The organism is Thermodesulfobium acidiphilum (assembly GCF_003057965.1).
GTDB classification, from domain to species: Bacteria; Thermodesulfobiota; Thermodesulfobiia; order Thermodesulfobiales; family Thermodesulfobiaceae; genus Thermodesulfobium; species Thermodesulfobium acidiphilum.
Genome location: NZ_CP020921.1, coordinates 1 through 57,671 on the forward strand (window position 1 = coordinate 1; position 57,671 = coordinate 57,671).

A 57,671-nucleotide genomic window follows, 5' to 3' on the forward strand; every position below is an offset into this window, starting at 1 on the left:
TTGTTAAATATTTACGATAACCTATCTATGATAAAATAGATCTACAAATTTTAAAAGAGGTAAATGATAACGAGAGGGTTAGGTGACGTGAACAATATTTGGCAAGAAATTTTAGATGTAGTAGAAGAAAAGATGGGAAAACCTACAGTAGAAGCTTTCCTAAAACCTTCTAAGGCAATAATAAATAAAGAAGAAAAAAAACTAACACTAATACTACCTAATGAATTTATTAAAACTTATATCGAACAAAAATCTGGCAAATTAAAAAATATAATCGAAGACATTTTAGAAGGAGAAAATCTAAAATTACACTTAGAAGTAGATGAATCCATAGGAAATTTAAGTCAGGAAGAGTATTTAGAAGGAAATAATAAAATAGAGAGAAACGAACAGAAAGGCTTTTTATCAAAATATACATTTGAAACTTTTGTAGTTGGCCCAGGAAATAGGATGGCACACGCCGCCTCTCTTGCAGTAGCCGATAATCCCGGGAAAGCTTATAATCCCCTTTTTATTTATGGTGGTGCTGGATTAGGAAAAACACACCTCCTTCAAGCAATCGCTACAACAATAAGAACTAAAAAACCGAATTTATATATCTTATATATAACAAGTGAAAAATTTACCAACGAGTTTATAAATGCTATAAAAGACGATAAGATTAATTCATTTCAAGAACACTATAGAAATATAGATATACTACTAGTAGATGACATACAATTTATAGCTGGGAAAGAAAGAACACAAGAAGAATTCTTTCACACCTTTAACACTCTATATGAATCAGGAAAACAAATAGTTCTTTCATCAGATAGACCCCCAAAAGAGATCAAAACTTTAGAGGAAAGATTAAGAACAAGATTCGAAATGGGATTAATTGCAGATATACAACCCCCAGATTTAGAAACCAGAATCGCAATATTACAAAAAAAAGCTGAAATTGAAAATATAGATATAGAACCAGAAGCTTTAATATTAATTGCAGAAAAAGTCGCTTCAAACATTAGGGAATTAGAAGGAGTACTTACAAAGTCCATGGCACTTTGTTCAATTAACCAAGAATCGAAAGTAACTATAAAACACGCTCAAGAAGCTCTTAAAAATATAGAAGACAACAAATTAAATAACTTACCAACTATGGATGAAATTGCCATAGCAGTATCAAAAGTAATGCAAATTAAACTAGAGGATTTGAAAAGTAGGGGAAGAAAAAGTCATCAAGCAAATGCAAGACAAATTGCAATGTACTTATGTAGAGAAATGACAAAAAATTCACTTCCACAAATAGGTGAATATTTTGGCAGAGATCACTCCACAGTAATACATGCATATGAAAGAATAAAAGAAGACATTAGTAAAGACCAAACCCTAAAAAGAATAATTGAACAAATAAGATCTTTTTTAAAGTCAGTTTAAAAAAGCTTTACTTATCAACAAATGTTGATAACTTGTGGATAACTTGTTAATATTATGTGGATAAATGTTAATAAAAGGTTAATAACTTTAAAACTAATAAAAATTATCCACATATTAAATAATCAATAAACAAGTTTTCAACATCTAAATTCGCACTGTTATGCGAAAAAAATAAGTTATCAACATATCCACAAGAACTATTATTATTACTTAAAAAGGAGTTAAATAATGAGAGAAATTAAAGACAATGTTAATAACAAAGAAGATCAAAAAAAGATAAAACTTGAACTACAAACAAATGAATTAAACAAACTAATACAGGACCTTTCAAAAAATATAAAAAAGCATCCTGTAGAAATATTAAGAAACATCCAAATCTCAGCACAGGACAAACATATAATATTCAGATCAACCGACTTAGAAGTAGAAATAACCTATATTTTTAAAACAAACCAAGAAATAAAAATAGATCCCGTGCTCATAGAATCAAATGAATTAGCAAATCTAATCAAAAATTATCCAGATGAAAAAATAAACTTTGAATTCCAAAATGAAAAACTTATAATAGAAGGTGATGATTTATTAGCAACAATACCTCTAAAACAAGATCCAAACTTCCCAGACCCAATAGATATTTCAAAGGCACAACCAAAAGTTATTAACTTCAATATAATAAAACAGGCAATCGAAAAAGTTATAAATTCAAGCTCACAAAGCTCTGATTCAAAAATGAGCGGTGTAAACTTTAAAACAAAAGAAAAAATCCTTACTATAGCAGCCACAGATGGCTTTAGATTGGCAATATATAAAATAAATTTGGATGAGGAAATAGATATGAACTTTACAATATCAAAAAAATGTGCACAAGAGGTTATAAAATTTGATGCTACAATGCCTACGTCATATCAAACCCAAACTCATTGGGTTTTGTCTACACATCAAAAAATACTCTCAGTAAAGAAACTTAACTACGAGTATCCAAATTACGAAAAAGCTATCCCAACTGATAATAAATACAAATTTTACGTAAATAAAGAAGATTTCATAAAAAAACTAATTTTTACTTCATCACAATCAGAAATAGTAAAAATATCTTTACAAAACAACACGTTAAACATTCAATCATCAGATTCAAGAATAAACACAAAAACTACAGTAAGACCCGTAGAGGAAATAAAAGACATAGAATTTCTTTTTAAATCATCATACCTAATTAACGGACTTAAAATATTTGACGAGGAAGAAATTTTGTTTACATATAAAGATGAAAACAAACCAATTACTATTGAAAACAATTTAAATACAACTTATATAACCCTACCTGCAAGACCAGAAAGATAAAAAATAAGAAATGATATTAGAAATACACCACTTTAGAAACTTTGAACACAATTTTTTCAATTTTAACAAAAAAAACCTAATTATAGGAAAAAACGCATCCGGAAAAACAAACCTCTTAGAAGCAATATATTTAACTCTTAGGGGGAAAACAAAAAATAACGTACCCAATCAAAATCTAATACAATTTTCAAAAAAAAACGCACTCATAAGAAATAGTGTTTACGGAAAAAGAATAGAAATCATAATTAATAACAAAAATAAAATAATAAAAGTAAACGACAAAAGGTTAAACTCAAATATTGAACTATGGCAATACTTTAAAGTCTTTTATATAAATCCATTCGACTCTTTACTCTTATCACAAGAACCAAGAAATAAAAGAAAATTTCTCGACGAAATTATACTTAATATAAATCCAGATAATGCTAAAATATATAAAGATCTTAAAATTTTAAACACACAAAAAAACTATATTTTAAAAAATAAAAAAGATAGAGAACTTATTAAAAGTTACGATATAAAATTAACACAATTATCAAAGAAAATATCAAATTTAAGAGAAGAAGTTTTAAATAATATAATTCTAAATACCAAAGATTTACTTAAAGAAGAAAGTATAGAAATAAATTACTATAAAAGTTTAGAATCAAAAGAAATGGAAAAGAAGGATATTATTGAAGCAAAAACCAAAAGAAATATAATAAACCCATCAAGAGATAATTTCTCAGTAAAAATCAAAAATATAAATTCAACTTTTTTATCTACAGGTGAAATAAAAAAGTTTTCACTAGCACTTCACCTTGCAAAGATAAATATTTTTAAAGAATACAATTGTATTTCACTATTTGACGAAATCAACTCTTTCCTAGACAAAACAAATTTAGATATCCTTTTAAAATGGATCCAGAAAATAAATGACTATGTTTTTATCACATCCACTTCTGAATTAGATCTAGAAAATTTTGACAAGATTTTTTTATAATTAAATACTATGGATAAAATAGGCTTACTAATCTTAAACCAAATACCAAAAAATTTAAAACAGTGTTTTATTATAGAAAAAAATTGGCATGAAATAGTAGGTTTAAAACTATCAAAAATATCTAAACCAATAAAATTAAGTCAAAAAACTCTTACTATTTCAACAACTCATCCTACAATAAGTAGAGAAATTTCGCTTTATTCGGATACAATTATAGATAGAATTAAAAAGAAGCTAGATATAGATATTAAGAATTTAAAATTCAAAACTTTAAGTTTCGAAACAAATAAGCAGGATAAAATAAAAAAAATAAACAATTTATTTAATATTGAAATAAATTATCCAAATTGTTTTATAGAAATAAAAGATGAAAATATTAGAAAAAAAATAATGAACATATATAAGATAATAAAAACAAAAGAAAACAAAAGTAACAAAGGAGATGAATAAATTCATGAAATATACTTCAAAAGACATCGTAGTTCTAGAAGGAATGGAAGCAGTAAGAAAAAGACCTGGAATGTATATTGGTTCAGTTGGAATTAAAGGACTTTTACACCTGGTATATGAAGTAGTAGATAACTCTGTAGATGAGTTTATGGCAGGATATTGTAAAAAAATATCTGTAACAATTCATAAATCAAATTATGTAACTGTCGAAGATGACGGTAGAGGCATACCAACAGATATACACGAACAAACAAATAAAAATGCTCTTGAATTAGTGTTAACTACACTTCATGCTGGAGGAAAATTTAACGATAAAGTTTATAAGGTATCTGGAGGATTGCATGGGGTTGGTATATCAGTAGTAAACGCTTTGTCAGAAAGGTTTATTGCGACTATATATAGGGATGGAAAAATATTTACACAGGAATTTTCACGAGGCAATCCAATATCAGAAATCAAAATTATAGGCGAAAGCGATAAACATGGAACTAAAATAAAGTTCTTACCAGATAAAGAAATCTTCAAAGACATAAATTGGGATGCCGACGAATTAAAAGCAAGATTTAAGGAAATTACATTTTTAAATCCAGGCCTAGAAATAATTTTCTTAGATGAAAGAATTAATGAAAAAGAAATTTTTTATGATGAAAGAGGTTTGTTGGGTTTTGTTGAATACCTAAATAAAAATTCAAAACCTCTATATTCCCCACCTATACTTATTCAGGGTGAATATGAAGAGGTTTACGTTGATATAGCACTTCAACACATTGATTCAACTTATGAAAATATAATTTGTTTTGCTAATAACATTGCCACAAAGGAAGGTGGTTCACACCTAACAGCATTTAAAAATTCTTTAACAAAATTAACTAACCAATATGCAAAAGAAAAAAAGATTCTTAAAGAAGATGAAAATTTTCAAGGAGAAGATATTAGAAGTGGATTAACAGCAGTAATTTCAGTAAAATTAAAGGAGCCTTTATTTGAAGGGCAAACAAAAACCAAACTTTCTTCTTTAGAAGCTAAAAACGCCGTCGAAAAGCTTATGGAAAAATTCATAATAGAATTAGAATCAAAACCAGAAGTAGCTAATATGATAATAAAGTCATCTTTAGCCGCAAAAGAAGCCAGAGAGGCTGCAAAAAAAGCTAGGGACATGGTAAGGAAAAAACATGACTTTACATCTAGTATTTCTTTACCCGGAAAACTTGCACTATGTTCTTCAAAAAAACCAGAAGAATGTGAACTGTTTATTGTAGAGGGCGACAGTGCAGGTGGATCTGCAAAACAAGGAAGAGATAGAAGATTTCAAGCTATTCTTCCGTTAAGAGGAAAAATATTAAACGTTGAAAAGGCTAATATAGACAAAATTTTAGCAAACCAGGAAATAAAAGCTCTTGCTGCTTCAATTGGTTTACCTTTTTATGAGGAAGACATACCTGTATCAGATTGGATAAAAAATCTTAGATTTCACAAAATTATAATTATGACCGATGCAGACGTTGACGGTTCGCACATAAGAACACTTCTTCTAACTCTTTTTTTTAGATATTTCAGACCATTAATCGAAATGGGGAAAGTATTTATAGCTCAACCACCCCTTTACATGATTAGAAAGGGGAAGGAGAGGATGTATGCTATGAACGATGAGGAACTAAATGACATACTTTCTAAGATAAAAAGCCCAGATTCAATTCAAAGATTTAAAGGATTAGGTGAAATGACTCCATCACAACTATGGGACGTTGCAATGAATCCTGAAAAAAGGACAATTTTAAGGGTTTATATAGATGACGCAAGCGAAGCTAATAGAATTTTTGAAATCCTTATGGGAGATAATGTAGAGTATAGAAAAGCGTTTATTGAAAGATATGCTCGGGAGGTAAAAAACTTAGATGTCTGAAATTATAAGGGTTGTAGAAGAAGAGGTAAAGGATTCATATTTAGACTATGCAATGAGCGTAATAATTGGTAGAGCAATACCCGATATAAGAGACGGCTTAAAACCCGTTCAAAGAAGAATCATTTATGCAATGAATGAAATGGGCATGACATACGATAAACCTCACAAAAAGTGCGCAAGGGTCGTTGGCGAGGTTTTAGGAAAATTTCATCCTCATGGAGATACAGCTGTATACGATGCACTTGTAAGGATGGCTCAGGATTTTACATATAGATATCCTTTAATTGATGGTCATGGTAACTTTGGATCTTTAGACGGAGATAATGCAGCGGCAATGAGATATACTGAAGCAAGACTTGCAAAAATTTCAAATACCCTTGTTTCAGAAATGAACTTTAACATTGTACCAATGCAGGATAACTTTGATGGTTCCCTAAAGGAACCAGAGGTATTACCCGCAAAATTTCCTCAACTATTAGCAAACGGTGCTTCAGGAATAGCTGTAGGTATGGCTACTTCTATTCCACCACATAATTTGGGAGAATTAATTGATGCGCTACTTTTAATTTTAAAAAACCCTCAAATTTCCGAAGAAGAGCTGTTAAAGGTTTTACCAGGGCCGGATTTCCCAACAGGAGGAATAGTAGTAGGAAAAAATGGGATCAAAGAATACTTTTTAACTGGTAAGGGGAAAGTTATTTTAAGAGGAAGATATAAAATAGAAACGGGTTTGAAATCAAATAAATTGGTTATAAGTGAAATCCCATATTCTGTAAATAAGGCTATTTTAGTTGAAAAAATAGATCAGCTTATAAAGGAAAAGAGATTGGATGGAGTTTCAGAAATAAGAGATGAATCAGGAAGAGAAGGAATAAGAATTGTCTTAGAACTTAAAAAAGGGGCAAGTTCAGAAAAAGTTATAAAAAAATTATACAAACACACTACAATGCAGATAACATTTGGCGTAATAATGCTTTCATTAGTAGCAGGTGTTCCAAAAGTATTACCTGTAAAGGATGTATTGTTACACTTTCTTAACTTTAGAAAGGATATTCAGAGAAAGAGATTAGAAAGGATTTTAGAAGATTTAAAAAAAAGATTAGTGCTCCTTAGTGCCCTATCAAAAGCATTAGAAAAGATTGATCAGGTTATAGAAATTATAAAAAAATCTCTTAATCCCACAGAAGCTAAAAAGAAACTTTGTGAATTCCTCCAAATTTCAGAAGAGGGCGCCCAAGGCATTCTCGATTTAAGATTACAAAGATTAACATCCTTAGAAAGGGAAAAAATTCTTAAAGACCTTGAAAAAACTCTATCGGAAATCAAGGAAACCGAGTTTGCACTAAACGATGAAGGAAGATTTTTAGAAATTTTGGAAAATGAACTTATTGAGATAAAATCCAATTTTGCTGATAAGAGAAAAACTGAAATTTCTTTAGATTTCGAAGAAGAAGATATCCTTGAAGAAGACATACCTGAGGGTGAAGTTATAGTTACAATAAGCAAATTGGGATTTATAAAAAGAATGAAAAAAGATGTTTTTGAAAGGCAAAACAAAGGCGGCAAAGGCATTGACGGCATTCAAAAGAGTAGTGCAATTCAAGATAGAATTCAAACATCTATAGTTTTGTCGAACAAAGATAGAATATTGTTCATATCATCAAAAGGTAGGGCCTATACACTTCTTGCATATAGCATTCCAGAATTTTCAAGAACTTCGAGAGGTACAGGTATAGCAAATATTTTGCCCCTTTCAGAGGATGAGAAAATAACCTTTATGGTCCAAATTAAGGAAGACGAAATAAAAAAGGACATAATACTAGCTACATCTATGGGATATTTAAAGAAAATTAAGCTTGAAAATATTATTTCTAAAAGAAGAAATGGTGTAATTGCAATTAAACTTAACGATTCAGAATCAGTCGTAGGGGCGTGTATGGTTTGTGAAGACAAATTTTTGCTTTATTCTAGTAACGGATTTGCCACTCTGGCAAATCTTAAGAATTTAAGGAATATGGGGAACAATTCACACGGTGTTATTGGTATGAGATTATCAAAAGATGACAAACTTTTAGGAATTGTACCTGATTCAAATTACTTCATAGTAATAGATAAGAACGGAAACGGTAAAAAAGTAAGTAGCGATAACTTTACCAGTCACAAAAGGGGAACAAAGGGGGTTAGGGTATCAAAGAATAAGCTTGCAACCATTTTAAATTACAAAGAGGGAATGGATCTGATTATATATACAGAAAAGGGCAAAGTTATTAGAATAGATATAGATTCAGTAAAACAACTATCCAGAAATGCGAAGGGAATAAAGCTTCAGAAATTAGACAAAACAGATAGTGTTTTGGATGCTGCTGTAGTTAGATCAAATGCTAATCTAATAGAAGATAATTTATGAACATTACTACAATTGGTTTAGAATTAAAATCATATATAAAGTTATCAGAGACAGAACTTGCGAGGATCTTAGAAACAGAAGTGGATACCTTAAGAAGTGCATCTTTGCATTTATTGGAAGCAGGTGGTAAGAGAATTAGGCCAACGCTAGTCTTTTTGAGCGCACTGTGTGTTAATCAAAATGTAGAAAAAGTTATAAAGTATGCTGCTGTTGTTGAAGGTATACACCTTGCCACGCTCATACACGATGACGTAATCGATGAATCCAATGTAAGAAGGGGGATGTTAAGTGTAAATGGAAAATACGGCTTTAAAGTAGCCATTCTTTCTGGAGATTTTATTCTTGCAAAGATAACTCACTTTCTTTCTTTGTTAGAAAATAAAGAACCTGTAAGACTCATGGCAGAAGTTATTATGCGTATGGCTGAAGGAGAAGTAATGCAACAAGAAGACCTTTTTAAAATTGTATCTATTGAGAGATATATTGTTAGGTGTACTAACAAAACTGCAAGACTTATTAGTTCTTCTGCCTTTCTTGGAAGTATTGACGTGCTTGATAAAAGGAATATCTTCGCTGAGTTTGGTTTAAATTTGGGCATAGCTTTCCAGATAATTGATGATATATTAGATTTTACTGGAGAGGTAAAAAAGTTAGGTAAGCTCCCGGGTTCAGATTTGAGATCTGGAGTAGTTACTTTACCAGTTTTGCTCCTTTCTAAAAAGAGAAGAGAAGTTGAGATCTTGTTAGAGAAAAAGTTGGAAGATGGAATAAATAAAGTTATCGAGATGGTCAAAAATGATAATGTTTTGAAAGAAAGCGTTAATTTAGCAAGGCATTATTCAAATAGAGCAATTGAATGTTTAAAAGAATTAGGAGTTAATAATATTTATACAAAAGTCCTTATGGATTATGTAAAAATGCTTGAAGAGAGAGTATCATAATTGCCCGAAGAGATAATAGAAAGAATTAGTAATTTAAAGGAGTTTTATAAATCTGGAACTAAAATTGATATTTTTTTAGTACTTAGATCTGTGGATAAAGAAGAACTCGATGGGCCTTATAGCTCTTTAATTTCTTACCTGGACAATGATGAAGTGTTATGGATAGAAACTCCAATGAACAAAGGATTTCCTCTTATCCTAGCCCCACAGGATTTAGTCCTGGTAAACGTTAAAAAGGGGAAACTAATTTATCAATTTCAAAGTTTGATTTTAGAAAGAAGAAAGGAACCCAATACAAACCTCTTTTTGTTTGCGCTAAAAGCTGCGAAAGAAGTTAAAAAAATTGAAAGAAGAAATTTCTTTAGATTGCCTGTGATTTTAGATATAACTTTAAAGATCAAAAAGAACATCCAAGACAAAGATTTTATTATTTTTAAAGGTAAGACAAAAGACCTTTCTGGAGGGGGAGTAAGGGTAGCAGTTAAGTCAAGCGACTACAAAGAGATAATGAAATTAATAAAAGAAGATTATATAATCTTTATCGAGTTTGAAATTGACAAAAGAAAAAAGATAAACCAAAAAATAAAATTTGTTAATTCTTATACTGATGAGGAATCAAAAATAGGCTTTATTTCGTTTTATTTTGATAATATATATCGGGGGATTCAAGACTCTATAATTAGATTTCTTTTTGCTAAACAAAGAGAGATGAAACAAAAGGGTATAGAGTTTGATGAGTAATTTTAAAATTAAGAAGTTATTTGGTAAACTAAATATTTAGTATTTAGTAAAGGCTTTGAAAGGATAAGGTGGGTTATTTGATTCCATTTTTATTTTTTGAGAGTAAAGGATGATAGACGAGAAGGCTCTCTGGATAAAGTATAGAAACAATTCAACCCAGGAAAATAGGAACCTTCTTGCCCTTAACTATCTGCCGTTAGTAAAAAGAATTGCTGCAAAAATATATACAAGTATACAAGGTAAAGTAGAATTTGAAGAACTTTTAAACTATGGAATTTTAGGGCTGCTTACTTCAATTGAAAGATTTGAAGAATCTCGAAACCTCAAATTTGAAACCTTTGCTACGCATAGAATTAGAGGGGCAATTCTTGACGGTTTAAGACAAATTGACCCGTTAAAAAGAGGAACGCGTTCTAAAGTAAAGAAAATAGATAAAGCTATCAGTGATTTAAAAGTATTGCTTGGTAAGGACCCAAATGACAAAGAGGTTGCTAATTATTTAAATATAACCCAGGAAGAGTTGCTAAGTTGGTATACTGAAATAGATGCACTTTCAACTTTTCAAGGAGATTTTTCCAATTCAGAAAATTCTTATATTGATCTATCAATGGCTATTGAAACGCTTAGCGAAAGAGAAAAGCAAGTTGTAGATCTATACTATTATGAAGACTTATCTTTGGATGAGATTGCAAAAATCTTAAATATATCGATTTCAAGAGTATCTCAAATTCACGGTAAAGCTTTAATAAAGTTAAAATCCCAACTAGAGGGGGACAAATGAACATAGATCTAGGTCTTTCTGTTGACAAAATGCTCGCTACAATATGTATTAGGCCTCAAGAGGGGGAAAGTTTGCCAAGCGCTGAGGAATTAAAACAATATCTCACAAAGGGTGGAATAAATTTCGGTATAGACGAAGAGGCTCTGAAACAAGCTATAAACAATCCTGGGTCTATCGTTACAATTGCTAGAGGTGAAAACCCAACTGATCCCATAGATGGCAAAGTTGAATACAAATTTCCTTTGAAAGCTGAAATAAAACCAAAGGAAGACAAAAGCGGAAATGTGGATTACTTTGATTTAGGATTTATCTTTAACGTAAAAGAAGGAGATCTTCTTGCTATAAAAACTCCTCCAGTAGAAGGAAAACCTGGTCATGACGTTACAGGGAAAGTTTTGATGCCAAAAAAACCCTTTAATCCAAAATTTGTAGCTGGAAAGGGAGCGAAATTGTCTGAAGATGGGCTTTCAATATTTGCAGAAGTTGCGGGTACACCAAGACTTATTGAGGGGAAAGTAGTAGTTTTACAAACTCTTGATATAGACAAGGATATAGATTTTGCAACAGGTAATATTGTTTTCAAAGGTTCTGTTAATATAAGAGGTAGCGTACTGTCAGGCTTTTCTGTTGAAGCAGACGGAGATGTAGTAGTATCTGGAATAGTTGAAGAAGCTGTTATTAAATCAAAGGGAAACGTAATAGTTAGATCAGGATTTGAAGGTGGGACAAAAGGCTTTATTCAGGCTGGCAAGTCTGTTAATATAAGGTTTATTCATAATGGCAAGGTTTTTGCAGGTGAAGATGTTTTAATAGAGTCAGAAGCCTTTTTTTCTAAAATTACAGCGGGTGGCAAAGTTCTTATGCAGGGCAGGAATTCTCAAATATCTGGTGGTAGTGTGGAAGCTGGCATCGAGATTAGAGCAAAAGTTATTGGTTCTTATAAACACACAAAAACTCTGGTAAGCGCAGGAGTAGTACCTGGCTTAAGAGAAAAACTTGAGAGTATTGTAAATAGAATAAAGTCTATTGAGGCGCAAATTAAGAAAGCAAAAGAATTAGAAGAGAAGTTTCTTTACTTAAAGAAAAGACAAAAAGATAAGTTTCTTCGATCACAAGCCGAAGCACTTGAAAATGTTCAAAAAACATTAGAAAATTATGTAAATCAAATTGAATCTTTGCAAAAAGTTAAAGATGAAATAATTAAAACCAAAGAAGAGAGAAAGGGCGGAAGGATAATTTCGGAAATAATATATCCGGGCGTTATTGTAACAATTGCGGATATATCTCAAGAGATTAAAGAAGAAATAAGAGGTGCTAATATCAGAATTGAAGATGGAGAATTAAAGTTTTACTGATGAAGTGGTTAATGATTATAGGCTTTTTAATAGTTGCTATATTGGGAACGGTTGCAGGACTTTATTTTAGTGGCACAGTAAAATTTCCTTTTTTGCCATCTCAAAGGTCCGAAAAAGCCCAACCCAGTCCTGAAGTTATGCAAAATCCAAGTCCTGAACAATCAACCACCTTACCACAAAATCAACCTAAAGCAGATCAATCGCAAAATATTAATAACACTAGCTCTTCAATGACACAAAATCAAAAGAATATTATTCAATCAGCCGCAGAAAAGTTTAAACAACAGGAAACGCTAAAATTGCAAAGGGAGGCAAAGATACTTTCAAATATGGACCCCTCAGATGCTGCTAAAATAATAAACAACATGGACGATTCCCAGGCAGCAAAAATTTTAAGCAATATGAATAACAAAGAAGTTTCAGACATACTTTCTGAGCTAACATCAATCGATCCAAAAAAGGCAACAAAACTTTTAAATATGATGGGAGCATCTGCTGGTGGCTAAAAAAAAGAAAAATTCAAATGAAGGCCATGGAGCTGGTCATGATAGCGCAGGTGGCATGAGATGGCTCCTAACTTATTCAGATATGATAACTCTTCTAATGGCTTTTTTTATCTTGCTATTTTCTATGGCTACAATAAACGCTTCTAAATTTGCTGCAACCGCACAGGCCCTAAGAGAAGCATTTGGAGGATATACTATTCTTGATAGAGGGTCTTCTGTCATAGGAGAACCTGGTTCTACCACACAAAGTGCTCCTGTAGTTCCCGATTCTGCCTTGAAGGCACAGGAAGCTTCGTTAAAAATAGCTGAAATTTTAAGGCAATCTTTAAATCCCAATCAGTTTTCGGTTATTCAAACTGAAAGAGGATATTTGGTCTCTATTTTAACCGATAAGATTCTATTTGATTCCGGAAAGGCAAATCTTAAACCTGATGCTTTTCCCCTTTTAAAAAAAATTGCAGCAGTCTTAAAAAAGATTGATAACGAAGTATATATTGAAGGACATACTGATAACGTTCCTATACACACGGTAGAATTTCCTTCAAACTGGGAGCTTTCTGCTGCAAGGGCCGCTTCGGTGGCAAAATATTTTATAGAACAGGGGATATCTCCTTCTAGGTTAGTTATAGCAGGTTATGCCGATACCAGACCTGTAGCCTCGAATGATACCCCTCAAGGTAGACAAAAAAATAGAAGAATTGATATCCTTATAACAAAGAAATAAAAAATTAACACAGGAGGAAGAGATGAAATTGTTTCAAAATAAAAAGATGTTGATTATCTTAGTAACTCTTGTGATTTTGGGTGGAGGGATTGGTTTTTATATAGCAAATATGTTAATGCCAAAACCAGCCCCAAAGGAAAAACATGAACCAATATTTTTTACCTATCCTTTACAAGAGTTTGTAGTTAATACCAAAGATGGGAGATTTTTAAAGGCAAGCATCGTCCTTGAACTAAACGAAGAAATACCCATTAAGAGTGAGGCAGCAGCAGCAGAAGGTAAAAAAGTTGTTTTGGAACCAAAGGCTAAACCAATTTTGGATGCCTTAACTCCAGAATTAAGAAATGCTGCTATAATTATATTGTCGAGTCAGACATATCAGGACTTAATCACTTCACAAGGCAAAGAAAGATTAAGGCAGATGTTATTTCAAAAATTTAACCAAATTGTAGGTCGTGATATCGTAAAAGATGTTTACTTTACTAACCTTGTTATGCAATAATATTTTACCTTAAAACTTATGATAGGGGGCAGTTATGGCAAAGATATTAATCACTGATGATGCTACTTTCATGAGAAAAATGTTAAAGGATATTTTAACAAAAAATGGGCATGAAGTAGTTGGAGAAGGTACGAATGGCTTAGAGGCTCTGGAAAAGTATAAAGAGTTAAAGCCAGATTTAACATTACTGGACATTACTATGCCAGAAAGGGATGGTCTTTGGGCGCTTAAAGAAATTAAGGCTTTTGACCCAAATGCCAAAATTATCATGGTTTCTGCAATGGGCCAGCAGGCTATAGTAATTGAAGCTATACAGGCAGGAGCTAGGGACTTTGTCGTTAAACCATTTCAACCTGACAGGGTATTGGAGGCTGTAAGGAAGGCGCTTTCCTAAATTGAAAATACGCCTTATTAGTATCTTTTTCTTAATTTTTTTGTTAGTATTATCCTTTAATTCGTGTTCCTTTGCTATTCAAAAAGATATTAAAGGTCCACTTCCTTCCTTTTTTCAGAAAGACGAATCTTCTTATATAAAATTTGAAGATAAAAATCCAAATGACGTATACGTTTTAAATGCTAGAATCAACCAAACAGGAAATTCGTCTGCAGAAGACAATAAAGTATATAATAAAACTCCTTCTACAGGATCAGAAACTGTTAAAAATTTAACTTTAAGTTCGAATTCTACATCAAAAGAACTTCAAAATGACAACTTGCTTTATGTTAATCAATCGCCAAAAGCTTCAGTAAACAGCGACATCGATAATAAAACATCTCAAAGTAATCTAGACCCTAAAACTCCAGTAACTACAGCAGCTAAAAATAATAATTCAGCTTCGAATGACTCTTCTTTACTGTTAACAAATACTTCAGAAAGGCTTCAACCAGGTTCAGAAAGTCCCAACATAATGGGTTATCTTATAAGGTTTTTTGCTTTTTTAGTCTTATTAGTTCTTGTTCCACTATTAATTATTAGAAAACTTAGGGGCAAGCTTAAAGTAGATTATTCGATACCCAAATCTTTAAATGGATTTGTTCGCATTGTAGATAGGGTATCACTTTCATACTCTGAACTATTTATAATTGAAGTTATGGATAAATATCTTCTTCTCTCTTTATCAAAAGACGGTGAAATTAGACTCTTAAAAGAATTTGATACCTTAGGCATAATTCCTGAAAAAGAAAATTATGATAAGAAACTGGTAAAAAGTAGCTTTTTAGATATATTAAGAAAGTTTAGACAAGAAGTAAAGCAATTAAATAAAAACTGACAGTGAAGAAGAGCTTAGTATTTTTCTTTTTTATTGCTTTATTAATAATATTTAACTTTAATAATGTTTCTAATGCTGCTCCAAATATAAATATTGACTTAGGTGCTGGTTCACCAAATGATATAGCAAATTCTCTTAAAGTTTTATTTGTTTTAACTGTTCTTGCCTTCGCCCCTTTGCTTCTTTTGATGACTACATCCTTTTTAAGGTTGGTAATAGTATTCGGTTTCTTAAGAAATGCTCTGGGGATTCAGCAAATAATTCCCGGACAGATTTTAATCGGTCTGTCTTTATTTCTAACGCTATTTATTATGACGCCGATAATTCAAAAAATTGAACAAGATGCTTATACTCCTTATCAAAAAGGACAGATTACTTTTCAGGACGCAATTGAAAAGGGTTATATTCCTCTTAGGGACTTTATGCTTCATAATACCAGAAAAAGCGATCTCTCATTAATGATTGAACTTTCTCAAACTCCAAGACCAAACTCTGTAAACGAGATTGCTCCAACGATTGTTATTAGCGCCTTTGTCTTAAGCGAATTAAAAACCTCATTTATAATCGGTATAGTAATATATTTACCCTTTGTTATAATTGATCTTGCAGTTGCAAGCATCTTGATGTCTATGGGTATGATGATGATCCCGCCTGTAATGATTTCTTTGCCTTTAAAGATACTTTTGTTTGTACTGGCAGATGGCTGGTCTCTTTTAGTTAAAAGTTTAATTGCAAGTTTCAAAATTTAGGAGGAATAAACTTTGAAAATAAAACTGTTTATTGTTGAAGACTCCCTAGTAATAAGATCAATTCTTAAGAGAATGTTCCAGGATGAAAGCGATATAGAGGTTATAGGAGAGGCCAGTAAGGTCAAAGATGCTATAGAAGGAATAAGTTCTCTTAATCCAGACGTAGTAACTCTTGACGTCATCTTACCAGATGGTTCTGGGCTTGACGTTCTAAAAAAATTTTCTAATAGCGGGATCCCATTCATTATGCTTAGCTCTTCTACTACAGAAGGTGCTCAGGTTACCGTAGATGCGCTTAACTATGGGGCCTTCGATTACGTGCCGAAGATTAATCCTCCATTGGGCCTAATAAACGTTAGGGAGGAATTGTTAAAAAAAATTAAGGCAGCGTATCTTGCAAAGGGGAAAATAAGGGTAAAACCATGTTTAGAGTGTTTACCATTTAAAAAGCCAGTTGTTAAGGTAGAAAAAAGAATTGCAAACAAAGCTGTTGCAATAATTGCTTCTACTGGTGCTCCACCACAGATTAGAAAAATTGTATCAGAATTAGATTCTAATTTTGATGCATCTTTAATAATTGTTCAACATATGCCTATTGGTTTTACAAAGGTTTTTGCGGAAAGCTTAAATACAGTTTGTCCCTTTCCTATAAGTGAAGCTGAAGAAGGGCAATCTCTTTTTGTAAACGCTGGAATTGTAGCAAAAGGTGGTTTCCACTTAAGAATAAAGAGCGATAAATCAATATATTTAGACGGTAAAACAGAGGCATATTTTGGTCTAAGACCTGCAGGGGATATGACACTCGAAACTCTTGCACCAGTGTTTAGAGAAAAACTCCTGGTTATTATAATGACGGGAATGGGTTCTGATGGCACAAATGGAGCAAAAATTGTAAAAAGTTTTGGTGGAAAGGTCTATGTTGAAGACGAGGCTTCTTGTGTAGTTTTTGGAATGCCTGGTTCGGTTATTCGAGCTAACTTGCATGATAAAGTTGTAAGTTTATCTGAGATACCTAATGCTATAATGGAATTTGTTGGAAATTAAAGGGATTTGCTAGGAGCTGGTAATGGACGAACAAAAAGATTATAAGGAATTTACTGAAGAAATATTTAAATTAACTAATATTCCTTTGCATTTGTATAGAGAAAATCAAGTGAGAAGAAGAGTAACTCTCTGGATGAGTTTTCTAGGTTTAAAGAGTTTTAAAGAATATTTAAACTACCTTAAATCATATCCTGGAGCACTTGAAGAATTTAAGAAAAAGTTTACCATAAATGTTTCTGAATTCTTCAGAAATCCTGAACTTTTTGATGAGTTAAAAAAATATATACCAGAACTAGCAAAAAAAACTGATATTTTAAGAGTATACAGTGCTGGTTGTTCTGTCGGTGCAGAGGCTTATACTGTTGGAATAATACTTAATGAATATTTTAATGATATAAAGTATCATATTTGGGGCTTAGATATTGATGAAGAGGCTCTTGAAAAGGCAAAAGCAGGAATCTATACTAAAGATTTTTTTAAAAGCGCTAAATTAGAACTAATTGAGAAATATTTTACTAAATTGTCAGGAGACAGATATCAGATTAAAGATGAAATAAAAGCTCATACTACCTTTTTAAAGGGAGACCTTATTCTAGGTGAACCGCCAAGATTGGATTTTGATATTGTACTTTGTAGAAATGTGGTAATATATTTTGATGAAGAGGCGAAAGATAAAGTTTACGCTAATCTTAGCAAATGCCTTAAAATAGGGGGAATTCTTTTTGTAGGAGCTACTGAACGGGTTTTTGATGCAAGAAGATTTTCCCTGGAATATGTCTCGTCATTTATATATAGAAAGGTTTGAGGAGGTTCCATGGGATACGAAAAGCTTGAGGCTGATCACCTGGATGCTTTAAAGGAATTGGGTAACATTGGTGCGGGGAATGCTGTTACTGCTCTTTCAACTTTTTTAAATACTGAGATAAACATGGAAGTTGTTGAAGCAAAACTTGCTACTTTCAATGAGGCTGCTAACATATTTGATAGTCCGGAGAAGGAAGTGGCTGGAGTATATCTTGCGATTTCTGGAGATTTGAAGGGACATGTTCTTTATCTTTGGCCAGTTCAAAGCGCAAAGGCTATAGCAGGTATGCTTATGGGAATGAGTCCTGATGAACTTGAATTTGATGAAATGACAATGTCAGCAATTTCTGAAATAGGTAACATCATGTCCGGTTCATACATAACAGCCCTTTCATCCTTTACTGGAATGACCTTTGAATTAAGTCCTCCTGCTGTTGCAATTGATATGAACAGTGCACTTTTAGACGGAATAATATCCTTAACTGCTGTAGGTGACAAGGTCTTAATTATACAAACCAGCATGATTGCCTATGGAATTAGAATTGCTGGCGTTTTGGTAGTATTATTCGAACCTGATTCTTTATTAAAACTTTTAGAATCAATTGGGATGGGCGTTTGATATGGCTGAATACTTTTGTGGAATGGGAGAATGGGCTGTTGGCCAAGCGGGCGATATCCTTTGTGCAAGAGGTCTCGGTTCGTGTATTGGACTTGTTCTTATTGATAATAAAAAGCGTATAGCAGCTATGGCCCATGTTATGCTTCCATCTTCTAATGGAAGAAGTGATATGCCTACTAAATATGCAGATTCCGCAGTAACCTTTCTTTTAGAACAGTTAAGAAAAAATGGTTCTAGTATGGATATCAGCTCAAAGATGGCAGGCGGGGCAAAGATGTTTAACGTATCGGAATCATCACTTCTCGATATAGGAAGAAGAAATGCTGAAGCCTTAGAAAATTCTCTAAGAGAAGCAGGAATTATACTTGTTTCCAAAGATGTAGGAGGAAGTTTTGCCAGGACGGTTACTTTTGATGTTATGAAAAGAAGGTTTCTAGTTAAGACAATAGGGCGAGGTGAGGTTGAGATCTAATGAGTCAGGGGCTTGCTTTAGATCTTTCAAGAAATGCAATGCTAATTCTTCTTTTGATAACAGCTCCGGTTTTGCTTGTGGCATTATTTATTGGTCTTTTTTTGGGGATATTTCAAGCTGCAACACAGCTTCAAGATATCACTATATCGTTTGTCCCTAAACTTTTGGCTGTTATTATAGTTATGTTTTTGTTAGGGCCATTTACTTTAAACGTTTTGACAAGCTATATAATTCGACTATATCAAAGCATTCCTGATATTATAAAATGATTGATATATCCCTTTTTTGGGATATGCTAATCCGATCTTTAATGCCAATACTTAGATTTTCTGGCTTTTTTGCTGTTGCTCCGTTTTTTAGCACTCAAGTCATACCAACAAGAATTAAGATTTTAATAATTTTAATTTTTTCTATGCTTATTACTATGAACATAAAGATAAACGTTCCTGATAATCCAATAGTTTTTGTTTTTTCCTCGGTATTTGAGGTTTTAATAGGAATTTTTATGGGGTTTATCTTTTATCTTTTTTTATGGATCCTCGAATTTGCAGGGGGCTTTTTTGATATGCAATCAGGAATGGGTATGGCTGCATTCTACGATCCCCAAATGGGTTCTGAGACATCCGTTTATGGCAATTTTTTTACTTTACTGGGCCTTTTAATATTTTTAATTGGAAATTTTCACTACATTCTTTTAAAAATTTTTGTTGAAAGCTATTATGTATTACCTGTTGGCCAATTTATAAAATCTGGACCCTCTTATAACCTTTTAATGAGCGTTTTGATATGGACGATGACAGCGGGTCTGGAGATGGCTTTGCCAGTTGTCTTAATTTTGTTTCTTATAGACCTGAGTCTGGGAATAATGGCTAGAACTGCTCCACAGCTGAACGTCTTATTACTTGGTTTACCTTTAAAGATTCTAATAACCAGCGTTGTAATAATAATATTTTTGGGATTTGCAGTGCCATTTATAAATCAATGTTTCAATTATATGAATAACGTTTCTATGGGGTTAATCAATGCCCTTCGATGAAGGAGACAGGACAGAACCCGCTACAGAAAGAAGAAGACGAGAGGCTAGAAAAATGGGGCAGGTGGCAAAATCACAGGAGTTATCCAGTATTCTAGTATTCTTTGGAAGCTACATTGTTTTACAATTTTTTTTAGTCATAGGTTTTAATAGCTGGTTCAATGTATGGAAAGGTTTTTTTTCCTTTGACAACTTTGATTTAAACTTATATTATCACAATTTTATAGTGGCTTTTTTGCTTCTTACAGTTCCGCCAATAATAGGCGCTCTCTTTATGGCACTTTTTTCAAACATATTGCAGGTTGGTTTTGTAATAACCCCACAGGTCTTAATGCCAAAATTTTCCAATCTTGATATAACAAAATATTTTAAAAGGTTATTATCTTTTAGAGGCTTTGTTGACCAGGTTTTAAAACCTACAATTAAGATACTGATTCTTGCATATATTCTAATTTCTTCTTTGTTGGAAGTTTCCCCAGAAATTTTGAATCTCAGTTTCATAGATATTCATAAAGGATTTCAAATTGTAATAAAGATTGTCTCATCAATTCTCGTAAAAACTATGGTGGTGTTGTTTTTCTTTGCTTTAATTGACTATCTTTTTCAAAGATGGCAATATGAAAAGAGTATTAGAATGAGCAAACAGGAACTAAAAGAGGAATTTAAAAATACAGAAGGAGATCCTCTTATAAAAGCAAGAATAAAGAGATTACAAGGTGAAATGGCTAGAAGAAGAATGATGCAAGAAGTGCCCAAAGCTGATGTTATTATAACCAACCCTACTCACGTAGCAGTTGCCATATTCTACGATCCAGAAAAGTTTAAGGCTCCAAAAGTAGTAGCCAAGGGAATGGGAATAATAGCTGAAAGGATTATTCAAATTGCTAAAGAAAATAATGTTCCATTAGCGAGAAATGAAACTCTTGCAAGAGCTTTATTTAAAGAAGTAGAAATTAATTTCGAAATTCCCGAAAAATTTTATAAAGCTGTTGCAGGCATTTTGGCTACTGTTTACAAGAAAAGAAAGAAGGTGATTTAATTTAAAAAAAGAGTTGTAGCTCTAAAATACGATAAATCAAAAGGACCCCCAAGGGTCATAGCTAAGGGACAGGATGAACTTGCTGAAAGGATTATAAATATAGCAAGAAGTCATAATGTTCCCGAAATAAAGGACCCAAAACTCCTTGCAGATCTATACAAAGTTAACGTTGGTGACGATATACCAGTAGGACTATATGAGGCAGTTGCAAAAATAATTGCCCGAATATATCTTTTGAAGGGCAAAAAGGGCGTTGACCAATGAGTCATACACCTTTTAATTTGATGATATACTTAAAATATCAATAATCGAGGTGAGAGAAGAAATGATTAGCTCTGTTGATATGCAGGGAGTGCTTATGCAAATAACTGAGTCAGGGAGGGCACAACTTTCCAACCCCGGCTCAAGAGCTGATGCTTTGCAACAGTCAATGGCTATTCAATTCCAAAAGATCCTTGAAGAGAATAGAAATAAAGTGAAGAAAACAGAGGAAATCGAAAAGGCTTCCTCAGTAAAAAAGGTTTCTCACAGACAGACTAAAGGGGAAGAAGGTAAAAATAAAAAGGGCTTAAATGTGGTGATTTAAAGATGGAGTTGTTGATTTTGTTATTTCAAATAGTTGTATTGGGTGTATCTATTTTCTTTCTTTATACTCGGGAAATAAAGCTGAGAAATTTATATTCGAAGCTACCATCCGAAAGCGAAATTTTAGAACTTGAAAGTGAGATGAGAGAAATACTTTATGAGCTAAAAGACTCTCTTAGTATCGTAAAAAAACAAGGAATAAGCAATAAACTTAAAGCAGAAGAAAACAAAAGAGTTGATTTTGAAGCTGATATTGAAAACAGTTCTCCCAAACCCCTTGACCAAAATGGTGTTTATTACAGCGTGATAGAGCTTTTTTATAAAGGCTTGTCAGAAATTGAAATTTCTAGGAAACTTAATCTTCCCAAAGGAAAGGTAGATCTTATTTTGAACTTAGAAAAACTTAAAAAAGACTTTAAAGGGGGTATTTAAGCTTGGGAAAAGACAATTTAACAAGCGATGTTTATGAGATTCAACTTGTAGTTTTTAAATTAGCAAATGAATTTTATGGTATTGAAATTTCGTCAGTTCAAGAGATAATTAAGATTCAAGATATTACAAGAGTGCCAAAAGCGCCTGATTTTGTAGAAGGGGTTATAAATCTAAGAGGTAAAATTGTACCTATTGTTGATCTTAGAAAAAGATTTGAACTGGGTCAAACAGAGCGCACCAAGGATACTAGAGTGATAGTCGTAGAAACTTCAGGCAATATAGTGGGTTTTATTGTCGATCTGGTAACTGAAATTCTAAGATTTTCTTCTGACTCTCTTGAACCCCCTCCGCCGATTTTTTCAGGAATTGATGCAGAATACATAAAAGGGGTTGCAAAGGTTGACGAAAGATTAATTGTTCTACTAGACATAAATTTGATTTTTAAGGGGGAAGAAGAAGAAGGGTTAAAGATGCTAGAGGCAGGCAAGTAGGAGGAAGTTATGGATATTGATGTAAACGAGTATAGATCGGTATTTTTAGAAGAAACAAGGGAACTTATAGATCAATTTGAAAAGTCTCTTTTGGAGCTAGAAAAGGATCCAAATAACTCAGGTGCTATACAATCTCTTTTTAGAGCTGCTCATACAATAAAGGGATCTTCAGCATCTCTTGGCTTTGACTCTCTTGCTAAGTTCACTCATAGTCTTGAAAGCCTGATGGATATGGTGAGAAATTCAAAAATCGCTTTGAATCAAAATATTATAAACATACTCTTTAAAGGCTTAGATTATATACAAGAAGCGGTAGATGATATAGAAGAAGGTCACAATGGAGATATAGATTATACTGATCTTATAGAAATGATAGAAAAAGCTAAGACTTCTTCAATAGAGCTAAGCGTTTCAAAGACCTCTTCTAAAGTAGAAAAAGATATTACACGTTCCTTAGAAGAGTTAAATGATATTGAAACTGGTATTATCAATGAAGCTTTTATAAGAGGACTTAACGTTTTTGTTATAAAGTTTTCTCTTTCCCAGGGATGCCAGATGAAATACCCTAGAGCGTATATGGTTCTAAAGTCTCTTGAACAACTGGGAGAAATATTTAAGACTGTGCCATCTGTAACTGATATAGAGCAGGAAAAGTTTGATTTGGATCTCGTCTACTATATAGTTACTAAGTCAAGCGAAGAAGAAGTGAAAAATGTTGTACAAAGCATTGCAGAAGTTGAGATGGTTGAAGTAATGCCGTATGAATCTACTAGAACAGAACATATACAAAAAGCAGTCCAGGGGGGTATAGAAAAGGATGAAAAAAGCGAAATAAAAGTTAAAGCTGATTTTAAAAAGAGTCAGACTATTAGAATTAGCGTAGAAAGGCTTGATAATCTAATGAATCTTGTAGGAGAGTTAGTTATAGATAGGACCAGGCTTATTAAAATCAGTGAGGATGTTGAAGAGGCTCTCTCTGGTTCAGAATCGGTGACTTCTCTTGCTGAAGTGACCACGCATATGGGTAGGACAATTAATCTACTTCAAGATGAAATACTAAGGACTAGAATGCTTCCTGTGTCGCACATATTTGAAAGGTTCCCTAGATTAGTTAGGGATTTGTCACATCAATTAAATAAGCAAATAGACTTTATAGTTTCTGGAGAGGAGACAGAACTTGACAAGTCAATAATAGACGAAATTGGTGAACCGCTTGTTCATCTTATCAGAAATTCTTTGGATCACGGTATTGAACTGCCAGAAGAAAGAAAAGCTAAAGGAAAACCAGAGAAGGGTAGGTTAAAACTCTCGGCTAAACAAGAAGAGGGTTATGTTGTTATCCAGATTGAAGATGATGGAAGGGGTTTAGATCCAGATAAGATTAGAGAAAAAGCAAAAAAAAGAGATATAGTGTCTCCCAACATATTGGATCAAATGGATGATCAGGCTTTATTCGAACTTCTCTTTCTTCCTGGCTTTTCTACAGCGGACAAGGTTTCTGAAGTCTCTGGTAGAGGAGTTGGCCTTGATGTAGTAAAGTCTGTAGTTGAAAGGTTAAATGGATCTGTATCTCTTAGCAGCAAGCTTGGCGAGTACACAAGGTTCACTTTGAAATTCCCTCTTACACTTGCTATTATACAGGCTTTGCTCGTTAAAGTTGGGAAAGAAGTTTATGCCCTACCATTGAATGTTGTTTTGGAAACGAGATTTTTAGAGGAGGAAGAGGTTAAATCCATACAATCGCAACAAGTAACCCTGTTCAGAGGAGAAGTTTTGCCGGTTTTAAGGCTTGCTGATATATTTGAAACTCCAGGTAAAGAAAATTTTCAAGACAATTTTCTTGTTGTTGTTTCTACCTCTGACAAAAATGTTGTTCTGTCTGTTAGTGATCTTATTGGAAATTCAGAAGTCGTTATAAAGCCCTTGGGTTACATAGTGAACAGAGTAAAGGGCTTTTTTGGTGCTACTATATTAGGAGATGGAAGAGTTGCCTTAATTGTAGATACCGTTTCTTTGATGAGCGCTGTTAAAGAGAAAAATTTCATAAAGGTGGGCTAAAGATGATAGATCTTTCTCAAAAAGCACAGGAAAACATGAAACAGATCTTAGATAGAGTATCCGATATACCCCCCTTGCCAAACATAGTAATAGAAGCTTTAAATGTGATAAAGGACCCGAAGTCAACGGCTGTCAGTTTGGCAAACGTTATAAGTCAGGATCAGGCGCTCACTGCAAGAGTTTTAAGACTTTCAAATGCTGCTTATTTTGGTTATGCTAGAAGAATAAAAACTGTTACTGAAGCGATTGTGATATTGGGATTTGGAGTTGTTGAAAACATCCTTTATGCAGCAGCGCTTCACGCACATTTATCCAAAGAAGTTGAGGGATATGAACTTCAAAAGGGAGCGCTTTGGGAGCACTCTATGTCGGTTGCAATTGGCGCAAAAACTCTTGCAAAGTTAGTTAAATACCCCAAGCCAGAAGAACCATTTACGGCTGGCATACTTCATGATATAGGGAAAACCATAATAGGCAAATTTGTTCAAAAAGAGTTTCAGACAATAAATGAACTGGTAGATGAAGGTAAATCGTTTCAGGAGGCTGAAATTTCTGTTCTTGGTTTTGATCATGCCTATCTTGGAGGTAAAGTTGCAGAAAAATGGAATTTACCTACAATGTTAATTGAAGCTATTTCTCACCATCACAGCCCTATGGATGCTAAGGAATACCTTGATATTGTTTGTATAGTACATATTGCAGATGCAGTTGCTTTAATGAGTGGTCAGGGTATTGGCGCTGACGGGCTTTTATATAGATTAGAACCAAAAGCTATGGAAGTTTTAAATATTAAAGAAGAGCATCTTGAAAACATTTACACTCAGGTGGTTCAGGCTTTTATCGATCACAAACAGCTTTTGGAGTTAGACTAATGATTATTAATGATCCCGTTTTTAAAATATTAGGGTTTGGCCTTTCAGGAGCATATAAGAGAAATGAAGTTCTTGCTCAAAATATAGCAAATGCCGATACGCCCAATTATAAGTCTTATGACATCAATTTTATGTCTGAACTAAAGAAAGCTCTAGAAGAAGATCGTGATAGTCTTCCCTTAAAGAGAACAAATCCACTTCATATGTCAAATATTCCTAATCTTAGCGAAGATTTTAAAGTAGAAAAAAGAAATGAAGGCACATATATCAATGGCAATGACGTAGATCCAGAAAGAGAAAACGCAATGCTTCTGGACAACGCCCTTTATTATGAATCTCTATTGGGAAGTCTTTCTAAAGAATTTACAATATGGATGAACGTGGTATCAGATGGTAAAAAGTAATTGTAAAGACTTTGTTAGTTATATAAATTAGCTTTAAAATATCGATGGAGGTTAGAATGAAAAGGGTGGTTCAGAAACAGGGGCTTGATATTTCAGGTTTGATATCTAGCTCTGGCTCTTTTAAAGAGGAGTATAGGACTGACTTTAAAAAGGTTTTAAGGGAAACTGAAAATTCAAAAAGTAAAAAGAATTTATCTAATGGCTCTTCTTCGAAATTTAGCGGTTTGATCTCATCTTCTGGTGCTGTGTTCTCATCAGAAATTAGTCCTACTTTATCCAACGTTGAGGATACTAACGCAAGCTTTAATAAAACTAAACTAAAAGAGGTCGCTTCAAGTGATTGGGAAAAGGAACTTCCAGAAATAGCTAATGAATATGGCATCAAGCCAAGCTTGTTAAAGGCAATAGTTTTAGCTGAATCTAACGGTAATCCAAATGCAGTTTCTCCTGATGGGGCAATGGGATTGGGACAACTTATGCCGTCTACTGCAAGAGGCTTAGGGGTTGAAAACCCATTTGATCCGATAGAGAATCTAAGGGGGACGGCTAAATATCTTTCCAGTTTATTAAAAACTTTTAAAAGCATAGACTTAGCGCTTGCAGCGTATAACGCTGGACCAGGTTCTGTTGAAAAATTTAACGGAGTACCTCCATATGCTGAAACCATAAACTATATCAGACGTGTTAAGAGTTTAATGGTTTCGGTTTCAGTTTAGACGCATTTAGGATAAAGTTTGAAGTTTATTACAAATTGTAACCTAAGGAGTATAAGGTGTAGGCTCTTAATAGTAATTGTAGTATCCTTTTTGATTCCATTTCTATTTTTTTTGTGTACTCTTTTTATCCAATACCAGGATGTGAAAAGTGATATTTCAAATGCCCTTGACTCTGTAACCGAAAGGTATAAAAGCACATTAGAGAACTTTATTTCAAGCGAATTCTATAAGCTTGAAATAATTTCTTCTATTGATAGTATAAAGAACGAATCTTTTGATTCAGAAACAGTGTTAAAGAATCTAAAGGGTTTATTTCCGGAAGCTCAAAATATTGCATATGCTAATATGTTTGGTCAAATTATATACTCTTCAAACAGCATAAAAGATGTTTCTGTAGCAGATAGAAGCTATTTTATAGATGCTATGAAAGGAGAGAAAGCGCTCTCAGGACTTCTTCTATTAAGGATAAGTAATAAAAAGGCAATAACGTTTGCTGTGCCGGTTTTTTCAGAAAAAAATTTTATAAGAGGTGTGATAATTGCAACAATTCCGCTTGAGACCTTATATAAGCTGATAAATCCTATAAATAGTTCACTAATCGGTAATGGTTATAATATTAGATTTGCTTTACTAGATCAGAACTCAAATGTTCTTGTTTCTTCCCCTGGGAATTCTTATCAATTTACAAGAAATGATTACAAGAGCTTTTTATTAAATCCTATTAATTTTTTATCGCTTATATTTTTTGACAGGTGGCTTGGCAGTGAAGTAAGATTGGCAGGTACTGGATGGTCTATTTATTGTGCCATATCCTCTTTTTCTTTCTTAAGCATTATAAAATTAACATTTTTTGGAGTACTATTTAGCTTGTTTGTACTTCTAATGTTACTATTGTTTAGTTATTTTTTTGTTTATAAAGAAGTATCAAAACCCCTTAAAGTCCTTGAAAAAGTTTTTAATGATACAAAAAAGGACGTCAGAGAGATAGATTCTATAGATTCAGAAAAGTTTACTTTAGAGTTTAAGCAACTTTTTAATAATATTGTAAACATCTGGACACAATTAGATAAAAAGGATAAAGAGCTAGAAGCTGTTAATAAGGAATTAAGATCTGCAGAAAGAAGATATAGGGCCTTAGTTGACAACTCGCTTACTGGAATATTTATGCTTGCGCCTGACTTTACCTTTAGATATGCAAACGTACAATTTGCAAGTATTTTTGGCTACTCTATTGCAGAACTTTTGGTAAAATCTCTACTTGATCTGTTTACTCAGGATGGGCAAGAGGCAATAAAGTCTGCTGTTACTGATGAAGGTACAATTAAGGGCAATCGTTTTCATTCTATAATTACAGGCCTTCATAAAAACGGCAACTTAATATATTTAGAAATACTTTTGACATATTTACTTGATGATGACGGTATTTATCTTTTTGGCACAGCGGCAGATGTTTCTGACAAAGTTGAATATCAGAGAAATCTTGAATTTTTAAGTTATAGAGACTCTCTTACAGGAATATACAATAGAAGATTTTTTGAAGAGGAGTTAGCTAAGCTTAGTATTTCAAGACTAAGAAGAAAAGTTGCAATAGTTGTGGTTGATATTGACTGCTTAAAATGGGCAAACGATAGGATAGGGCACGCAGAAGGAGATAACCTAATAATTCGTACAGCTCGTTTATTAGAAAGTATTTTTAAAGAACTTGGAGAAGTGTGTAGAATTGGTGGAGATGAATTTGCGGTAATTTGTATTGATTATAGAAACGACGATTTAAACAAAGCCATAGATAGGCTAAAAAAAGTTTCCGGCTTAACTGAAGGCGAACATGTGCCTTTATATCTCTCTTTTGGCGTGGCATTTGGACACGTGCCTGGAGATGATATGCAAGAGATCTTTAGAAAAGCTGACGATGCGATGTATTTGGACAAGGGTTCACATCACGAAGCTGTATATAATGTGTTAAAAACATATGTAAAGGAACGAGACATAGAATCTTAGTCCTTTGGTAGGCAAAAGGATAAGGGTACGGCTATAAGAGGTATTATAGCTATCGCATAAAACGCAGAAATTAGCCCAAAACTGTCTGCTAATACTCCTAATAAAGGTGCAATTATACCTCCCACGCTAACAGCAAGTCCTATTGTTATCCCCGATGCTAAACCCATGCTATTTGGAAGATATTTTTGACCAAGAACTACCATTGGACTAAACGCCATATATACTGCAAAGCCTATAGGCAATAGAAATATCATTGCCAAAACCTGATTGTTTATAAAAGGAAAAGCAAGAAGGGCTGGTAAAAGTAAAATAAAGCCAGATCTTACGATATTGACGTATCCTAATCTATCAGCTAAATTGCCACCCAAAATTGTTCCAATTGTCCCCATTAAAAAGAAAATAGTTAATGCAATGCTTCCTTCGGTTTGTGAAGCGTGATAATGATGTATCCAAAAGAGAGGAATAAATGTATTTAATCCGAAGAATATACCAGACCTACAAAAGACTATCATCGTTAATATAAAAAATGCTTTAATCTGATTTTTTGTATTTTTTGCCCAAAGAGTTTTAGTTTCTTTTGGGCTTTGGAGTATTTTATCAAAAAATGGGATGTGAGGTAGAAGTATAATTGCCATAAATAGGCTTAAGAAAAATAAAATAATAGTAGCATGAAACCCAAAATTTAGTATTGATACAGTAGCAATAATTGGTCCAAATGCATATCCGCCATTGCCACCAAGCGCAAATAGTGAAAGCCCGCTTGCCTTTTTTTGACCTGCCAGCTTGTTCGCTAAGAGAGCGCCCTCAGGGTGAAACATTGCCACGCCAAGACCACTTATAGAGATAATAAAAAACAATATTAAGTAATTTGGTATATAACTTGAAAGGCCGATGCCAAATCCCGCCAAAAAAATTCCAAGTATCATCATCCATGCCTTTGCATGCTTGTCTGCCATTACTCCAAAAATTGGTTGAACTACAGAAGACAAAAAATTAGCAGCGAAAATAAGTCCTGCAGCAGCTGCATAGTTCAGACCGTGATACGATATCATGAATGGCAATAAAGCGGGAAGAGCGCCCTGATTTAGATCGGTGAAGAGGTGACCCATTGTTAGCAAGAAAAGGTATCTATAGTTCATTTAAAACCTCCATGATAACAACTGGTTTTTTATATACTACTGTATTATATAACTTATTTCTAAAACTTTTTATATGTTAAATTTTTTATTTAACCTCAGTATTAAAAAATTTGTTATACTAAAAAAATCTTTAGTGTAACTGCGTTATGAAATTTGAGAACGTGAATTGAAAGGGGATACTTATGGAGAACAGCGCTAATGAAAAAATTGTATTTGAAAATGGAGCAATTTATGAAGGGACTACTTTAAATAATGAACCTCATGGTAAAGGCAAATTAGTTTATGTTGATGGCACAATCTACGAAGGAGATTTTGTTCAGGGCAAAAGACATGGGAGAGGTAGAATAATATGGCTTACTGGCGATGAATATGATGGTGAATGGGCGAATGATAGGATAAATGGCTACGGCATCTTTACTTTTCACGATGGGAGACAATATGTTGGAGAATGGAAGGATGATAAAGAGAACGGCTATGGAAGGCTTAGCTTCCCTGATGGGCGCTACTATGAAGGGGATTGGGTAGAAGGCAAAAAGCAGGGAAAGGGAGAATTTTCATGGCCTGATGGAACTTTCTATATAGGCGAATTTTATCATGACCACTTTAATGGTCAGGGTATATTTTGTCAGGCTGACGGCACGAGATTTGCAGGAACGTTTAATATGAACAGGACTGAGGGTAGAGCTGTGGTTACCTATTCGGATGGTTCCTGGTATGCAGGTGGCTATTTTAATGGTAAAAGACATGGATTCGGCGTGCTGGTTTTACCAGATATGACAAGATATGTGGGGGAGTGGAAAGAAGATTTAAAACATGGCGAGGGCAAACTTGTCACTCCTGATGGAGGGATTGAAAGTGGTGTCTGGGAAGAGGACGAGTTAGTAGAAAAATAATTCTTCAAATTTAATTTTACAATTATATAAAATTTTTATAACTTAATAATATTTATTAATTTATATTTTAATCTTTTATATATAAAGTTATTGGTATAATAATTCATAATCTAAGCTAGTATTATAGGATTTACCCAAAGGAGGGTAAACTTTGAAGATTGCTGTAGCTGGTAAAGGCGGGGTAGGGAAGACTACTGTTTGTGCGTGGTTTGCTGATTATCTCTCTCGGCAGGGAAAAGATGTGCTCTTGATAGATGCCGATTCAAATGCGACACTTGGTCTTGCTTTAGGGTTTTCTGAAGGTCAATTGCCAATTCCTATATCAGAAGAGTTAGAGTTGATTAATTCCAGAGTGGGGAGCGGTATTATAAATCTAAATCCAAAAGTAGAGGATATCCCTGAAAGATACTGTGTTACAAAAGACAATATTAAGTTATTGATACTTGGTGGAATAAAGGCAGCAGGTAGTGGATGTTCTTGTAGTGCTAATGCTTTTCTCAAAGCCCTTCTCGCGCACATATTGCTCGAGAGAGACGAAATAATTTTGGTAGATCTGGAGGGGGGGATCGAACATTTAGGTAGAGGTACAGTAGAGGGTATGGATGCTTTAATAGTTGTTAGTGAACCAACATTTATAAGTTTTAAGACAGCAAAAAGTATATCTTTAATGGCATCTGAACTTGGATTAACAAAAAAATTTCTTATCTTTAATAAAGTATCTCAGGTCAATCTTAAGTTTGATGCTTTTGATTACTTTGATAGAGTAAATTATATAGATTTTCTTCCAGATCTTGTAAGAGTCAGCGTTTCCAATTCGTGTATCTTAGATATTGAGCAAAGAAAATATTGCGATACTGTTTTTTCTGATATATTTAAATTTTTGAATAAGGAGGACCAAAATGGCAAGAAGCCAGGAAGAGATCGAAGAGTTAAGTATCTGTAAAGATGCTCAGATTATGATCGAAAAGGCCGAAAAGGACGGCGTTGTTACTGTTTGGGATAGGTTTAAAGCTCAGCAACCACAGTGTACATTTTGTAAGCAGGGCCTTTCATGTAGAAATTGCTCTATGGGGCCCTGTAGAATAGTACCTGGTAAAGCAAGAAGTCTTGGCGTATGTGGTGCTAATGCAGATACAATTGTGGCGAGAAATTTTGGCAGGGGCGTTGCAGCTGGCGCTGCGGCTCACTCTGATCATGGAAGGGATCTACTCGAAACCCTTGATGCGGTTGCAAACTCAGAAACGCAAAGCTATGAGATTAGAGATGTAGATAAGCTTCTAAGGATAGCCAAGGAATTAGGCATTAATACGGAGGGGAAAGAGACTCTGCAAGTAGCAAAGGATCTATCCAGCACACTTTTTGATGAGTTTGGTATAAAGAAGGGTAATATTGGGTTTACTATGAGGGTGCCAGAGGTAAGGAGAAAGCTTTGGGAATCCCTGACTATATCGCCAAGAGGCGTTGATCGTGAAGTGGTAGAAATGATGCACAGAACTCATATGGGAGTAGATCAAGATCCTGTAAGTTTGCTCTTACATGCGGCAAGAGTATCGCTGTCTGATGGTTGGGGCGGTTCAATGGTTGCAACAGAGCTATCTGATATCCTTTTTGGCACCCCTAAGCCTGTAGAGTCAAAAGTTAACCTGGGAGTTCTTAAAGAAGACGAAATCAATATACTCGTTCATGGGCACAGCCCTATAGTTTCAGAGGCAGTCTTAACTGCAGTTAGGGATAAAAATAACATTGAGAGGGCAAGGGCTGCAGGCGCAAAGGGTATAAATCTGGCAGGTCTTTGCTGCACTGGCAACGAGCTTTTAATGAGACAGGGTATACCGATGGCTGGAAATCACCTTATGACAGAGTTGGCTATCGCTACAGGCGTCGTAGAATTAGTCATAGTAGATTATCAGTGTATAATGCCAGGCCTGATACCCGCTATGAATTGTTATCATACCAAAATGGTTACTACCTCTCCAAAGGCGAAATTTCCAGGAGCTGAGCATGTAGAGTTTAGCGTAAAGAACGCTCGAACGCAGGCGCAAAAGCTCGTTGAAATGGCAATTGAGCTCTATAAGAAGAGGGATAAAAACAGAGTCTTAATTCCTGTTGAACCTGTTTCAATGATGAGCGGTTTTTCAAACGAGGCAATATTGGAGGCTTTAGGCGGTTCCCTTGCTCCACTTCTTGATGCTATAAAGTCAGGGAAAATAAGAGGAGTTGCAGGGCTTGTTGGATGTAATAATCCGAGAAGGAAACACGATTATTGTCACGTAACTCTTACAAAGGAATTAATAAAAAATGATATTCTGGTTTTAGGAACGGGCTGTTCTGCTGTAGCTATGGGAAAAGCAGGACTTTATATGCCTGAAGCAGCATCACTTGCTGGTACTGGTTTGAGCTCAGTCTGTAAGGCTCTTAATATACCTCCTGCACTTCATGTGGGAAGCTGCGTAGACAATTCAAGAATATTGCACCTTTGCGGTTTGGTGGCAAAAGAGCTTGGCGTCGATATCTCTGATCTTCCCGTGGCAGGATCAGCGCCTGAGTGGTATTCGGAAAAGGCACTCTCTATTGGGCTTTATTTTGTAGCAAGCGGTGTTTATACTGTCTTAGGAGTGACTCCAAACATTACTGGAAGCAAACTCGTCACGGATCTGGCACTTAATGGCTTGACTAACGTAGTCGGTGCCTGTTTTGCAGTGGATACTGATCCGCATAAGATGGCAGAACTGATGATTAATCACATAAACAAGAAGAGAAAGAAGCTTAATCTTCCTGTATAAATTTTATAAATTATAAAAAGGCCACTTTAGTGGCTTTTTTATAAGTCTAATAATTAAGTTTATAAATAAACTATCCTATTTAAGGAGATTAATTATGGGAAAAATATTGTCTATAAATGTTAGCAAGAAAAAGGGCGATATTAAAAAACCAGTTAATGAAGTTTTATTGGTAAAAAATTTTGGGATTAAAGGCGATGCACATTTTGGCTTTGGTCACAGACAAGTTAGCCTTTTAAGCATATTTAGTCTAGATAGAGCTAGAGAAAAAAATAAGGACTTGAATTTTGGAGATTTTGCAGAAAATTTTACTGTTGATATAGATCTAAGCACACTTACAATAGGAACAAAATTGAAATTGGGCAATTCTATAATATCTATTAGTCAAATTGGAAAAGAGTGCCACACAAAGTGTGCAATCTATAATAGAATAGGTGACTGCATAATGCCAAAGGAGGGTTATTTTGCATCGGTAGAAGAGGGAGGTATAGTAAGAGTTGGTGATACAATTGAAATATTGTTAAATTAAGATAATCTAGAGGCAAGTAATGCTTGACGTTGCAATTAATAACTGTTTTATACCAGACTTTGAAAGAAATATATTTATTAAAGCCTCTGTTGGCATAAGAGAAAATCTAATTTCATATAACACTCTTAATCATTATGGCTTAAATATTTACTCTCAAGTCAAAGAGGGAAGTTTCGCCAACCTTGTTTTATTTAAGGATTTTAAAGAATTTGAGATTTGTAAGGTAATAGTTAACGGTAAAATAATAGACAATTTTAATACAAAGCAAAAAAGATTTTCAAAAGCATTTCTTAACTCCTTAGAGGGGGGGCTTGTATACTTTGATGGAGAATATTTTACACAAGTAGTATTGCCTCTTGCTGGTATATTATCAAACTTAGATGAAGACAATTTAATTTCTGAATTGGGCAGGTTGAACGCTATTGTTAAAAAAAATGGCTGTAAGCTAAGCGAGATCTGTTTGGCACGCTAAGCTTTATGGCGCTTGAAGTAATTGATCATGTAAAGCTCACTGTCAATGGGCTTTTTAATGCCGATAAGTTTGAGCTTATTTAACCCTTTCCCAATAAACCCTTGCGTTTTCTAAAAAGAAGTCAACCTTATTTACCCTGGTAAGAGCGCTCAGGTGGCTCTTTATAACAGTTACTGCAATCCAATACTGAGCAAGAGAATTGTCTATTTCAAGTGATGATAAGACGTCTGATATTATCTCTTCAGTTGAGCAGGGAGATTCCAAAAGCTTTAGGATAAGGTCATCTATCTCGTTAATCTTCTCTATATGATATTCTATCTCTTCTGTTGCCTCCCTTTTAGACAGGATCTTGCCATGACCTGGAACAAGGTAATCAAATTCAATGCTGCCGATTCTCTTAAGAGACTGTTTTACTAGTAAAGGGTCGATGGAATATGGCAATGGAAATGTTTTCCACAGTTCCTTTGTGTATAGCGCATCGCCTGTGAAAAAAATTTTATCGGATGTAAGATAGCCCACCTGAGATATAGAATGGCCTGGCAGGGGGACTACTGTAATTCCTGGATAAAAAAAGTTCTCGCTGTATATATCGACTTTGCATGGAATGCCTTTCATAAGAGAGCTGACCATTGCATCGGGAGGTATGGCCCAGCTAAAAGTTGCCCTTACGTTTATTTCCGGATTTTCTACGAAGATACACTCTTCTTTGGGGGCCACTACCTTTGTTCCTTTTCCTCTAAATAAAAAGGCCATTCTGAAGTGATCTGCGTGTCCATGAGTTAAAAGCAAATATTGTGGGTTTATCTTTTTGTGATTGTGCATCTCCCATGGAGTATCTATCATGCAGTTTTCATAAAATCCACAGTTTACAGGACCCCGTATGTATGATGTCTTTCCTTTAATCGTTTCTATAAGAAATTTCTCATCCATTTTTTTATTATATCAAATATGGAAGATCCTAACTCTTCTTGTCAGATAAGGTTATTGAGACCTTTAGCGCAAAAAGAGTCAGCATCCTGGTCGGGACCATGTGAAAACGGTTTAACGAATGGCGAAGGAATCTTTATTATTTATGACAAAAATGGAAACGAATTTTATAAGTATTCTGGGTTTATAAAAAACGGTGTGCGAGAAGGGTATGCAACAATTGAGACTCCAAACTATAAAACTATAAATATGAAGGAAATTTAAAAGACTGCGTTTTTGACGGCTTTGGCAAGGTCGAATATTTGAACAAAAATTCAAACGTTGTTTTATATGAAGGTGAGTTTAAAAGAGGCTTTTACAACGGAAAGGGTTCGATAAAATATAAAGATGGCAGCGTTTATACGGGCGAGTTTAAAATGGTTTAAGAGATGGCTATGGAACCTTTAGGAACTCTAAGGGTAAAATTATTTATGAGGGTTTTTGGAAAGAGAACGTGTTTTTAGGCAAATAAAAGTTTGCAATATTGACTTTGCACAGAAATATTTTTGGTTGCTTAAAAGTTATGAGTGCTCAATTTCAAAGTTTATCTTTTTTATAACGTCTTTGTAAAAATCATTGGGTGTAACGCTAAATACCTCAGTAAAGGCTCTGCTCCAGGATACGTTTTCGTGCATAAGTCTATATGCTTCTTGAATTTTCGAAAAATTATCCACTGCTAAGTGAAGAACCATAAGAGTGGCAAGAGAGTATACAGGAACTTTTTTGACATGCAATCTCTCCAGGTAATTTCATTTAAAGTTTCTGGGTTTGGCAAAGAGTTATTGGTTAACTTTACGTACACGTTCAGTCTTGCAAGCGGGCCTTGAAACGCTATCTCTTTTGAAATAACACCAGCTTTTACTTGGGCAATGTACCTGAATGCTTCTGCGGTTCCCTCTTCAAACCATATTGGCACATTTGTTTGTTTTCCATACTGTCTGAATCTGGTGAAAGATCTCGTGCGGAAGGCCCCGAATGCTTCTACTTTATACTTGCCAAGCCTATCAGAGCTTCTGATTATAACGATAGGCTCTTTTGTGGAGCTTTCCCCTCCTGTTATGCTTGCTTCCTTTTCTGCTAAGGCCTCTGAATAATGAAAGTACTCAATTAAAGCATTTTTATAGTCTTCTTTACCACTTGTTAAGACAACATTTATTCTGTCGTTCAATACTAGCCATAATCCTTGATAATCTCGCTGGTGATATTAAGTGCTGAATTTATATTATCAATTTATTTATAATTGACTCCAGATCTTATTATCAAATGGAAAATATCAGCTCTTGCTATTCCATTAAGAGGAGTAAATAATAGAAAAATAAAGAAGAGTATTGCAAAAAAATATGTCTTTTCATATTCTCTCCTTAAATAAAGAATTTGGTGTATGCATATTATATACCTAAAGATTTAATAACTTAATAAATCAAGTGTATAAATTTGGTTTTAAATTTCTATACCTTTTTGCTATATAATACGTAATACTAATTTTCAAGGGAGGTTTTGGTGTTGGACAGAAGTCAATTGGATGATATGTTAAAAAGAACATTGAGTAGAAGGTATTTCAACGTCATTTTACCATTGTTTATTGCTTCTGTATTGGCGTTTCTAGATCGTCTCAATTTGAGTTACGCTGCACTAACTATGAATAAGGCTTTAGGTTTTTCACCTGAGGTTTTCGGCTTTGGTGCGGGTATTCTGTTTTGGGGATATATAATTTTTGAAGTTCCTGGTGCAATATTTGCAGCAAAGTGGAGCGCGTCAAAATGGATTGTAAGAATTCTTATCACCTGGAGTATAGCTACGACTTTGATGATGTTTGTTAGGACTCCGATTGAATTTTATATTATTAGGTTTTTAATAGGGGCTGCTGAAGCAAGCTTTTATCCAGTGTGTTATGCCATCTTTTTTCCAAGGTGGTTTGCGCCAAATGAAAGAGCCAGAGCAATTTCTATTATGCTCACCTCTCTACTGGTTGCAAGTATTATTGGATCTCCATTAGCGGGCATTATAATTGGGACATCAATGTTTAATTTAGTTGGATGGCAGCTTTTATTTCTTGTAGAGGGTTGCTTGTCGCTTCTTCTTGGTATAGTTTTATGGTTTTGGCTCAAAGATTGGCCTAAAGATGTAAGTTGGTTAACAGATGAAGAAAAACTTCTATTTTCTGATCTTTATCAGCATGAAATAACCGCTAAAAACAAGGTAAGAAAATACACATTGTGGGAAGGTCTCAAAGATCCTGAGGTTCTAAAGCTTGGTTTTATATATTTCATGTGGATAGTAGGCTTTTGGGGTTTTGGATTTTGGTTGCCCACTGTTTTGAAATCGGTTTCAGGCTTATCTAACGCAAATGTTAGTTTTTTGGTTACAATACCAATGGTGCTTTCTCTAATAGGATTTTTAATTGTTGGAAATTCGTCTTCTAAAAGTGGTGAAAAGAGATATCATGTAGCACTGCCGCTATTTGTAGGAGCTATAGGTTTAGCTGGTATAGCACTAACTACTGATCCAATTTTAAACTTTGTTTTTATTAACCTTGCTGCAATAGGCGTATATAGTGGAATGGGAGTTTGGTGGTCTGTTCCTACTACCTTTTTGTCAGAAACTGCAGCTGCAGGTGCAATTGGTTTGATTAATTCTATTGGAAATATAGGAGGATGGGTAGGTCCATTTTTAATTGGAATTATAAAAAGTTATACAGGATCGTATACACTGGCATATTTGTTTTTAGCTTTGTGTTTAATTGTATCTGGAATATTAATTTTTACTCTGTCAAAAAAACGTCCAACTGACTACCTTTAAATCTTAAAAATATCTGTTTTTGCCTCTTGACATTTAATGCTTAGATAATATAATATTCTGTTGTTAGTATTCATCTTAAGTGAGTGCTAACAATTGTTAAAAACTTATGGAGGTGATTCTATGAATCTTAAACCATTGGGCGATCGCATAATTGTAGAGCCTGTGGAAGCTGAAGAGAAAACTTTATCGGGTATTGTATTGCCAGACACTGCAAAAGAAAAACCACAAGAAGGAATCGTAGTAGCGGTTGGGCCAGGAAGGATTCTTGACAATGGAACGAGGGTTCCGCTGGAGGTAAAAGTAGGAGACAGAGTTGTGTTTGCCAAGTATGGTGGTACAGAGATTAAGATTAACTCAAAGGATTATCTAATCCTTTCAGAACGCGATATATATGCTATTAAAGGATAATCAGGAGGTGAATTTATGGCTGCTAAAATGATAGCATTTGATGAAGAGGCAAGGAGAGCTCTTGAAAAGGGCGTAAACGCTGTTGCTGATGCTGTAAAGGTGACTTTAGGACCAAAAGGAAGAAATGTGGTATTGGAAAAAAAGTGGGGATCGCCTACCATTACTAATGATGGTGTAACCATTGCCAAGGAAATTGAATTAGAAGATCCATATGAAAATATGGGAGCCCAGCTTTTGAAAGAAGTTGCTTCTAAGACTAATGATATAGCGGGTGATGGAACAACAACTGCGACTGTTCTAGCCCAGGCTATGGTTCAGGAAGGCCTTAAGATGGTTGCAGCAGGTGCTTCTCCTCTTTCAATTAAGAGAGGCATAGAAAAAGCTGTAGAAGTAGTAATACAAGAGATTAAAAAAATGAGCTTACCCGTTGAGACAAAAGAGGCTATTGCACAGGTGGCGACCATTTCGGCCAACGATAGGTTTATTGGTGAAAAGGTTGCTGAAGCGATGGACAAGGTTGGAAAAGATGGCGTAATAACTGTAGAAGAGTCAAAGGGTATTGAAACCAGCGTTGATATAGTTGAGGGTATGGAGTTTGATAAAGGTTATGTTTCCCCATATCTGGTTACCGATCCTGAAAGAATGGAAGCAGAGCTTGATGAACCATATATCTTAATTACCGATAAAAAGATAAGTGTCTTAAAAGATATCTTGCCCATTCTTGAAGAGATAGCTAGAAATGGCAAACCAATGCTTATTATTGCCGAGGATTTAGAAGGTGAAGCACTTGCAACGATCGTTGTGAACAAGCTTAGAAAAACCCTGAATGTGGTTGCTGTAAAGGCACCTGGTTTTGGAGACAGAAGAAAGGCTATGCTTCAGGATATAGCGATACTCACTGGCGGAGATGTGATATCAGAAGATGTAGGTTTGAAACTTGAAAATACCAAGATTGAGAACCTTGGAAGAGCTGAAAAGGTAAAGGTTACAAAGGAAAAGACTACAATAATTAATGGTAAAGGTTCCGTTGAGGCTATTAAAGGAAGAATAGCTCAGATTAAAAAAGAAATTGAGCAGACAGATTCCAATTATGACAGAGAAAAACTCCAAGAGCGTTTGGCTAAGCTTTCAGGAGGAGTAGCTGTAATCAAAGTAGGAGCTGCTACAGAAACCGAGCTTAAGGAAAAGAAACATCGTATGGAAGACGCTCTTTCAGCTACTCGTGCTGCAGTCGAAGAAGGCATTGTTCCTGGCGGCGGCGCAACCCTGATACACGCTTTGAAAGCTCTTGACAACTTGCAGTTTGATGGTGAGGAAAAAGTAGGGCTTGACATCGTAAAGAAAGCGCTTCAGGTTCCTTGCAAGCAAATAGCTTCAAATGCTGGTTTTGAGGGTTCAGTTGTTGTAGCAAGACTGAAGGAAGAGAAGCCGGGCATTGGATTTGATGCTTCCAACGGAACTTATGTGGATATGGTTAAGAGTGGTATTGTGGATCCTGCAAAGGTAACGCGTTCAGCAGTTCAGAATGCTGCGTCAATTGCAGGTATGATACTTACTACAAATACTCTTGTTGCTGATAAACCCAAGAAAGAATCGGCTCCAGCAGCCCCTGGCGGAATGGGCGGAATGGGCGGAATGGGAGACTTCTAAAAGTTGTTTGGATAGTATCTTTAATAGTGTGCCCCTCCAGTGATGGAGGGGTTTTTATTTTATTTGTAAAATTTAATAACTTGTAATTGAGTTATAATGATAATAAAAAAATTTTTTTACTTTTGATATATAATATTATTATAAAAGTAATTTATCCTAGAAATAGTTATTATTACATTATATTTTGCTTTAAAGGGGGCAAGTAGATGAAAAAGTTCTTTAAATTTTTTTTAGATCTATCTTTAAGAAAGAAATTAGGGTTTTCTGTTTTTGTAAGTTTTCTTGTTTTTGGCCTATTTCTGTCGGGTGGGGGCCTGTTGCAGCTAAGAAATGCTTTCAATATCTCTGCAAACTATGACGTAAAGACCCTTTATGACGGTGCAAGCATGCTTCTTGATAGCGACATTTTAGCAGCAAAGCAGATGGCTATATTACTTTCAAAAGAACCAGACGTAGTTTCTGCGATAAAGTCAAACAATATGGCACAACTTCAAACTATTTTGGTTAATTATGTAAAGGATCATCCAGGATTTTTTGTTACGGTTGTGAACACTCAGGGACAGGTTTTGATGAGAGGGCACGATCCTGAAAGGAGACTTGATATATTAAAAGAGGCAGTTGAAGTAGATAAGGCTCTTAAGGGAGAGGTGGTAGCAGGAATTTCCAAAGGCAATGTTAGTGGTCTTTCTATTAGAGCGGGTGCCCCTATAAAAGACGAAACGGGTAGGATCATTGGTGCAGTTTCGACAGGTATGATGATATCCGGATCTACCTCCATCGTGGATCAAATTAAAGAAAAGATGGGCGCAGAAGCGACGTTTTTTGATAATGACACGCGAGTAAGCACTACTCTCACAAAACAAGATGGATCTAGGGCTATTGGAACAAAGATGGACAATCCAAAGGTCATAGATACAGTTTTAAAGGAAGGTAAACCCTTAGAGATTAGGAATACTTTATTTGGCAAACCTTACTATTCGTATTATGCTCCATTGAAAGACGTAGACGGTAAAATAATAGGGATGTTTTTTGTAGCAAAAAGTGCTGAATTTTATAATTCTCAATTGTTTAACTTCACTTTAATTCAATTTGGCCTTAATTTGCTCGCAATAATAATTGGTATGGTTCTTCTTTTGTTTGCCTTGGAAATATTCTTGATGAAGCCTATATATAAGACTGTTGACGGAATAGAGAGAATAGCAAGAGGGGATATTAGTACTAAAATGCAGCGAGTATACGAAGACGAAATGGGAACTATTGCAAAATCCATTGAAAAAATGAGGCAGAGCCTTGTAAGCATCATTTCTAACATTAACTCTTCATCAGATGAAATTTTAAAGATCTCTGAACAACTCTTAAAAGTGTCGGATTCTGTATCATCTGCAGCAAAGGAGGCATCCAGGACTTCTGAAGGAACCGCAAAGGGCGTAGAGAACCTGTCTAATATTGCACAGAAGTTGACAAATAGCGCTCAGGTACTCATGAGGGGTATTACTGCAATTGCAAAGGGAGCAGAAGAGCAAGCTACAAACGCCTCTTCAATTGCGGAAAGCGTTGCAAACATTGCAAAGAATACTGATACCTTTCAGAAGGCTTCGTTAGGGGTTAATAACCTTGCTAACACTGTTGATAAAAAAGCTAAAAACGGTCACGAGATACTTACAAAGAGAGAAGAATTGGCAGAGAGGATTGCAAAAGCAGTTGACGATTTGTCCAAAAATATTGGTATTCTCGATCAAAGATCTGATGATATTGGAAAAATTGTTGACTTAATTTCAAATATAGCTGATCAGACAAATCTCTTGGCTTTAAACGCTGCTATTGAGGCAGCAAGAGCTGGAGATGCAGGAAGGGGGTTTGCTGTTGTTGCTGATGAAGTTAGAAAACTTGCAGAAGAGTCTCAGAAAGCAGCAAACGAAATAGCTAACTTGATTAACGAAACTAGAAGAGAAACTAAAGCTGCATCAGCTTCTATGACAGAGGCGCTCTCAGAAGTAGATGCTGGGAGGTCTCTGTCTTCAGAGGTTATGGAATCCTTTAATTTGATTACTGTCAACATTGCAGGACTTTTGAAGCAGATAACAAGAGCTAGAGAGAGCGCAAATGAGGTTATAAATGGCATAAAAAATATTGAGGCGAATGTCAGTAATCTTGCTGCTCTTTCAGAAGAGTATTCAGCTAGTGCTAATGAGATGAACGATGCTGCCCTGGAAGTTCAAAAAGAAGTTGAAAACGTTGCTGCAATTGCAGAAGAGAGTGCTGCATCTACAGAAGAAATCTGTGCCACCACTCAGGAGCAAACTGGAATGATGGAACAACTTAAGGTGATTTCGGCTTCTCTTAAGGAAAAAGTAGAAGGACTTGATAAAGAAGTAGATAAGTTTAAACTCTAAAGTTAAGAAAAAATTAAAACACTTTTAGAAGGGGCTTTTCAAGAAGCCCTTTCTAAATTTAAAAGATATGATTTAATTATAAGGAATTCGCTGTTTTTACCAAAAAACCCACCCATATCCTTTTTTGAAACAACTCTATGACAGGGGACAATAATAGGAAGTACATTTTTTCGACAGGTACTTCCCACTGCTCTTGCGGCAGAAGGCATTTTGATTTCAATTGCAATATCAGAATATGTTTTAACATCTGCGTATTCTATGCATAATATTCTATCCCAAATTAATTTTTGAAATTCAGTGCCCAAAAGTTTAAATTTAATATTGAATTTTTTTCTTTTTCCGTTTAAATATTCAGCTAATTGTGTTATCTCGTCATTTAAAATTAAATCATTTCTTACTGGTCTAAACTTTTCAAAAAAATATAAAAAACTAGTATCATTTAGAAAAACCCTTGTAATAAATTCGTCTTCTTTTATTAGATATATATTTGAATATTTGTATGGCAGGCAAGAAAAGCAAATCATTTGAGAAGTTTTATCAGTTTAATTTTGAAGCCAACCCTTTTGTCTGATTTTATTTTTGCTATAAACAAAACAGAGCTATCAGTTTTGTACATGAAATTTGCCCCCGATATAAAGGCAGCACCAGTGTTGTCTTCTATTACAGTATCTGATTTTGTGGTTAGAGCGCCCCAAATATCGCTTGTATTTGTTGGCCTTGCCCATCCAAGAAATCTAGCTTTTAGCCTGACAAATTTATTTGCAAATTTTTCTGGATTGTCATGTATATCTTTTATTGTTACCAAAGGTATGTCATCTGCTGGTGATATATAGACATCGTACGTAATGGGTTTTGAACTTTCTTTATTTGACTTAACAACTATCTTTGTGTTTGAGATCACGTCAGAAATTGTTTTGAAATAGTAGATTTTACTGGCAGACAAATTTTCTTCCCTTGTTAATTCTATGAGATTTTTATCGTAATCTATCGAAAAATTACTACTATCTTGTTCATTGATTCTAATTTCAAAGTATTCTCCTGGCAAAACAAGATTTATTTCCCCTTGCTTGAGTAAAAAATCGTTTTGAGATATGTTGCTGAAACTAAATTCTGCGTATGAAGTTCTTGTAAAAGCTAACAACGTTAAAATTAAAAAAATAAATACAAACCTTTTCATAAATCCTCTCCTTAACGTTATACTTAAGTAATTTTAAATTCTTTAGGTGCTGTCTCTTTCCAATTTGTATTACTGTAAATTATAACCTCAAGATCTGTTAATTTCTTGACATTTTTTTCAAAGCTAAACATTGAATCGTGACCTGGGACGAAGTTGACTGCTATCCTTTTTGCTTTCTTTAGTGACTCTCTAAAGTCTTTTATGTCGCCGAAAACAAGAAGAGTATCCAACTCGTTGTAGAATTCTTTAATGTTTTTTACGGCATCCCCTCCGATCAAAGTTTTCGTGCTTTCTAAAAGATATCCCATAGAGCCTGGAGTATGTCCTGGTAAATCTATCGCTATAATATCATCTAAAACTCTTTCATTATTCCGTAAAAGAATTGGGTTTCTACTTAAAAGATAGCTTATCATAAATTTGGGCACATAAAGATCTGATACTTTTTCGAAAGTTGAATTTGTAAGATAGTTATACTCTCTCTCAGACAGGTAAATTTTAGCATTCTCAAAAAGTTCAATGTTTATTGCGTGATCAAAGTGGAAGTGAGTAAGAAATATCCCCTTTATCTCTGATAAACCAACGCCCAAATTTCCTAAAGAGTCTAAAAGTTCTTTTCTATCCCCATAACTTCCTGTATCAAAGAGAAAGTATCCTTCTGAAGTTGATATCAAAACTACATTACACCAACCGAGCCATCCCCTGTCTGATTTCAGGGGATATCCTTGCAATACAACTCTTAATCTATTCATTCTTTCCCCCAATATCTTTTCATCTTTTGTTTTAATATTTTAAACATATTATAGAGGAAATTTTCTCATAACAATATATAATCTTTAGAAAGTATTTTCAAAAACGAGGTGGAAGATGTTTGACTTTCAAAGATATCCATATTCTTCAGAGAGACACGTATGTTTTGCGAAAAATGGAATGGTTCTTACTACTCAACCGCTTGCATCTCAGGCAGGTTTAACTGCTTTACAAAAAGGAGGCAATGCTGTTGACGCGGCCTTGGCTACAGCTGTTGCCCTTACTGTGGTTGAACCAACTTCATGCGGAATTGGTGGAGACTGCTTTGCAATAGTCTGGAAGGATTCAAAACTTTATGCTCTAAATTCAAGTGGCTTTGCACCTTCAAATATAAACCTTGATCTCTTGATTAAAAAGGGTTTCAAAAAGATGCCTAGATTTGGTTTTGAACCTATCACTGTTCCAGGAGTGGTATGGGGGTGGAAAGAACTTTCCTCGAAGTTTGGAAAATTAAAGCTGTCTGAAGTGTTTGCACCTGCGATAGATTTGGCGCTTTATGGATATCCTGTATCTGCGACAATTTCCAGGTTATGGGAAAACTTTTATAATGCCATTTCTTTACAAAGGGGCGATGAGTTTAAATACTGGTTTGAGAATTTTGCAAAGGATGGTCCTCCAAAGCCTGCTTCAATATTTAAAAATCAAAGCCTTGCTAAAACTCTGGAGGAATTGGCCCTAACTAACTGCAAGTCCTTTTATGATGGTAGGATAGCTGAAAAGATCGTTTCCTTTTTTAAAAAGTATAACGGCTATATAACTGAGAATGATTTAAGGGATTTTAAAGGTGAATGGGTAGAGCCTTTAAAATTAAATTACTGTGGATATGATATTGTAGAGATGCCGCCTAACTCTCAAGGCATAGTTGTTCTTATGGCGCTAAATATCTTAAAGCACTTTGATATTTCAAGAAATAGTTTGTATTTTCACAGATGTATTGAATCAATAAAGCTCTCTTTCGAGGAAGCTCTCTCTTCTGTTGGAGATATTAAGGGTATGGAAAAAAATGTTTCAGAGCTTTTTAATGAGGAATATGGTCTCAGTAAAGCGAGGACCATATCAGATGAGGCCTATTTACCAAAAATTCAAAGTACATATTGTGGTAATACTGTTTATCTTTGTACAGCTGATAAAGATGGAAATATGGTGAGCTATATACAGAGCAACTACATGGGATTTGGTTCTGGAATAGTTATAGAGGATACTGCAATTGCAATGCACAATAGAGGATCAAATTTTGTGCTTGAAAGAAAACATCCCAATTGTATAGCTCCAAAAAAAAGACCATATCACACGATTATTCCAGGTTTTATATTAAAAGACAATAATGCAATTGGGCCATTTGGGGTGATGGGTGCTTTTATGCAGCCGCAAGGCCATGTTCAGGTTCTTGTTAATATGATTAACTTTTTAGACAATCCTCAGGCTGCACTTGACGCACCAAGATTTCAATGGCTTGGGGGTAAAAAAGTACTTTTTGAAAACAAAATTGACAAAATTATAGTTGATGATCTTGCAAGAAGGGGGCACGATGTTGAAGTTACTTCAGATTCAATAAATTTTGGCAGGGGGCAAATTATTATAAAGTTGGACAATAATGTTTTTGCAGGGGGGTCAGAACCAAGAGCCGATGGGTATCCTGCATGTTATTAGAAATAGATAATATAAATCAAGTATTAGTTGTTGATCCGAATATTTTGATAAATGAGCTGAATGCAAAATTATCAGATGAGACGCTTGTTTTTTTGCCTACTCTTAATCAACTTTACTTACAGTTAAGAGTTATTGATCTGTTTCACTTAAAGCTACCCAATCCATCTCATCATCTTTATGGATCTATCTTTAATTTTGCAATAGGCGCAACCTTTGAAACAAAATTTGGGAGAGAAATAAAGTTAGATAAAAAGGTATTAAAGTGTGTAAGTGGCTACGACTTTACAAGGTTTTTGTTAGGCTCTAAGGATTTAGCTTCTCCGAAAGAATTAATCCTAAGACTTCATCCAAAAAAGGAAAGGGTAATTTTTAATTTCTTTCTTGAAAATATTGCTCAGTTTATAAATCTAGTTTATTTTTTAAAAAAATTAAAATGTGAACCTTTTTCTTTTTATTTAATCCGAAAAAAAGAACTTTCTGATAAGTTTAATGCATCAATTATTGTAGAAAAAGAGTTTGAATACGATCTTAAAAACCAATTAAATCTTTTGAACTTAAACGTTCTGGAAAATAAAGATATTTTTAAGCTGGATTTTCCAGATGAAGAAAGATTGATTAAAAAGATAAAATTAAGCAAAACAGATTTTATTAGCAAAACAAGACAAATTGAAAATATAGTAAAAGATTTAAACATTGGTTGCTGTGAGATTCTCTTTTTGCCTATAGGACTGTATTGTTTGATTTTTAAAACTATAAGCGATTTAGAAGATTTTGAGAGAGCTTTTTTGCAAAAGTTTCAAATGGATAAAGTTTATTATTATGATTTTAATTCAAGCTATATAGTTAATACGTTGAAGACAAGAATTTTAAACACATTACAAAAAGATGATTTAAACATCAATAATTTTAAAAATCAAGTTTCATATTCTGATTTCAAAAGAGATCTTGAAAAAGCTATAGGTAAGAAATATATTACCGACGATTTAGAGAATTTATACCTATATTCTTATGATGCATCTTTTAGAAGTTCTCTGCCAGATGTTGTGGTTTTTGGAAAGAACAGTAAGCAAATATCTAAAATTTTAAATATTGCAGCTAAATATAATGTTCCTGTTACTTGTAGAGGAGCTGGTTCTAACCTTTCTGGTGGAAGTGTACCATTAAGAGGCGGCATTTCTCTCGTGTTAACACAAATGAATGAAATTATTGAGTTTGATTCAGAGAACTGTTTAGCTGTTGTAGAGCCTGGTGTGGTAACAAAAGAGCTTGCAGATTTAGCTTCTAGAAGCGAACTGTTTTATCCACCAGATCCAGCAAGCAGCGCATGGTGTACTATTGGCGGTAACGTGTCCGAATGTGCAGGGGGTCCAATGTGTTTTAAATATGGCGTTACCAGAGATTATGTTGAGTTTCTAGAAGTTGTTTTATCAGATGGAAGCATTATAAATATTGATGTGTTTCAAAATCCAGAAATTCTCTCTCTACTCATTGGTTCTGAAGGAACTCTTGGTATTTTTACAAAAGTAGGCCTAAGACTTTTAAGAAAACCCGAAGCAAGAGAAGTCTTTTTAATAGGTTTTAAAGGTCTTGAAGATGCTGCGATTTGCATAAACGATATAATTAGCCTGGGTATAGTACCCAAAACTTTTGAAATAATGGATAGAACTGCTATAGAAATAGTAAAAGAGTATGTTTTTTTCGATTTATCTAATGATATAAATGCACTTCTTATTCTTGAAGTTGATGGCACAAAGAAAGAGGTTGGATCTATTATTAGCACGCTTAAAAATCTTTTTACTTTGAAAAATTTTAACTTTTTTTTAGCAAAAGACAATAATGAAATGAACAAGATTTGGGATTTAAGAAGAGCTATATCTCCTGCCTGTGGAAAAATAGCTCCAATAAAGATTTCAGAAGACGCAACTGTTCCGCGTTCAAAAATTGCCGACATGATTAAAGGGATAGATTCGATTGCAAAAAAATATTCTTTAAAAATAATAATTTTTGGTCACGCTGGTGATGGGAATCTCCATCCAAATATACTTACCGATAAGAGAAATAAAGAGGAGATGAAGAGAGTGCAAGATGCTATAGGAGAGATATTTAAATTAGCAATTAATCTTGGCGGTACGCTTTCTGGGGAGCACGGGATTGGATATATGAAAGCACCTTATATTAAGCTAGAATTTGATAAAAATACTATTGAACTTGCAAAGGCAATAAAATTTTCTTTCGATCCAAAAAATATTTTGAATCCTCAAAAGATTTTTCTCTAGAAAAGTATCTTGACAAATCTTTAATTTAATTTAATATTAATAATAAGAATTATTATTAATATAGAGGAGGTAATTTTATGACATTTCCACTTTTAGGAGAAAAGATAGAAAATAGAAAGGTTAAAACTACTCATGGCTTAATCAATCTTCCTGATGATTATTCGGGGAAGTGGGTTGTTCTATTTAGCCATCCAGCTGATTTTACACCAGTATGCACTACTGAATTTGTAGCTTTTCAAAAGAAGCTAGATGAGTTTAGGGCTTTGAATACACAATTAATTGGTCTTTCGATAGACCAAGTATTTTCTCACATCAAATGGATTGAATGGATTAAAGAAAAACTTGGAGTAAATATTGAGTTTCCTATAATTGCAGATGATATGGGTGAAGTTGCAAAGTCTTTTGGAATGATACAACCTGCAAAGGGAACAAATACAGTTAGAGCAGTATTTGTAATCGACGATAAGGCTATATTAAGGCTGGTATTATATTATCCACAGGAATTGGGCAGAAATATTGATGAAATTCTTAGAGCTGTAAAAGCCTTGCAGACTTCTGATAATAACAAAGTTGCAATTCCTGCAAATTGGCCCAATAGCGATCTGATAGGTTCTGATGTAATAATTCCACCACCTTCTGACGTAAAGAGCGCTGCAGAAAGATCAAGCCAGGCTAATTGTTTTGATTGGTGGTTTTGTCACAAGAACATTAAGTAAAAATTTGTAATTTTCAAATTTGATTTAATATAATAATGTGGCAGTCACAGCTATTAAGGTTTGTGGCTGCTATTTTTTAAAAGTTATTTTTTTTCTTAAACTTTAAAAAAGCGATGTTTAATAAATTTTATTTATGTTAGTATAATTGATTATGCAAAAAAGAATTGACTGGGTTGATAAAGCAAGATTTTACGGAATATTTTGGATAGCATTTGGACATACTACGTATTTTTCTCCCGAAATCTTAATTAAATATGCTTATTCGTTTCATTTAGCTCTTTTTTGGTTTATAGCGGGTTTTGTGTTTAATCCAAAATTCAAAATGACCCCTGCCCAGGTTTTTTTAAGAAATATATACAGATATATTATTCCCTATTTCTTTTTTGGGGTTCTTATTTATATATACTCTTTGATCATCTTGACCTCACATAGACCGAATTTCTTTACATATTTCACAAATCTTTTAATAGTAAAAGAGAATCAGTTTACAACGCCTCTTTGGTTTTTGCCTGCATTGTTTTTTGTTTCTACTTTATATGATTATATCCTAAGGTTTTCAAAGGCAAAGTACATATTTTTTTCAATTTTTATATTTTGTATTCTTGTTGGATTACAGGTAGAAGCAATAAGCTCGTCTTTAAAACTTTTTGAAGAAACTCAAGTTTTTTGGTTGGAGGCTGTTAGAAGCTACTTAGTTCTATTCTTTTGGGGAGTTACTGCTGGCTTTTTATGGTTCGGTTTTGGATATTTTTTCAAAAGCTCTAAGTTTTTTAATACCCTGTTAAATAACTTTTTGAAGATAAAAAGATATAAAATATTATTTCTCTTTCTACTTCTCACGATAAATATCGCTCTTTTTTTATTATTTGATGAATTTGATATATTTAATGGCTCATTCCTCTCTGGTTTTTTGGGATATATAGTAACTTTTAGCGGAATTTTTTTCTGGCTTTATGTTTCAAATATTACAAAGAACAATAAATTTATGCTTTATCTGGGGAAAAATACGTTGACGATATTTACAATCCATGAGGCAATATTTTATTTTTTCCAAAGGGTTAATGAGTTTTTTTTCTATCACTTTGGTTTCCCAGATTTATTCATAACCAGGAAAAAACTCTTTGTGGAACAATGTATTAGCGGCTTTAGTTTGACAACTATTTCACTCATCTTCTCTATTTTTATAATATTATTACTCAACAAATATTGCTATATATTTTTAGGAAAAATGCCAGGTCAAAAAGTGTTTATGAATAAACACAATTAATAATTGTGCTTTATAATAGATAAGAAAAAGTTAAAGGGGTTTATATGAAGAGAGCAAAAGCCTTAATATTAAGCGGGGGTAAAGGTACAAGACTTAGGCCCTTTACCTATACTTTTACGAAGCAATTAATACCTGTAGCCAACAGACCTATACTCTATTTTGTTATAGATGATATATTGCAGGCTGGTATAGAAGATATTGGCATTATAATAGCTCCTGAAACGGGAGAAGAGGTGAAGAAGGTGCTTTCGGAGTATACTTTTGCAGATAAAAGGGTGAAATTTAATTTTATCCTACAAGAAAAACCTCTTGGTTTAGCACATGCAGTAAAAACTGCTCAAGATTTTTTAAAAGATAGTCCTTTTGTAATGTTTTTAGGGGATAACCTTATAGAAAATGGTATTAGTACTTATGTTGACAGATTCTTTACTGAAGAGCTTGACGCTTTAATATTTCTCAAAGAAGTAGATGACCCCACAAGATTTGGGGTGGCCGTTTTAGACGATGCTGGTAATGTAAAAAAGCTAATAGAAAAACCTAAAAATCCTCCCTCGAATCTTGCTCTTGTAGGTGTGTATATTTTTTCAAACAAGATTCACGACGCTATAAAGCTTATAAAACCATCCTGGAGAAACGAGCTTGAGATTACAGATGCGATAGACACGATGGTTTCGAAAAAGAATTCTGTAAAAGCCCAAGTATTAAAAGGGTGGTGGTTGGACACTGGGAAAAAAGATGAAATTTTAGAGGCAAATAGGGTAGTTTTGGACGAGAGAATAAAGAGGGAAATTTTTGGAGATGTTGTTGATTCTAAAATTATCGGTAGGGTAAGAGTTGCAAATTCTGCAAGAATTGAGAGGAGTGAAATAAGAGGTCCGGCTGTTATTGGTAAAGAAGCGGTTATAATCGACTCATTTATTGGACCATATACTAGTATTGGTGACAGATGCTATATTGAAAAAAGTGAGATCGAACATTCTGTAGTTCTTGAAGAAAGCAGGATTTTTGCAGCGGCCAGGATAGATACCTCATTGATAGGCAGAAGGGCACAAATAACAAAAAAGCAGGATTTGGTTAAAGCATATAAGTTTTTTATAGGTGATGATGCTCAGGTTGAGGTATATTAATGAAAGCAATCTTGTTAGGTTCAAATGGCCAATTAGCAAAGGAATTTGTAAATAACTCATCAAATTTTAATCTTGAATTGATATCTTTTAGTAAAGATAAGCTGGATATAACTAATTTTTTTGAGTTAAAAGAGGCGATAAAAAGATACATGCCAGATGTAGTTTTGAATTGTGCTGCTTATAATTATGTGGATAAAGCTGAATCTGATTGGCAAGCAGCTTACAGGGTTAATGCGCTTGGCCCAAGAAATCTTGCTGTGCTTTCAAATGAATTCAATTACACTCTTGTTCACTTTAGTTCTGATTACGTTTTCGACGGGACTAGCAGTAAACCATATTTAATATATGATGAGCCAAATCCTATTTCAATTTATGGAAGATCAAAGCTTTCAGGAGAAAGAGAAGTTTCTTCTTTGTGTTCGAAATATTATATTATTAGAACCAGTTGGGTATTTGGAGACGGGCCTAACTCTTTCCCGAAAAAACTAATTGAATGGTCTAAGGGCAAAGATAATCTAAAAGTGGTATGTGATCAATTTTCAAGTCCAACTAGTGCAAGATATTTAGCTTCTAAAACTATGTTTGTTGTTGGAAATATGCCATATGGTACCTATCACATTACTAATTCTGGATACTGTTCAAGGTTTGAATGGGCTAAATTTATCTTTAACTTTTTAAAAATAGACATAGAGATTGTTCCTGTAAGTTCAGATGAATTTATGGCACCTGCTAAAAGGCCTCTCTTTTCTGTTTTGGACAACTTTCCTCTTAGTAGTGATGAAGATTGGAAAGATTCTACTATTAATTATCTTTCAACGAGCTTTCAATTGTGATATGATAATTTTATTGTTTTACAAATTTATTGAGAGGGGAGAAAATATGCCCTGGCGTTATTTTATAAATTTTATAAATAGTTTTTTTGTTTTGTTTTTGTTGATAAGTTTAAGTTCAGTTTCTTTTGCAGCAGAACCTACTCCGACAAGCGGTTATATGAAGGTGACTGCCTTTGCTGTTGAGGGAAACAAACACGTTGCGACTGAAGATATCCTGTCTGCGGTTCCTTTTAGAATAGGCTCAATAATAACCCCTAATGATGTACAGGAGAGTTTGAAGTCGATATATGCTCTTGGATATTTTAGCGATGTGAAAGCAAAAACTAAGCCATTTGAAGATGGAGTAGAACTTATTTTCGAGGTTACAGAAAACCCAATTTTGGAAGGTATTCTTATACAGGGCAATAGTGTGATTCCTACTGATAAAATTTTGAGCATAATGAATTTGCCTACGGGCAAAATATTTAATTATAACGAGATGGATAAGGCTCTCAAAAGGGTTGAAGACTATTATGCAAGCCAGGGTTATACTGCGGCAAGAATAATGGATGCCAGTCTTTCTCCTTCAGGACACTTGTTGGTAACCATAGCAGAAGGGAAAATTCAGGCTATTAAAATTCTTGGTAACCACAAAACAGTAGAACACGTTATTAGAAGGGAGCTAACTGTAAAGCCAGGTGATATATTTAACTACAATAAAGTTAAAGCTGATATAAATAGACTTTATGATATGAATATCTTTAGTGACGTGGGAGTAATGTTTGAGCCCGGGACAAAGCCAGGCGAGATATTTTTAGATATAGACGTAAAGGAGAAAAAAACAGGCTCTGTCACCTTTGGAGCGGGATATAGTACTGCATATAGCGCTATTGGAATGATAAGTTTATCTGATAACAATATGTTTGGTAGGGCTCAAACTATGTCTATTGGGTTGCAATTTGGAGCAAAACAATCTTACTATTCAATTAGTTTTTATGATCCTAATTTCAACGATCACAACATGTCATTTGCTGTTAACCTCTACAATTACAGGACTTATGGTTTGCTAATAGGCGGTTATACCACTGATGAGAAAACAGCTGGATTTAACATGTCGCTTGGTTTCCCGATTTTTGATAAATATACTAGACAAACTATTACTCCTGGATACGAAAGGGTTCATCTTTCTACGACTGGAACTGTTAACCCAAGCGATCAATATGATAGGCCTAACGGTTCTTACAGATCTTTGACCTATACTCTATCAAGAGATACTAGAGATCAAACTAGAGATCCTCGTCAGGGATATTTTGCAAGCGCGAGCATATCTCAGACTAACGGATTCCTTGGAGGTTCTAGTTTGTATTCATTCGAAAAGGTTATAGCGGAATTTAGAGATTATATCCCTCTGGACAAATCGAAGGAACATGTTTTTGCTGGAAGGTTAATAGGGGGTACCTCTATAATTCCTTCTGGCAAAATTATGCCAGTTTATTATCAATACTATGTTGGTGGTCAGGGAACGGTTAGAGGTATAACAGACAATAAATACTATGGCAGATATTTTGCGGTTGGCAACTTTGAGTACAGATTTCCATTTATAAGAGGTACCAGAGGTGCTGTGTTTACTGATATTGGAGATGCGTGGGGTGGCAATTCTGCTTGGCCAGATTTCAAACTCCATGCCGGCGTTGGAGTAGGCATAATGTTAAACACTCCGTTTGGTCCGGTTCGAATTGATGGTGCTTATTCCTCTAATCATTTTAAGGGATATTTTGGCATGGGAAATCCATTTTAAGGTGGTTAGCCGTTTTGTTTAAAAATGTCGGTAATCAATTAGCGATGAAGAGTAAAGGGTGCCTATAAATTGTCTTGCGGTAGTAGTTTGCTGAATATAAAAGGAGGGCTTTACTTGAAGAAGAGTTTGTTATTGTTTGTTTGTGCAATTTTAGTTTTGTTTACATTTCAAACTAAGGCGATGGCAAAAGACAATGTAATTGCTTATATTGATCTTGTAAGAGTTGAGGCTGGAGTAAACGAGTTAAAACCTCTTATTGATCAAAAGAATCAGGTTGAAATCCAGTTTGAACAACTAAGAAATCAAAAGCAACAAGAATTTGCTCAAGCTCAAGCATCAGGAGAATCTCAAGAACAGTTAAAAAAGTTGTACGATCAGATCAACCAGGAGCTTGCTGCTAAAGAAAAAGAAGTAGAGGCTGCAAGGGCTGCTATAGATGCAAAGCTGCAAACTGTACTCCCCAAAATTAAGAATGCTATTGATTCTGTAGCAAAGCAAGTTGGAGCTTCGATAGTTTTGGATAACGCTATCGTTTGGTGGGGAGGCGTAGATATTACTGATCAGGTAATAGCTAAGGTGAATGGTCAGTAAACTTTTATCTGAAATAGCTAAAGAAGTTGGCGGAGTATTAAGAGGTGAAGATTTAGAAGTTACCGATATTAAACCTCTTAATATAGCGCTTGAGAAAGATCTAAGCTTTGTTTTAGATAAAGCTAACTCTGAGGCATCCCGGTTCTCTAAGGCGGGTGCCTTTCTTTGTTATAGAGGTTTTGAATCAGACAGGGCTACTATTGAGGTTGATTTGCCAAAATTGGCGTTGTCAAAGGTTCTTAATATCTTTTACCCAAGAAATTTTAGAGAACCCTTAATTCACACGAGTTCTGTAATATCCGAAGGGGCTAAAATTTCTAGTAAGGCATATGTTGGACCATATTGTGTTATAGAGGATGGAGCTGTTATAGAGGATATGGTTGAGCTTGTTGCCTTTATTTATGTAGGCAAAGATGTCTATATAGGTAAAGGCACAAGGATATTTCCATTTGTATGCATTAGAGAAAAGTGTAGAATTGGTGAAAATTGTGTAATCCAAGCAGGAGCAACTATAGGAAATGACGGCTTTGGTTATGCTACTGACTCTTACGGTCATCACACGTGGATTCCTCAAATAGGTGGCGTTTCAATAGGTAGTGAAGTAGATATAGGTTCGAACACTACCATAGATAGGGGATCGTTTGTTGATACCATTATAAAAGACAATGTTAAGGTTGACAATTTAGTTCAAATTGCTCATAACTGTATCCTTGAAAAAAGCGTTATTCTTGTTTCTATGGTTGGTTTATCTGGATCTGTTCACGTTAAAGAAAATGCTGTTCTTGCTGGTAAAGTAGGAGTAAAGGATCACTTGACAATTGGGAAGGGTGCTACAGTTCTTGCAAAATCAGGCCTTATGAAAGATGTTCCAGATGGTTCAACTGTTATGGGATATCCGGCGAGACATTACATAGATTTTTTCAAAGAGAGGATATTAATAGAAAGGCTTCCTGAAATTGAAAAGAGAATTAAAAAACTGGAAGAACAAATTGAGATTTTAAAGTGCCAGGATAAATCAGAAGAAGTATAATTAAATATAATATTTATGTAAAACTTGTGAAATAATTTGCATTTTTAGGAGGAAAAGTGAAAAAATTAATAATTTTAAAGTGTTTTTTTGTTATTACAGCTTTAATTTTGTTATCTATGACTTCTTTTTCTCAGGATGCCTTCTCGTCTAATCTTGTAGAAGAGTACCCAAACGCTTCAGTTGATTGGGGCAAAAATCAGATAACTGCTATAGGCTTTGGAGTGGGAGGTTTTAATAGCACTGATCCATTTAAAAGTTCGTATGAGGCGGCAATGAATAATGCAAAAGAAAGAATGATCTCTGTAGTAATGATGCTAAAGGACTCGAATGGGGTAAGTTTAAAGCATTTTCTGTCTAATCCTGAAAATATGAACAAGCTAAAAGCCTGGATTGAAACTCTTGACATTAAGGTTCTAAAATATTCGGACAATAGCGTTAAAGTTATATTAACTGGAACTTTGAAAGATGAACCAGATTCTTTAGAAAAAGCACTTGGAGTTGAGCTGCAATCTCCAAATTAAATAGAGCAATCTTTGAAGGTATTGGAATTCATACCGGTAAAACTTGTAAGGTTATGGTTTATCCATCGAATGGGGGACTCTGGATAAAAAAGGGCGATATGCTTTTTTCGAATCTTCATGACATGATTGTACCTTCTGAAAACGCAACTGTTTTGGAAAACGACTACTTAAGGCTCTCGACTGTTGAGCATCTTTTGTGTGCTCTTGCAATGTTAAACGTTAATGATGCGGTAATTGAGATTTTGGACGGGGAAGAGGTCCCGATTTTAGACGGAAGTGCTATAAAATTTTATAAAGATCTATCTGATATCTTTTCAAAAAAGTATAAGAAAAATATCTTAAGATCAATTAAGCAACCAATATTTTATATAGAAGACGAATCTTTTGTTTATATGTTCCCGTATAAAAGGTTTGAGGTTAGAGTTTATCTGGACTATACCTCTAAGGGGCTTGGTCTTCTTAGCGACGAGTTTATCCTGGGACGAGATAAGAGAGAATCCATTTTAAACGCAAGAACTTTCGGATTTCTCTCAGATTATGAATTGTTAAAATCAAAGGGAAAAGCGCTTGGGGCAAACTTTGACAATGTGCTTGTATTCGATAACAAGGGAAGGTCATTAAAGAAGATGAGAAGTTTGAAGGAAGTGCAAAGACACAAAATCCTTGATTTTATTGGAGATCTTTACCTTAACGGTTTTTTACCACGTGCGCAGATAGTGGCTGTTAAACCTGGACATAAAATAAACGCTAAAGTAAGCAAGATGATAAATTCGTTCGTATAGATTAGATTAACCAGATATAAAGAGGAGGTATTGTTTTGTACGATATAAACGACATTATGAAGGTTTTGCCCCATAGATATCCAATGCTTTTGGTTGAAAAGATACTTGAATTAGAGCCAAACGTTAGAGCAGTCGGTTTAAAAAACGTTTCAAATAACGATCCGTATTTAGTAGGACATTTTCCAGATAATCCTATTTTTCCAGGAGTTCTTATGGTTGAAGCAATGGCTCAGGTTGCAGGATTTCTGTCTCTTGTATCTCTGAAAAAGGAAGGAACAATTGCGTTTTTTAGCTCTGTCGAAAGGGCAAAATTTAGAAAAGTTGTAAGGCCAGGTGATACGCTTATTATGGAAGCTAAGGTAACGAAGGTAAAGTTGCCGTTTTGTAAGATGAGCTGTACTGCTAAGGTTGAGGATAAATTGGTGTGCGAAGCAGAACTTATGTTTTATCTT

General features: G+C 34.3%; 61 protein-coding genes and 1 pseudogene (2 of these 62 only partly in view). 56 read left to right on the top strand and 6 right to left on the bottom strand.

The features are described from left to right. The first annotated feature begins 63 nt into the window (after positions 1-63). The 32 genes and pseudogenes from dnaA (at position 64) to TDSAC_RS00160 (ending at position 28,636) form a co-directional block, all read left to right on the top strand. Complete coding sequence (gene dnaA / locus TDSAC_RS00005) at positions 64-1,416, top strand: chromosomal replication initiator protein DnaA (RefSeq protein WP_150130253.1); 1,353 nt, start codon at positions 64-66, stop codon at positions 1,414-1,416. A gap of 228 nt (positions 1,417-1,644) precedes the next feature. Then, entirely contained in the window at positions 1,645-2,757 is a 1,113-nt protein-coding gene (dnaN, locus tag TDSAC_RS00010; RefSeq protein ID WP_108307608.1) for a DNA polymerase III subunit beta, read from the top strand. A 10-nt stretch (positions 2,758-2,767) separates the two neighbouring features. Then, positions 2,768-3,739, top strand: a complete 972-nt coding sequence (recF, locus tag TDSAC_RS00015) for a DNA replication/repair protein RecF (protein ID WP_108307617.1) — start codon at positions 2,768-2,770, stop codon at positions 3,737-3,739. 9 nt (positions 3,740-3,748) lie between these two features. Then, positions 3,749-4,189, top strand: a complete 441-nt coding sequence (locus tag TDSAC_RS00020) for a DciA family protein (RefSeq protein WP_108307619.1) — start codon at positions 3,749-3,751, stop codon at positions 4,187-4,189. After that, a complete protein-coding gene (gene gyrB, locus TDSAC_RS00025; RefSeq protein ID WP_422822114.1) occupies positions 4,182-6,092 on the top strand; it encodes a DNA topoisomerase (ATP-hydrolyzing) subunit B in 1,911 nt (636 codons plus the stop codon). The genes TDSAC_RS00020 and gyrB overlap by 8 nt, the downstream gene beginning before the upstream one ends. After that, entirely contained in the window at positions 6,085-8,499 is a 2,415-nt protein-coding gene (gyrA, locus tag TDSAC_RS00030) for a DNA gyrase subunit A (protein WP_108307621.1), read from the top strand. Before gyrB ends, gyrA begins: the two co-directional genes overlap by 8 nt. Continuing rightward, positions 8,496-9,440 (top strand): polyprenyl synthetase family protein, encoded by a 945-nt coding sequence (locus TDSAC_RS00035; RefSeq protein WP_108307622.1) that lies wholly within the window; start codon positions 8,496-8,498, stop codon positions 9,438-9,440. Before gyrA ends, TDSAC_RS00035 begins: the two co-directional genes overlap by 4 nt. Further along, positions 9,441-10,181, top strand: a complete 741-nt coding sequence (locus TDSAC_RS00040) for a flagellar brake protein (protein WP_108307623.1) — start codon at positions 9,441-9,443, stop codon at positions 10,179-10,181. Between the two features lie 109 nt (positions 10,182-10,290). Continuing rightward, positions 10,291-10,962: a sigma-70 family RNA polymerase sigma factor gene (locus TDSAC_RS00045; protein WP_108307624.1), complete on the top strand. Its 672-nt coding sequence runs from the start codon at positions 10,291-10,293 to the stop codon at positions 10,960-10,962. Then, positions 10,959-12,317 (top strand): FapA family protein, encoded by a 1,359-nt coding sequence (locus TDSAC_RS00050; protein WP_108307625.1) that lies wholly within the window; start codon positions 10,959-10,961, stop codon positions 12,315-12,317. Before TDSAC_RS00045 ends, TDSAC_RS00050 begins: the two co-directional genes overlap by 4 nt. Further along, positions 12,317-12,823, top strand: a complete 507-nt coding sequence (locus TDSAC_RS00055; RefSeq protein WP_108307626.1) for a MotE family protein — start codon at positions 12,317-12,319, stop codon at positions 12,821-12,823. Before TDSAC_RS00050 ends, TDSAC_RS00055 begins: the two co-directional genes overlap by 1 nt. Beyond that, positions 12,816-13,547: an OmpA family protein gene (locus tag TDSAC_RS00060; protein WP_108307627.1), complete on the top strand. Its 732-nt coding sequence runs from the start codon at positions 12,816-12,818 to the stop codon at positions 13,545-13,547. The genes TDSAC_RS00055 and TDSAC_RS00060 overlap by 8 nt, the downstream gene beginning before the upstream one ends. 22 nt (positions 13,548-13,569) lie before the next feature. After that, positions 13,570-14,049: a flagellar basal body-associated FliL family protein gene (locus TDSAC_RS00065; protein ID WP_108307630.1), complete on the top strand. Its 480-nt coding sequence runs from the start codon at positions 13,570-13,572 to the stop codon at positions 14,047-14,049. A 34-nt stretch (positions 14,050-14,083) separates the two neighbouring features. Continuing rightward, positions 14,084-14,443 carry a response regulator gene (locus tag TDSAC_RS00070; RefSeq protein WP_013755397.1) on the top strand — a complete coding sequence of 120 codons (360 nt, stop codon included), beginning with the start codon at positions 14,084-14,086 and terminating at the stop codon, positions 14,441-14,443. Position 14,444: 1 nt separating this feature from the next. Continuing rightward, the gene (locus TDSAC_RS00075; protein WP_108307632.1) at positions 14,445-15,320 is read left to right on the top strand and encodes a flagellar biosynthetic protein FliO; all 876 of its coding nucleotides are present in this window, start codon (positions 14,445-14,447) and stop codon (positions 15,318-15,320) included. A gap of 2 nt (positions 15,321-15,322) precedes the next feature. Continuing rightward, positions 15,323-16,069 carry a flagellar type III secretion system pore protein FliP gene (gene fliP / locus TDSAC_RS00080; protein ID WP_108307637.1) on the top strand — a complete coding sequence of 249 codons (747 nt, stop codon included), beginning with the start codon at positions 15,323-15,325 and terminating at the stop codon, positions 16,067-16,069. Between the two features lie 12 nt (positions 16,070-16,081). Next, positions 16,082-17,113, top strand: a complete 1,032-nt coding sequence (gene cheB, locus TDSAC_RS00085) for a chemotaxis-specific protein-glutamate methyltransferase CheB (protein ID WP_108307640.1) — start codon at positions 16,082-16,084, stop codon at positions 17,111-17,113. A 22-nt stretch (positions 17,114-17,135) separates the two neighbouring features. Continuing rightward, on the top strand, positions 17,136-17,918 hold the full coding sequence (locus TDSAC_RS00090) for a CheR family methyltransferase (protein WP_108307642.1): 783 nt from the start codon (positions 17,136-17,138) through the stop codon (positions 17,916-17,918). Positions 17,919-17,927: 9 nt separating this feature from the next. Next, on the top strand, positions 17,928-18,536 hold the full coding sequence (locus tag TDSAC_RS00095) for a chemotaxis protein CheC (RefSeq protein WP_108307644.1): 609 nt from the start codon (positions 17,928-17,930) through the stop codon (positions 18,534-18,536). Position 18,537: 1 nt separating this feature from the next. Next, positions 18,538-19,008, top strand: a complete 471-nt coding sequence (locus TDSAC_RS00100) for a chemotaxis protein CheD (RefSeq protein WP_108307647.1) — start codon at positions 18,538-18,540, stop codon at positions 19,006-19,008. Next, positions 19,008-19,277: a flagellar biosynthetic protein FliQ gene (locus TDSAC_RS00105; protein WP_108307649.1), complete on the top strand. Its 270-nt coding sequence runs from the start codon at positions 19,008-19,010 to the stop codon at positions 19,275-19,277. Before TDSAC_RS00100 ends, TDSAC_RS00105 begins: the two co-directional genes overlap by 1 nt. 23 nt (positions 19,278-19,300) lie before the next feature. After that, the gene (gene fliR, locus TDSAC_RS00110; protein WP_234405746.1) at positions 19,301-20,044 is read left to right on the top strand and encodes a flagellar biosynthetic protein FliR; all 744 of its coding nucleotides are present in this window, start codon (positions 19,301-19,303) and stop codon (positions 20,042-20,044) included. After that, a complete protein-coding gene (gene flhB / locus TDSAC_RS00115; protein WP_108307653.1) occupies positions 20,031-21,080 on the top strand; it encodes a flagellar biosynthesis protein FlhB in 1,050 nt (349 codons plus the stop codon). Before fliR ends, flhB begins: the two co-directional genes overlap by 14 nt. 27 nt (positions 21,081-21,107) lie before the next feature. Continuing rightward, positions 21,108-21,344 (top strand): annotated as a pseudogene (locus tag TDSAC_RS09240) (EscU/YscU/HrcU family type III secretion system export apparatus switch protein); the annotation flags it as partial. A 61-nt stretch (positions 21,345-21,405) separates the two neighbouring features. Further along, positions 21,406-21,666 (top strand): hypothetical protein, encoded by a 261-nt coding sequence (locus TDSAC_RS00125; protein WP_108307655.1) that lies wholly within the window; start codon positions 21,406-21,408, stop codon positions 21,664-21,666. Positions 21,667-21,683: 17 nt separating this feature from the next. Further along, positions 21,684-22,097 carry a DUF6115 domain-containing protein gene (locus TDSAC_RS00130; RefSeq protein WP_108307657.1) on the top strand — a complete coding sequence of 138 codons (414 nt, stop codon included), beginning with the start codon at positions 21,684-21,686 and terminating at the stop codon, positions 22,095-22,097. A gap of 2 nt (positions 22,098-22,099) precedes the next feature. Beyond that, a complete protein-coding gene (locus TDSAC_RS00135) occupies positions 22,100-22,588 on the top strand; it encodes a chemotaxis protein CheW (RefSeq protein WP_108307660.1) in 489 nt (162 codons plus the stop codon). Between the two features lie 9 nt (positions 22,589-22,597). Next, complete coding sequence (locus tag TDSAC_RS00140; protein ID WP_108307662.1) at positions 22,598-24,646, top strand: chemotaxis protein CheA; 2,049 nt, start codon at positions 22,598-22,600, stop codon at positions 24,644-24,646. A 2-nt stretch (positions 24,647-24,648) separates the two neighbouring features. Then, entirely contained in the window at positions 24,649-25,518 is an 870-nt protein-coding gene (locus tag TDSAC_RS00145) for an HDOD domain-containing protein (RefSeq protein WP_108307664.1), read from the top strand. Further along, positions 25,518-25,922: a flagellar basal body rod protein FlgB gene (flgB, locus tag TDSAC_RS00150; RefSeq protein ID WP_108307667.1), complete on the top strand. Its 405-nt coding sequence runs from the start codon at positions 25,518-25,520 to the stop codon at positions 25,920-25,922. Before TDSAC_RS00145 ends, flgB begins: the two co-directional genes overlap by 1 nt. 56 nt (positions 25,923-25,978) lie before the next feature. Beyond that, positions 25,979-26,638: a lytic transglycosylase domain-containing protein gene (locus TDSAC_RS00155; protein WP_108307670.1), complete on the top strand. Its 660-nt coding sequence runs from the start codon at positions 25,979-25,981 to the stop codon at positions 26,636-26,638. Between the two features lie 18 nt (positions 26,639-26,656). Beyond that, the gene (locus tag TDSAC_RS00160) at positions 26,657-28,636 is read left to right on the top strand and encodes a sensor domain-containing diguanylate cyclase (protein ID WP_108307673.1); all 1,980 of its coding nucleotides are present in this window, start codon (positions 26,657-26,659) and stop codon (positions 28,634-28,636) included. Here the strand turns inward: TDSAC_RS00160 and TDSAC_RS00165 are convergent. After that, a complete protein-coding gene (locus tag TDSAC_RS00165; protein ID WP_108307679.1) occupies positions 28,633-29,775 on the bottom strand; it encodes an MFS transporter in 1,143 nt (380 codons plus the stop codon). The two genes, TDSAC_RS00160 and TDSAC_RS00165, sit on opposite strands and share 4 nt — an antisense overlap. Positions 29,776-29,957: 182 nt before the next feature. Between TDSAC_RS00165 and TDSAC_RS00170 the strand changes: the two genes are divergently transcribed. From TDSAC_RS00170 to TDSAC_RS00190, 5 genes are all read left to right on the top strand, one after another. Continuing rightward, positions 29,958-30,668, top strand: coding sequence for an MORN repeat-containing protein (locus tag TDSAC_RS00170; protein ID WP_108307682.1), 711 nt, complete (start codon positions 29,958-29,960; stop codon positions 30,666-30,668). A gap of 151 nt (positions 30,669-30,819) precedes the next feature. Continuing rightward, positions 30,820-31,611: an ATP-binding protein gene (locus tag TDSAC_RS00175; protein ID WP_108307684.1), complete on the top strand. Its 792-nt coding sequence runs from the start codon at positions 30,820-30,822 to the stop codon at positions 31,609-31,611. After that, a complete protein-coding gene (gene cooS / locus TDSAC_RS00180) occupies positions 31,568-33,451 on the top strand; it encodes an anaerobic carbon-monoxide dehydrogenase catalytic subunit (RefSeq protein WP_108307686.1) in 1,884 nt (627 codons plus the stop codon). The genes TDSAC_RS00175 and cooS overlap by 44 nt, the downstream gene beginning before the upstream one ends. A gap of 94 nt (positions 33,452-33,545) precedes the next feature. Beyond that, positions 33,546-33,977 (top strand): MOSC domain-containing protein, encoded by a 432-nt coding sequence (locus tag TDSAC_RS00185; protein ID WP_108307688.1) that lies wholly within the window; start codon positions 33,546-33,548, stop codon positions 33,975-33,977. Positions 33,978-33,996: 19 nt separating this feature from the next. Then, a complete protein-coding gene (locus TDSAC_RS00190) occupies positions 33,997-34,449 on the top strand; it encodes an adenine deaminase C-terminal domain-containing protein (protein ID WP_108307690.1) in 453 nt (150 codons plus the stop codon). 75 nt (positions 34,450-34,524) lie between these two features. Here the strand turns inward: TDSAC_RS00190 and TDSAC_RS00195 are convergent, their stop codons facing one another. Continuing rightward, on the bottom strand, positions 34,525-35,379 hold the full coding sequence (locus tag TDSAC_RS00195; protein WP_108307692.1) for an MBL fold metallo-hydrolase: 855 nt from the start codon (positions 35,377-35,379) through the stop codon (positions 34,525-34,527). An 18-nt stretch (positions 35,380-35,397) separates the two neighbouring features. On the opposite strand from TDSAC_RS00195, the gene TDSAC_RS00200 reads away from it, so the two are divergent. Further along, positions 35,398-35,640 (top strand): hypothetical protein, encoded by a 243-nt coding sequence (locus tag TDSAC_RS00200; RefSeq protein ID WP_150130255.1) that lies wholly within the window; start codon positions 35,398-35,400, stop codon positions 35,638-35,640. Positions 35,641-35,678: 38 nt separating this feature from the next. Beyond that, complete coding sequence (locus TDSAC_RS00205) at positions 35,679-35,801, top strand: hypothetical protein (protein ID WP_108307697.1); 123 nt, start codon at positions 35,679-35,681, stop codon at positions 35,799-35,801. Positions 35,802-36,091: 290 nt separating this feature from the next. Here TDSAC_RS00205 and TDSAC_RS00210 read toward each other — a convergent pair whose 3' ends face one another. Continuing rightward, positions 36,092-36,583, bottom strand: a complete 492-nt coding sequence (locus TDSAC_RS00210; RefSeq protein ID WP_108307699.1) for a hypothetical protein — start codon at positions 36,581-36,583, stop codon at positions 36,092-36,094. 335 nt (positions 36,584-36,918) lie between these two features. Here TDSAC_RS00210 and TDSAC_RS00215 point away from each other — a divergent pair, with 335 nt between their 5' ends. From TDSAC_RS00215 to TDSAC_RS00230, 4 genes are all read left to right on the top strand, one after another. Beyond that, positions 36,919-38,214: an MFS transporter gene (locus TDSAC_RS00215; protein WP_321165935.1), complete on the top strand. Its 1,296-nt coding sequence runs from the start codon at positions 36,919-36,921 to the stop codon at positions 38,212-38,214. 120 nt (positions 38,215-38,334) lie between these two features. After that, positions 38,335-38,622, top strand: a complete 288-nt coding sequence (groES, locus tag TDSAC_RS00220; protein WP_108307704.1) for a co-chaperone GroES — start codon at positions 38,335-38,337, stop codon at positions 38,620-38,622. A 15-nt stretch (positions 38,623-38,637) separates the two neighbouring features. After that, positions 38,638-40,272, top strand: coding sequence for a chaperonin GroEL (gene groL / locus TDSAC_RS00225; protein WP_108307706.1), 1,635 nt, complete (start codon positions 38,638-38,640; stop codon positions 40,270-40,272). A gap of 206 nt (positions 40,273-40,478) precedes the next feature. Continuing rightward, positions 40,479-42,665 (top strand): methyl-accepting chemotaxis protein, encoded by a 2,187-nt coding sequence (locus TDSAC_RS00230; RefSeq protein WP_108307709.1) that lies wholly within the window; start codon positions 40,479-40,481, stop codon positions 42,663-42,665. A 38-nt stretch (positions 42,666-42,703) separates the two neighbouring features. Here the strand turns inward: TDSAC_RS00230 and TDSAC_RS00235 are convergent, their stop codons facing one another. The 3 genes from TDSAC_RS00235 to TDSAC_RS00245 are packed head-to-tail and all read right to left on the bottom strand — an operon-like array spanning position 42,704 to position 44,591. After that, positions 42,704-43,189 carry a methylated-DNA--[protein]-cysteine S-methyltransferase gene (locus TDSAC_RS00235; protein WP_108307712.1) on the bottom strand — a complete coding sequence of 162 codons (486 nt, stop codon included), beginning with the start codon at positions 43,187-43,189 and terminating at the stop codon, positions 42,704-42,706. Beyond that, complete coding sequence (locus tag TDSAC_RS00240; protein WP_108307714.1) at positions 43,186-43,842, bottom strand: hypothetical protein; 657 nt, start codon at positions 43,840-43,842, stop codon at positions 43,186-43,188. Before TDSAC_RS00240 ends, TDSAC_RS00235 begins: the two co-directional genes overlap by 4 nt. 23 nt (positions 43,843-43,865) lie before the next feature. Then, a complete protein-coding gene (locus TDSAC_RS00245) occupies positions 43,866-44,591 on the bottom strand; it encodes an MBL fold metallo-hydrolase (protein ID WP_108307718.1) in 726 nt (241 codons plus the stop codon). 115 nt (positions 44,592-44,706) lie between these two features. On the opposite strand from TDSAC_RS00245, the gene TDSAC_RS00250 reads away from it, so the two are divergent. Next, on the top strand, positions 44,707-46,299 hold the full coding sequence (locus TDSAC_RS00250) for a gamma-glutamyltransferase family protein (RefSeq protein WP_108307720.1): 1,593 nt from the start codon (positions 44,707-44,709) through the stop codon (positions 46,297-46,299). Beyond that, on the top strand, positions 46,290-48,575 hold the full coding sequence (locus TDSAC_RS00255; protein WP_108307723.1) for an FAD-binding oxidoreductase: 2,286 nt from the start codon (positions 46,290-46,292) through the stop codon (positions 48,573-48,575). Before TDSAC_RS00250 ends, TDSAC_RS00255 begins: the two co-directional genes overlap by 10 nt. A 77-nt stretch (positions 48,576-48,652) precedes the next feature. Continuing rightward, a complete protein-coding gene (locus TDSAC_RS00260) occupies positions 48,653-49,291 on the top strand; it encodes a peroxiredoxin (RefSeq protein ID WP_108307727.1) in 639 nt (212 codons plus the stop codon). 151 nt (positions 49,292-49,442) lie between these two features. Continuing rightward, positions 49,443-50,558, top strand: a complete 1,116-nt coding sequence (locus tag TDSAC_RS00265) for an acyltransferase family protein (RefSeq protein WP_108307730.1) — start codon at positions 49,443-49,445, stop codon at positions 50,556-50,558. 44 nt (positions 50,559-50,602) lie between these two features. After that, positions 50,603-51,685 (top strand): glucose-1-phosphate thymidylyltransferase, encoded by a 1,083-nt coding sequence (locus tag TDSAC_RS00270; protein WP_108307732.1) that lies wholly within the window; start codon positions 50,603-50,605, stop codon positions 51,683-51,685. Next, on the top strand, positions 51,685-52,518 hold the full coding sequence (gene rfbD / locus TDSAC_RS00275; RefSeq protein ID WP_108307735.1) for a dTDP-4-dehydrorhamnose reductase: 834 nt from the start codon (positions 51,685-51,687) through the stop codon (positions 52,516-52,518). Before TDSAC_RS00270 ends, rfbD begins: the two co-directional genes overlap by 1 nt. Positions 52,519-52,564: 46 nt before the next feature. Then, positions 52,565-54,295: a BamA/OMP85 family outer membrane protein gene (locus TDSAC_RS00280; RefSeq protein ID WP_199919813.1), complete on the top strand. Its 1,731-nt coding sequence runs from the start codon at positions 52,565-52,567 to the stop codon at positions 54,293-54,295. A 114-nt stretch (positions 54,296-54,409) separates the two neighbouring features. Continuing rightward, positions 54,410-54,886, top strand: a complete 477-nt coding sequence (locus tag TDSAC_RS00285) for an OmpH/Skp family outer membrane protein (protein WP_150130256.1) — start codon at positions 54,410-54,412, stop codon at positions 54,884-54,886. Continuing rightward, the gene (gene lpxD / locus TDSAC_RS00290) at positions 54,876-55,916 is read left to right on the top strand and encodes a UDP-3-O-(3-hydroxymyristoyl)glucosamine N-acyltransferase (RefSeq protein ID WP_108307739.1); all 1,041 of its coding nucleotides are present in this window, start codon (positions 54,876-54,878) and stop codon (positions 55,914-55,916) included. The genes TDSAC_RS00285 and lpxD overlap by 11 nt, the downstream gene beginning before the upstream one ends. A 56-nt stretch (positions 55,917-55,972) precedes the next feature. Continuing rightward, positions 55,973-56,437 carry a hypothetical protein gene (locus TDSAC_RS00295; RefSeq protein WP_108307742.1) on the top strand — a complete coding sequence of 155 codons (465 nt, stop codon included), beginning with the start codon at positions 55,973-55,975 and terminating at the stop codon, positions 56,435-56,437. Between the two features lie 8 nt (positions 56,438-56,445). Next, positions 56,446-57,219 carry a UDP-3-O-acyl-N-acetylglucosamine deacetylase gene (locus TDSAC_RS00300; protein WP_340641191.1) on the top strand — a complete coding sequence of 258 codons (774 nt, stop codon included), beginning with the start codon at positions 56,446-56,448 and terminating at the stop codon, positions 57,217-57,219. Between the two features lie 35 nt (positions 57,220-57,254). Then, positions 57,255-57,671: the 5' portion of a 3-hydroxyacyl-ACP dehydratase FabZ gene (fabZ, locus tag TDSAC_RS00305; RefSeq protein WP_108307747.1), read on the top strand. The gene runs 9 nt beyond the window's last position; 417 of the gene's 426 nt are visible here — the first part of the coding sequence; its start codon is at positions 57,255-57,257; its stop codon lies off the right edge, out of view. Beyond that, positions 57,628-57,671, top strand: partial view of an acyl-ACP--UDP-N-acetylglucosamine O-acyltransferase gene (gene lpxA, locus TDSAC_RS00310; RefSeq protein WP_199919814.1) — the start only. Its footprint extends 796 nt past the window's final position; only the first 44 of its 840 coding nucleotides appear in the window; the start codon lies at positions 57,628-57,630; the stop codon falls past the right edge of the window. Before fabZ ends, lpxA begins: the two co-directional genes overlap by 53 nt.

What these genes read in the sequence shown, in the direction of transcription:
- TDSAC_RS00245 (WP_108307718.1), bottom strand. Translation starts at nt 44,591, where the DNA reads ATGAATAGATTAAGAGTTGTATTGCAAGGATATCCCCTGAAATCAGAC.
- TDSAC_RS00185 (WP_108307688.1), top strand. Translation starts at nt 33,546, where the DNA reads ATGGGAAAAATATTGTCTATAAATGTTAGCAAGAAAAAGGGCGATATT.
- recF (WP_108307617.1), top strand. Translation starts at nt 2,768, where the DNA reads ATGATATTAGAAATACACCACTTTAGAAACTTTGAACACAATTTTTTC.
- TDSAC_RS00050 (WP_108307625.1), top strand. Translation starts at nt 10,959, where the DNA reads ATGAACATAGATCTAGGTCTTTCTGTTGACAAAATGCTCGCTACAATA.
- TDSAC_RS00100 (WP_108307647.1), top strand. Translation starts at nt 18,538, where the DNA reads ATGGCTGAATACTTTTGTGGAATGGGAGAATGGGCTGTTGGCCAAGCG.
- TDSAC_RS00260 (WP_108307727.1), top strand. Translation starts at nt 48,653, where the DNA reads ATGACATTTCCACTTTTAGGAGAAAAGATAGAAAATAGAAAGGTTAAA.
- TDSAC_RS00200 (WP_150130255.1), top strand. Translation starts at nt 35,398, where the DNA reads ATGGAAGATCCTAACTCTTCTTGTCAGATAAGGTTATTGAGACCTTTA.
- TDSAC_RS00250 (WP_108307720.1), top strand. Translation starts at nt 44,707, where the DNA reads ATGTTTGACTTTCAAAGATATCCATATTCTTCAGAGAGACACGTATGT.
- rfbD (WP_108307735.1), top strand. Translation starts at nt 51,685, where the DNA reads ATGAAAGCAATCTTGTTAGGTTCAAATGGCCAATTAGCAAAGGAATTT.
- lpxD (WP_108307739.1), top strand. Translation starts at nt 54,876, where the DNA reads ATGGTCAGTAAACTTTTATCTGAAATAGCTAAAGAAGTTGGCGGAGTA.
- gyrB (WP_422822114.1), top strand. Translation starts at nt 4,182, where the DNA reads ATGAATAAATTCATGAAATATACTTCAAAAGACATCGTAGTTCTAGAA.
- TDSAC_RS00235 (WP_108307712.1), bottom strand. Translation starts at nt 43,189, where the DNA reads ATGATTTGCTTTTCTTGCCTGCCATACAAATATTCAAATATATATCTA.
- TDSAC_RS00055 (WP_108307626.1), top strand. Translation starts at nt 12,317, where the DNA reads ATGAAGTGGTTAATGATTATAGGCTTTTTAATAGTTGCTATATTGGGA.
- TDSAC_RS00190 (WP_108307690.1), top strand. Translation starts at nt 33,997, where the DNA reads ATGCTTGACGTTGCAATTAATAACTGTTTTATACCAGACTTTGAAAGA.
- TDSAC_RS00165 (WP_108307679.1), bottom strand. Translation starts at nt 29,775, where the DNA reads ATGAACTATAGATACCTTTTCTTGCTAACAATGGGTCACCTCTTCACC.
- TDSAC_RS00020 (WP_108307619.1), top strand. Translation starts at nt 3,749, where the DNA reads ATGGATAAAATAGGCTTACTAATCTTAAACCAAATACCAAAAAATTTA.
- TDSAC_RS00140 (WP_108307662.1), top strand. Translation starts at nt 22,598, where the DNA reads ATGGATATTGATGTAAACGAGTATAGATCGGTATTTTTAGAAGAAACA.
- TDSAC_RS00280 (WP_199919813.1), top strand. Translation starts at nt 52,565, where the DNA reads ATGCCCTGGCGTTATTTTATAAATTTTATAAATAGTTTTTTTGTTTTG.
- TDSAC_RS00170 (WP_108307682.1), top strand. Translation starts at nt 29,958, where the DNA reads ATGGAGAACAGCGCTAATGAAAAAATTGTATTTGAAAATGGAGCAATT.
- TDSAC_RS00035 (WP_108307622.1), top strand. Translation starts at nt 8,496, where the DNA reads ATGAACATTACTACAATTGGTTTAGAATTAAAATCATATATAAAGTTA.
- TDSAC_RS00240 (WP_108307714.1), bottom strand. Translation starts at nt 43,842, where the DNA reads ATGAAAAGGTTTGTATTTATTTTTTTAATTTTAACGTTGTTAGCTTTT.
- TDSAC_RS00230 (WP_108307709.1), top strand. Translation starts at nt 40,479, where the DNA reads ATGAAAAAGTTCTTTAAATTTTTTTTAGATCTATCTTTAAGAAAGAAA.
- TDSAC_RS00065 (WP_108307630.1), top strand. Translation starts at nt 13,570, where the DNA reads ATGAAATTGTTTCAAAATAAAAAGATGTTGATTATCTTAGTAACTCTT.
- TDSAC_RS00270 (WP_108307732.1), top strand. Translation starts at nt 50,603, where the DNA reads ATGAAGAGAGCAAAAGCCTTAATATTAAGCGGGGGTAAAGGTACAAGA.
- flgB (WP_108307667.1), top strand. Translation starts at nt 25,518, where the DNA reads ATGATTATTAATGATCCCGTTTTTAAAATATTAGGGTTTGGCCTTTCA.
- TDSAC_RS00105 (WP_108307649.1), top strand. Translation starts at nt 19,008, where the DNA reads ATGAGTCAGGGGCTTGCTTTAGATCTTTCAAGAAATGCAATGCTAATT.
- TDSAC_RS00265 (WP_108307730.1), top strand. Translation starts at nt 49,443, where the DNA reads ATGCAAAAAAGAATTGACTGGGTTGATAAAGCAAGATTTTACGGAATA.
- TDSAC_RS00145 (WP_108307664.1), top strand. Translation starts at nt 24,649, where the DNA reads ATGATAGATCTTTCTCAAAAAGCACAGGAAAACATGAAACAGATCTTA.
- TDSAC_RS00045 (WP_108307624.1), top strand. Translation starts at nt 10,291, where the DNA reads ATGATAGACGAGAAGGCTCTCTGGATAAAGTATAGAAACAATTCAACC.
- TDSAC_RS00195 (WP_108307692.1), bottom strand. Translation starts at nt 35,379, where the DNA reads ATGGATGAGAAATTTCTTATAGAAACGATTAAAGGAAAGACATCATAC.
- TDSAC_RS00155 (WP_108307670.1), top strand. Translation starts at nt 25,979, where the DNA reads ATGAAAAGGGTGGTTCAGAAACAGGGGCTTGATATTTCAGGTTTGATA.
- TDSAC_RS00090 (WP_108307642.1), top strand. Translation starts at nt 17,136, where the DNA reads ATGGACGAACAAAAAGATTATAAGGAATTTACTGAAGAAATATTTAAA.
- cooS (WP_108307686.1), top strand. Translation starts at nt 31,568, where the DNA reads ATGGCAAGAAGCCAGGAAGAGATCGAAGAGTTAAGTATCTGTAAAGAT.
- groL (WP_108307706.1), top strand. Translation starts at nt 38,638, where the DNA reads ATGGCTGCTAAAATGATAGCATTTGATGAAGAGGCAAGGAGAGCTCTT.
- TDSAC_RS00095 (WP_108307644.1), top strand. Translation starts at nt 17,928, where the DNA reads ATGGGATACGAAAAGCTTGAGGCTGATCACCTGGATGCTTTAAAGGAA.
- TDSAC_RS00070 (WP_013755397.1), top strand. Translation starts at nt 14,084, where the DNA reads ATGGCAAAGATATTAATCACTGATGATGCTACTTTCATGAGAAAAATG.
- dnaA (WP_150130253.1), top strand. Translation starts at nt 64, where the DNA reads ATGATAACGAGAGGGTTAGGTGACGTGAACAATATTTGGCAAGAAATT.
- dnaN (WP_108307608.1), top strand. Translation starts at nt 1,645, where the DNA reads ATGAGAGAAATTAAAGACAATGTTAATAACAAAGAAGATCAAAAAAAG.
- fliR (WP_234405746.1), top strand. Translation starts at nt 19,301, where the DNA reads ATGCTAATCCGATCTTTAATGCCAATACTTAGATTTTCTGGCTTTTTT.
- flhB (WP_108307653.1), top strand. Translation starts at nt 20,031, where the DNA reads ATGCCCTTCGATGAAGGAGACAGGACAGAACCCGCTACAGAAAGAAGA.
- TDSAC_RS00125 (WP_108307655.1), top strand. Translation starts at nt 21,406, where the DNA reads ATGATTAGCTCTGTTGATATGCAGGGAGTGCTTATGCAAATAACTGAG.
- groES (WP_108307704.1), top strand. Translation starts at nt 38,335, where the DNA reads ATGAATCTTAAACCATTGGGCGATCGCATAATTGTAGAGCCTGTGGAA.
- gyrA (WP_108307621.1), top strand. Translation starts at nt 6,085, where the DNA reads ATGTCTGAAATTATAAGGGTTGTAGAAGAAGAGGTAAAGGATTCATAT.
- TDSAC_RS00255 (WP_108307723.1), top strand. Translation starts at nt 46,290, where the DNA reads ATGTTATTAGAAATAGATAATATAAATCAAGTATTAGTTGTTGATCCG.